The following is a 55,565-nucleotide window of genomic DNA, read 5'->3' on the forward strand; positions in this document are numbered from 1 at the left end:
CTGCTGTGGCGGTTCCGGCTGTCCGCCCTCGCCCTGCAGATCACGCTGTGGGGAGGCTTCGGTCTGCTCTTCGGCGAACTGGCCCAACGGCTGCTCCACCCCAAACCCGCCACGGTCTCCGCGGGCACGGCGGCAGCCGCCCCGCGCTGACCTACGCGCTCAGTGGTCCCCTGCCGCCTCGGCCGACTCCAGCGGTTGCCCGAGCCGCAGGTTCCACCGGCCGCTGCGTCCGCTGATGGTGGTGGCCGTCAGCGGCGGAACATCGAGCCGCCAGAAGGCTTCCGGGGCCGCTCCCAGCACATGCACCACCGCGGCCCGTACGACTTCCGGTTCGACCACGGCGAGCGTACGGCCACTTGCTTCGGGGGAGGACTCCAACCAGCGTGCCACCCGCCCGCAGGCGTCCTGCACGGACTCCCCGCCGTGCGGCGCGGACGCGGGGTCGGCGAGCCAGCGGGCCACCTCTTCCGGCTCGTCGGTGCTGACTTCGGTGAGGGTCCGGCCGCGCCAGCGGCCCACGTCCAGGCCCGCCAACTCCGCTACGTCCACCGCGCCCAGGCCGAGCGCGTCCGCCGTCTCCCGGCAGCGCACACTCGGAGAAGCCACGACGCGCCCGGCCGCGGGCAGGAACCCGGCCGAGGCGCGGGCGCGGGCCTCCCCTCCGGCGTCGATCGAACCCCCGTCGTCGAAGCGCGCCTGACGCAGTGACGAGCCGGTGGCCGGCGAGATGAAGGTGACGCGGTGGGTCATGTGGGGGCTTTTCGCGTTGTCCGGGCTGGTGAGCGTTGTTTGCGGTACGGCTGCGGTAGGGCTGGGATCAGCGGGTCACTGATCTCCGAGCGGTGTAAGGCTGGGGTACCGCATCCTCGCTGAGCATGTCCATGGTGGCGAATGCTACTGCCGCGGCCGGCCTTCAAATGAGCCGGAACTCTGCCGCGACGCCAGACCGATCGGAGCGGCCAGGTCGCACCACGACGACCGCACGGCACCTCCGACCCCAGGCCTCAGGCCCCTGTCTCCGGTTGCCTCACCGACCTGCCCGCCTCTAGGGTGAATGCGCTTTCATCTGTATGCGTGGATCAGAGAAGACGGGGGCCCGACCCATGAACGGCACCGCATCGTGAACGCAAATCCCACGGTGTACGACGTGGCCGAACGTTCCGGAGTGTCCATCGCCACGGTGTCCAGGGTGTACCGCAGCCCCGACTCCGTGCGCGCCGCCACCCGCGAACGGGTACTGACTGCGGCGAGCGAGCTGGGATACGTACCGAGCGGCAACGCCCGTGGCCTCGCCAGCCGTTCGACCGGCGTCCTCGGCCTGTGCTTCCCGGACTACTCCGACCCGGACACGGTCGGTGCCGAGGACGACGACGCCGCGATGCTCTACTCGGACCAGATCATCCGGGGCATGGAACGCGCGGCCCGTCGGCACGGGTACGCGCTGCTGATCGCGGCCTCCCTCGAAGGAGGCCCGGAGAGCCTCGTGGCACAGGTGGCCGGACGGGTGGACGGCTTCGCCGTGATGGCTCGCACGGTGCCGACCGAGGAGCTCGAAGCGATCTCCAGGCGCCGACCGGTCGTGATGCTGGCCGGCCCTCGCGCACAGGACCCTTCGCTCGACCATCTCGACCATGTCGAGGTCGCCAATGAGGACGGCCAGTACGAGCTGACCCGGCACCTGGCGCACGACCATGGGCTGCGTCGCCTCGCCTACGTCGGGCTCGTGGACGAGTCGCCTGACGTCGAGGCGCGCTTTCGCGGATTCAGGCGGGCCTGCCGCGAGGCCGGGATCGAGACCGCCACCGGACCCGCACTGCGCATGCCGACGATGACCCAGGCCGAGGGCGCCCGCGCCGCTCGTCTGCTGTGCGAGGGGAGCGGTGCCCGGCCCGAGGCGTTCGTGTTCGCCAACGATCAGATGGCGGTGGGCGCGCTCCAGGAGCTGGAACGCCGTGGGCTGTGCGTGCCCGACGACGTCGTGGTGACCGGCTTCGACGGCATCCCGCTGAGCCGCCTGGTGCGCCCCGCCCTGACCACCGTGCGGCAGCCGATGGTGCGCATGGGGGAGGAGGCCGTCGACCTGCTGGTACGACGGCTGAGCGGACAGCCTCCGGAGGAACCCGTCTCCCTGATGCTGCCGGTCGGTGTGGTCCGCCGGGCGAGCTGCGGTTGCGACGAGACGCCGGCCTCCTGACGACCGGCTGAACGCCACGGCTCCGGCGTCCGGCCGGTGACGCGACTACGGCCTGCCATGCGACTACGGCCGGTCACCCGTCTATGGCCGGTGACCCGTCTGCGGCCGGTCACGCGACTACGGCCGGTGACCCGCCCCAACCGCCTCAAGCGGAGCGCCGTGCGGCAGGCCCCCGAAAGCCCTCGCCGCCATCCGTCGCAGGGGCATGATTCACAGACGCTTTGCCCATGCAATGATCCGCTTTACGTTGCTCTCGCCAGGAACAGCCGCACGGAACCTCGCCCAGGCTGTCCGCGGGCGGCACCATGCCGCCAGGGAGCGCGGGCCGCCCGCCTGATGTCCCGCCCGATGTCCCGCCCGTTACGGGAGTGTGACCAAAGCCCCTCTTGCCAGGTCCGGAATCGCTGCCACAGAGTGATGTATGCGCTTACAGGCAGCGCATACATCACAGAGCTCAAGGAGGAGCCGCCCATGAATCGAGCCGTCGCAACCGGGTCGATCGCGTTCACCCTGGCGTCCGCGCTCACCCTCACCGCATGTGGCGGTTCGGGTGGCGCGGGTGTGGCAGCCGACGCCGAGCAGACCCTGACCGTATGGGCCATGGGCACGGAGGGGGAGAAGCTCGGCGACGTAGCCGAGGAGTACGAGAAGTCCCACTCCAACCTCACGGTCAAGGTCACCCCGATCGGCTGGGACGTGGCACATCAGAAGCTGGTCGCCGCTGCCGCCGCGGGAAAACTGCCCGACGTGGTGCAGCTGGGCGGAAGCTACCTGGGCGAGTTCGCCGACATGGGTGTCCTGGAGCCGGTCGACACCAAGACCTTCCGCGAGGACGACTACTTCCCCGCCGCCTGGCAGCAGGGTTCCTACGACGGCAAGACCTACGGCGTCCCCTGGTACGTCGACACCCGCGTGCTCTTCTACCGCACCGACCTCGCCAAGAAGGCGGGGATCAAGACAGCCCCGGACACCATGGCCGGCCTCCAGCGCGCCGCCGAGGCGTACCAGAAGAAGGCCGACACCAAGTGGGGCCTGTCGATCCAGCCGGGTGGCCTGGACACCGTGCAGAGCTTCTACCAGTTCCTGTACTCCGCGGGCGGCGCCATCATCGACGACGCAGGCAAGGCCGCCGTGAACTCCGACGCGGCAGTCAAGGCGCTCGAGAACTACGGCAGCTACTTCAAGAAGGGCCTCAGCGAGAAGTCCGTACGTCCCGGCTACGACGTCACCAAGGACTTCAACACCGGGGCCGTGCCCATGTTCTTCGGCGGTCCCTGGATCACCAACCTCCTCGACGAGAACTATCCCGACCTCGAGGGCAAGTGGGCCGTCGCCCCCGTACCTGCCGACGAGGCGTCCGTGTCCATGGCCGGCGGCTCCAGTCTGGCCGTCTCCGCCGACAGCGACCACAAGGCCGCCGCCAAGGAACTCGTCTCCTACCTCACCGGCGCCAAGGGCCAGGCCGACTGGTTCGAGCGGACCAACGACCTGCCCGCCAACACGGCCGCCTGGAAGACCGGTGAACTCGCCACCGACCCCACCATGCAGGTGTGGCGGAAGCAGATGGACACCGCCCGCGCCACCCCCTCCCAGCCCAAGCTGACCGAGATCACCTCCAAGGTGGACACCGCCATCGAGTCGGTCACCCAGGGCAAGTCCTCCGCGAAGGCCGCGCTGGACAAGGCCCAGTCCGAGATCGAAGGCCTCGTGCAGTAGGAGAGCGTCCCCTTCATGTCCCTCACCACAGGATCGGCCGCCCCGCAGCCGGCCATCGACAAAGGCCCCGGCGGCGGGAGATCCGGTCGCGCCCGCCGAGGCCGCCGCTCACTCAGCAAGCACAACCTGACCGGATGGCTGTTCTCCACGCCGTTCCTGGTGCTGTTCGGCGTCTTCATGCTCTTCCCGATCGTCGCCACGCTCCTGATGAGCTTCACCGACTTCGGCGCCCGCAACGTGACCCGCCCACTGGAGGCGGAGTTCATCGGCCTGGACAACTACACCAAGCTGTTCCAGGACGACAAGTTCCTCACCGCCCTGTTCAACACCGCCTATTTCGTGGTCGTCGGCGTACCCGCGACCATCGTCCTCGGACTGCTGGCGGCGATCCTGCTGAACAACGGCATCGACCGGGCCCGCACCCTCTTCCGCGTCGGCTTCTACGCCCCGGTCGTCACCACCATCGTCGCCGTGGCCGTCGTCTGGCGCTTCGTGCTCGACCCCTCCGACGGGTTGATCGCCTCCCTCGCCTCCGAAGTCGGCCTGACCGCACCGGACTTCCTCGGCTCGGAGACCTGGGCGATGCCGTCCCTGATCACCATGGCCGTATGGCGCAACCTCGGCACCGTCATGGTGCTGTGCATCGCCGGCCTCCAGGCGATCCCCGCCGAGGTCCGCGAGGCGGCCCGCCTCGACGGCGCCGGCGTCTGGCAGGAACTGCGCGGCATCACTGTCCCGCTGCTGCGGCCCACCCTGCTGTACGCCACGGTCATCACCACCATCGGCTACCTCAACGTCTTCGAGGAGCCCTTCGTGATGACGCAGGGCGGCCCCTCCGACTCCACGCTGACCGTGTCGCTCAACATGTACCACGAGGGCTTCAACTTCTTCCATATGGGCTACGCCAGCGCCATGGCGTACGTCCTGTTCGTCGTGATCATGGGCATCACGGTGCTCCAGCTCCGACTGCTGAAGGACAACACCCGATGACCGCCGCGACGCCCGCCAAGGCCCGGACCCGCCATCGCACCGGGCGGGCGCGCACTCCGCTGCTGTACACGATCGCCTCGGTCGCACTGCTGCTGATGGCCGCCCCGTTCCTGTGGATGGCGCTGTCCGCGTTCAAGACGAAACAGGACCTCACTGCGAGCCAGCCCGTGTGGATCCCCTCCCGGTGGACGCTGGACAACTTCACGGCCCTGCTCGACCAGCTCGACATGCCGCTGTACTTCCTCAACTCGCTGATCGTGGCCGTCCTGGTGACCGTCAGCAACCTGCTGTTCTGCTCCATGCTCGGTTACGCGCTGGCCAAGCTCGACTTCACCGGGCGCTCCAAGGTCTTCGCTCTGGTGCTCGCCGCCCTGATGGTCCCCGGCAACCTCATGATCCTGCCGCTGTACGTGCTGATGAACGGCCTCGGCCTGATCGACACCTACGCCGGACTGGTGCTGCCCTTCGCGGCCGGCGCGTTCGGGGTGTTCCTGATGCGGCAGTTCATGCTGTCGGTGCCCGACGAACTGCTGGAGGCGGCGCGCCTCGACGGCGCGGGGGAGTGGTACATCTTCTGGCGGATCGTGATCCCGCTGGTCAAACCGGCCCTCGCGACGTTGACGATTTTCACCTTCCTCGGTTCCTGGAACAACTTCATCTGGCCCCTGATCGCCACCAACGACCCGGACAAGTACACCCTGCCGGTGGCGCTGGCGACCTTCGCCAACGACCCCAACCGTACGGTCGGCGGCGGCAACGGCATGCTGATGGCCGGCTCCCTCCTCGTCGTGCTACCGGTCCTCGCCGTCTTCGCCGTCCTGCAACGGCACTTCACCCAGGGCATGGCCACGGCGGGCCTGAAATAGCCCCACCGGACTCCGTTCTCCGGGCCTCCCTGCCTCCCGGCCCCGCATCTCCCGCATTTCCCGCTTCTCCCGGCGTCGCGTACCCGCCGGCCGCCCTGCCGACGACCGCCGGGCCGGGTCGCCATGCCACCCACCACCACCCCCACACCAGAAAGACAGAAACGGACGATGACGCACACCACCACCCGCTTTCCCGACGGCTTCCTGTGGGGCGCCTCCACCGCCGCCCACCAGATCGAGGGCAACAACGTCAACAGCGACTGGTGGCGCAAGGAGCACGATCCCGCGGCCGGCATCGCCGAACCCAGCCTGGACGCCTGCGACAGCTATCACCGCTGGGAGCAGGACATGGACCTGCTCGCCGAACTGGGCTTCACCGACTACCGGTTCAGCATCGAGTGGGCTCGCATCGAGCCGGTCCGCGGCACCTTCTCCCGCGCCGAGATCGCGCACTACCGCCGTATGGTCGAAGGCGCCCTCGCCCGGGGTCTGCGCCCGATGGTCACCCTCCACCACTTCACCGTCCCGCAGTGGTTCGAGGACCTCGGTGGCTGGACCGCCGACGGCGCGGTCGATCTCTTCTCCCGTTACGTCGAAGAGTGCGCGCCCGTCATCGCCGACGGCGTGCGGCATGTGTGCACCATCAACGAACCGAACATGATCGCCGTCATGGCAGGTGCCGCGAAGGCCGGCGACAAGGGGTTTCCAGCCGCGGGCCTGCCCACCCCCGACGAGGACACCACCCGCGCGGTGATCGCCGCGCACCACGCGGCCGTCAAGGTCATCCGCGCTCAGCACCCCACCGTCCAGGTCGGCTGGACCATCGCCAACCAGGTCTACCAGGCGCTGCCCGGCGCCGAGCAGGTCACCGCCGACTACCGTCACCCCCGCGAGGACGTCTTCATCGAGGCCGCCCGTGGCGACGACTGGATCGGCGTGCAGTCCTACACCCGCACCAAGATCGCCGAGACCGGTCCCGTGCCGGCTCCCGACGACGTCGAACGCACCCTCACACAGTGGGAGTACTACCCGGCCGCCGTCGGCCACGCCCTGCGGCACACCGCCGAGGTCATCGGCGACGGCACACCCCTGATCGTCACCGAGAACGGCATCGCCGCCGCGGACGACAGCCGTCGCGTCGACTACTACACGGGCGCCCTCGGCGAAGTCGCCGCCGCCGTCGAGGACGGTCTCAACGTCCAGGGCTATCTTGCGTGGAGCGCCCTGGACAACTACGAATGGGGCTCCTTCAAGCCGACCTTCGGACTGATCGCCGTGGACCCGATCACCTTCGAGCGCACCGCGAAGCCGTCGGCCGTCTGGCTCGGCGGTCTCGGCCGCGAGCGCGTCCTGCCGCGCACCACGGCCTGACACTCCCAAGACCGGGAGCCGGCCGGCCCCTGACACCGGCCGGCTCCCTTCCCACGTCACGCGTCACGATCCGGCGCTCCCACACCGCAACGGTACGGACACACCACATCCGGGCGGCGCCGACCGCAATCCGACACCACCACACCTCTTTGCACCACGACATGACCGCACGGCTACATGAGCGCATCACTGCTGCGTGACGGCACGATCGCACGACCCGCGCCACGGACACGCACCCTTCCACCTGCCTGCTCACTGCACAGGAGTCAGAGCCGCATGAACCGTCGTAGCTTTCTCATCGCCGCCGCATCCACCGCGGCGGCCACCCGCGCCACGTCTCTCGCCGCCACACCCAACGCAGCAGCAGCCAACACAGCAGCCAACGCCGCCCCGGCCGTTCGAACCGACACGGAACGCCGCCTGCTGCGTGACTGGTTCGTCGCGACCCACCGTTCCATGGAGGCCATGACGACCGAACTCGGCCTGGCCGCCGACAAGATCGACGTCAGCGGGAGCGGCACGCCGGTGCCCTCCGCGCAGACCTCACCGACCAACATCGGCTGCGGCCTGTGGTCCACCGTCGCAGCCGCCGGACTCGGCGTCATCTCCGCCACCACCATGCACCGCCGGCTCTCTCGCACGGTCGCCGCCGTGGAACGCCTGGAGCGCGCCCACGGTTTCTGGTTCAACTGGTACGACGCGCACGACGGTTCACTGCTGACGGCCTGGCCGGAGACCGGTGAACCGGTGCGTCCGTTCCTGTCCACCGTCGACAACGCCTGGCTTGTGGCCGGGCTGCGGATCGCCGCGGACGCCGACCCCGCGCTACGCCCCCGCGTCGCCGCGCTCCTCACCGACGCCGACTGGTCGTACTACTACACCCCCTACGACCCGGCCGACCCCGTCGCCGGCCCCGGTCAGTTGCGCGGCGGCTTCTGGCCGGACAAGCCCGGCAAGGGCGAACCCACCGCCCACCACTACAGCGCCCTCAACACCGAACCGCGCATGGCCAGTTACCTCGGCGTCGCCGACGGCTCACTGCCCACCGAGCACTACTGGCACCTGATGCGCACCCTGCTCCCGGGCATGGGCCAGGAACAGGAACCGCAGGGTGAGTATGTCGAGATCGACGGCGTACGCGTCTGGGAGGGCCACTACACCTACCGCGGCCGGAAACTCGTCCCCACCTGGGGCGGCTCCATGTTCGAGGCGCTGATGGTCCCACTGTTCGTCCCCGAATCCGAGTGGTCCCCGCGCTCCTGGGGCACCGCTCACCGGCGTTACGTCCGCAGCCAGATCGATCACGGCCTGATCGAGGAGGACTACGGCTACTGGGGTTTCTCCCCAGCCTCCATACCCGCCGGCGGCTACCGCGAGTACGGCGTCGACGGCATCGGCATGCAGGAGGACGGTTACAACTCCCTGAGCGTCGTCACGCCACACGCGTCCTTCCTCGCGCTGCCCCAGGCTCCGGCCGAGGCCGTCGCCAACCTCCGTGCCCTCGACCGCGCCTTCGGGGCGTACGACGACCGTTACGGCTTCCGTGACTCGGTCGACGTCGCCACCGGGCGCGTCAGCGACTCCGTACTGGCCCTCGACCAAGGCATGATCACCGCGGCGATCGCCCAGCACCTGCGCCCCCGCCTGCTGCAAACACCGTTCCGCAGGGGAGGTTTCCACTACCGGGTACGCCCGCTGCTGACCAGGGAGAGGTTCTCCATCTAGGGCTGCGACCAGGACGGTTCGACGGGGTGCTGGGCGCGGGCGGGACGGCTGTGCCCAGCACCCCGACGTTCAGCCGCCCTCGCGGTCGCCGGACGGTCGTACACCGTGGTGGGCGAGGCCGTGGGCGAGGAGAGCGAAGGCCTTCGCGCCGTACTCGCGGACGTCGGTGGCGAGCCGGTCGGGCGCCTCACCGGCCAGGACACTCCGGCGTACGTGGTCGATGAGCGCGCGGTGGACGCCCATCAGAGCGTTCGCGGCCACGTACGAGGTGATCTCGGCGTCCGGAGCGTCGGTCTCGGCGGTGAGCCGCGCGGCCAGCGCGGCCGTGGTGTCAGCGATCGCCTGCTGCTCGCGTGCCCGCAGCGCGGGGCTGGCGGCGACCATCCGGTTGATCGTCCGCAGCCGCGTGAGCGCGTCGTGGTCGCCGGCCGCGGCCCGGGCGAGTATCCCGGCCGGCCGGAGCAGGAAACGCCGTACGGCGTCCAGGACCGACTCGCTCGCCGCCCGGGAGTCGAGGGCCTCGACGAGCCGCTCCCCGAACCCTTCGAGCCGGGAGTAGAGCAAGTCCTCTTTGCGTGGAAAGTAGTTGAAGACCGTGGCCTCGGAGACCCGGGCCTCGCGGGCGATCTCGGCGACCGGCACGGCGTCGAAACCCCGGTCTGCGAACAGTCGCCAGGCGGTGTCCGCGATCAGCGTCCGCGTCTGCTCCTTCTTCAGCTCGCGAAGACCCATCCTCACCTCTTCTCCCTGGATCCCCATCTCTGTCTCTCTCCGGGAATGAGGGCGACAAGTGTTTAGGGTGACCCTATGCTTGGAGTCACCTTAGCAAGTTCCCTGGATCTTCCTCAAGGAGGTCACATGACAGCGTCGTCCGACATCCTCGAACTGGTGCAGCGCTGGGCCGCAGCGGAGCAGCACAACGACGCGAAGCGGCTCGGCGAACTCCTCACCGACGACTTCACCGGCGTCGGCCCCGTCGGGTTCGTCATCTCGCGCAAGCAGTGGCTCGACCGCTTCGACAAGGGTCTGGAGAACCGTGCGTTCACGGTGGAGGAACCGCAGGTGCGCAGCTACGGCGACGCGGCGGTCGTGGTGGGCGTCCAGGCGCAGGAGACGAGTGTGCGGGGGAGTGACAGCTCGGGCCGTTTTCGGGTCTCCCTCGTGGCCGTGCGGCCCGCGGACCGCTGGCTGCTCGCCAACGTCCACATCGGCCCCCTGCAGTACCCCGCCGCCACTCGGACGTCCACATGAGCGCCGGCGAGGCCGGTGCGGCGACGCCCCCGACCCCGTACCTGCGTCCCCCGTGGGGAGCGCGGGTCATCGGCAACCGGATGGCCAGGCTCTTCGCGCGGTCGGTGCTGAGCACCTTGAGCGTCCGTGGCCGTAAGACCGGCCGTTGGCGCGATGTGCCCGTGGCCGTGCTCGACCACGAAGGGGAGCGCTACCTCGTCGCGCCGCGTGGCAACACCGAATGGTCCCGGAATCTGCGTACCGCGGGGAGCGGACGACTGGAGCACAAGGGCCGGGTGGAGGAGTTCGACGCGGTCGAGGTGCCGGTGGCCGAGCGGGCGCCGCTGATCGGGGTCTACCTGGAGCGGTTCGGCCGGTTCCCGACCGTGGCCGAGACCTTCCGCCAACTCCCCGGCCCCGCCGACCATCCCACCTTCCGCATCGTCCGATCCCACCCGCCCCACTGACGCTGCGCACGGGCGGGAAGGCGTTGATCCCGCGCTGCTGCCGGGCGTGACGGGTCGGCCGTCTTCATCAGCGGCGAGGCCATGACCACGAAGCGCTCACCACCACCTCGACCACCACGGCGGCGACAGCCCGCATCCGGCCATCGTTGCCGAAGGGGGCCGGACTCCGCATGACAGATGTCATGCGGAGAGGTGACAACTCCACGCCGCCGCATGCGGGTTCGGCACTACTGGCGGGTCCCGCCCCGGCGCACTCTGAAGGCTCCGGAAACGCCCGCCCCGTACCGCCGGTACCGTCACCGAAAGAGGGCCCGCCATGTGTACGGACGCGTATACACGCACGCAGCCACGACACGGCAAGGCGCACTTCGCCCGCCACTACCTGGAAATGGTGGCCGCCATGGTCGTGGGGATGCTGATCCTCGGTGCGGTGACGCACGGCATCCTGGCGCTCGCCGGAACGGAGCTGTCCGCGAGCCGTCAGCCCGAACTGGCCTCTCTGGAGATGGCGTTCGACATGTCGGTGGGGATGGCCGTCTGGATGCGCCATCGCGGCCACGGCTGGGCGAGCACGTTCGAGATGTGCGGCGCCATGTTCGTCCCGGCACTCGTGCTGTTCCCGCTGCTCTGGCTGAACGTCATCGCCCCGGACTCGATGATCAGCCTCGAACACCTCGCCATGCTCCCGCTGATGTTCCTGGTCATGCTCCGTCGGCGAAGCGAGTACGGCGGCTGACCTCGCGCCCGTCCTCGTACGCCCTACGCCCTCATCCACCCCTTCACGAACCGGAGGTCTGCCATGACTGCCCCGACACCCGGCGCGACTCCGAACGAGCGACGCAGTCCGGCCCAGGTGCTCACGCGACGGTGGCCCACGGGTATGGCCGTCGTCGTCTTCGCCGCAGCCGCCGTGGCGGGCGGTTCGGACGACACGGACGAGGCCGTCAGCGGATACGCGGAGTTCCTGCCGCTGCTACCCCTGCTGTACCTGATGGTCCACCAGATCGGGAAGCCTCGGGCCATCTGGCCCGTGCTCGGGGCCGGGCTGGTGGCCGTGTTCGCCCTCCAGGTGCAGGACGCGGTCTCACAGCCCGTCGTACTTGTCGCCATGTCACTGGCTCTCCTGGTTTGGGGGGCGATCCGTGGGACGCCGTACGGGCCGGCCACCTTCGGCGTCCAGGCCGCGGGCGCGCTCGTCTTCAGTGCGCTCGCGCTGGCGGGCCTGGCGGTTGACGCGGACCTGGGCCGCTACCTGGTGGCGGCCGGCTGGTTCTTCCACGGCGTCTGGGACTTCGTCCATCTGAAGCTCGACAAGGTCGTCGCCCGGTCGTTCGCCGAGTGGTGCGGTGTAGTGGACGTACTGGTAGCCGTCGACCTGCTCTTCCTGGTTTAGAGCCTGTCCGGCGTCAGCGATCTGCCGGACATCACACCTGATCCCTGCCCGCCTGAGCGTCGAGGTCTCGGCGGGAGAGAGCGGGGGACCGGTCCGGCTGCTCGACCTCGCCCCCACAGGTGTCCGCCTGCCCGACAACTCGGCGGGAGCCGACGGAACGCCTGTGAGGTCAAATCCCTGGACGGTGGCGGCCTTTCGCCGCGTTCGGCTACTTGTCCGCCGAGCCGGCTTCCGACCGCTCCGCCCACACCCGCGCCGCCAACGCATCCGCGTCCGCCTGCGACGTGCCCGCCTTCACCAGGATGATCCCGCGCGACCCGTCCGGGAACGTCACCTTACGCATCGCTGTACCCAACGGGCCCCCCGGCGTCGATTCCTCCGGCATGGCGGCTCCTTTCGATGGCTAAACCCCCAGGCTAGCGGGGTCACCGCAGCAAGTGTGGAGCCTCGCCCCGGTTACGGCGGCTGCCTCGACCGCCACAGGTGGACTCGCCCCAGCCTTCCCGGGCGGCACAGCGGTGTCGTCACGGAGGTCAGCACGTTCGCGGGAGCGGGCCGGGAGCGGGGACGGACCCACGCGGACCTCGGAGTTTGATTGAACCCGGAGCGCTCCGCACACGTACGGTCGACTGAGGGTTGCGACCCGCACTCTGTGGTCCACGTCCCCTCATTCCGCTGATCACGCAGTGACATATTTTGAGGAGTACCGATGACCACTCCGCGCCTCGACGACTGGCTGACGACGCACCGGCCTCACGTCCTGGGCCTGTTCCGTATGGTCCTTGGCCTGCTGTTCGCCACCGAGGGCGCTGCCACGGTCTTCGGAGTGCTGGACCGGAAGGCCAGTGCGACGGGCGACTGGCCTTTCTGGTACGCCGGGGTGATCGAGCTGGTGTGTGGCACTCTCGTTCTCCTGGGGGTCGCCACCCGCAGTGCGGCCTTCCTCGGGTCGGGCATCATGGCGTTCGCGTACTTCACGGAGCACCAGCAGGACGGCCTTTTCCCCTTGCAGAACGGCGGACTTGCCCCGGTGCTCTTCTGCTGGGGGTTCCTGCTCATCGTGTTCTCCGGGCCGGGCGCCTTCTCCCTTGCGGGGCTGGTCGGCCGTGAGCGCAGCGCACGCCCCGCCACCGGCCCGATCACCGAACGGTCCCGTTGATCGAACCGAACGGTCCTGTTGACCGCCGGCTCCTTCACGACGCGGCGCGGAAACTCGCGACAGCACCACGGCGGCGCTGTCGTGTGTCAAGACGCCCCCAACGCCCCTCGCCCAAGCCCCAGTTCGGCTTCCGCGACGGTCCTGGCCAGGTGGACGAGGGGAGCCCCGCGTTGGTCGGCGCTCGTGTTGATGTAGGCACTGGTTCCGTCGATCGCCACCAGGATGCGCAGGGCCGCCGTCCACGCGTCGGCGCAGGAGAAGTCCCCTGATTCCGTACCGGCGATGATGGTCCTCTCGACGCGCCTGCACCAGAGCAGTTCCTGGGCCACGACGTGGTCGCGCAGCCCGGGGCGGTAGCGCGACAGGTGCCGCGCGTTGAGCCAGAGCTTGCTCACGTCGTCGAACTCGGTGCTGGACGTCAGCGTGAAGAACCGCCGGAGGATCGCTCGCGGAGTGTCATCGTCGGGTCCGTTCGGCTGGTCGGGCTGCTCGGGCTGCTCGGGCAACAGCGTGTCCAGGTCGGCCATGGCGGCGGCGGTGAAGGCTTCGGCCACCAGGGTGTCGGCCGCCGGGAAGTAGTGGCCGACGAGTCCGGGCTGGACGCCGAGTTCGTCGGCGACCCGGCGCAGGGTGACGCATTCAAGGCCCTCGGTGAGGGCGACCCGCGTGGCAGCGGCGACGATTTCGTGGCGGCGCTCGGCAGGGGCTTTACGGACCCGCTTGCTCGGGCCTCTTGACGTCATGCCGTGAATGTTATTGAGTGTGCGACCAATAAGCAATTGGTCAAGCGACCAATTATTGTCAGCCATGACTGTGCCGCACCACCACCATGCACCACCACCAAGCACCAAGCACCAAGATCATGTAGCACCTGGAGATCGCATGTACGCCGTCACCGACCCGGCCACCGCAGAGGTCGTCGAGACCTACCCGACCGCCACCGACACCCAGGTCACCGCCGCCGTCGGCGCTGCCCATACCGCGGCCGCGTGGGGGCGCTCCAGTTCCGTGACCGAACGGGCCGCCCTGCTGCGCCGGCTCGGTGACCTGCATGCCGAGCACCAGGACGAGCTGGCCGCGAGCATCGTCCGCGAGATGGGCAAGCCCCTCGCGGAGGCGGAGGGCGAGGTCGGCTTCTGCACCGAGATCTACCACTACTACGCCGACCACGCCGAGGAGTTCCTCGCCGACGAACCGCTCGACGTGACGTCAGGACCGGGCAGTGCCGTCATCAGGCGCAGCCCCGTGGGCGTCCTGCTCGGCATCATGCCGTGGAACTTCCCCGCCTATCAGGTCGCCCGCTTCGCCGCCCCGAACCTCGCGATCGGGAACACCGTCGTCCTGAAACACGCCCCGCAGTGCCCGGCCACCGCCGCTCTGCTGGAGAAGCTGTTCGCCGAGGCAGGTTTCCCGGCCGGGGCCTACGTCAACGTGTACGCCACCAACGAGCAGATCGCCGACGTGATCGCCGACCCGCGCGTCCAGGGTGTCTCGCTCACCGGCTCGGAGCGAGCGGGGTCCGCCGTCGCCGAGATCGCCGGCCGTCACCTGAAGAAGGTCGTCCTCGAACTCGGCGGCTCCGACCCGTTCGTCGTCCTGTCCACCGACGACCTCGACGCGGTCGTCGACTCCGCCGTCGCCGCCCGGCTCGACAACACCGGTCAGGCATGCAACGCCGCCAAGCGTTTCGTAGTTGTCGAGGCCCTGTACGAGCAGTTCGTCGAGAAGTTCAGCGCTCGGCTCCTCGCCGGGGAGACGGGCGCGCCCCTGTCGTCCGTGGCCGCCGCCGAGAACCTCGGCCGCCAGGTCGACGCGGCCGTCGCCGAGGGCGCGACCCTGCACAGCACCGGCCGACGGGACGGGGCCCACTTCCCGGCCGGGGTCCTCACCGGACTCACCACCGAGGACACCGCCGCCCGGCAGGAGCTGTTCGGCCCGGTCGCCATGGTCTTCGCAGCCGCCGACGAGGACGACGCCGTCCGCATCGCCAACGACACCCCGTACGGGCTCGGCTCCTACGTCTTCACCACCGACCCGGCTCAGGCGGAGCGGGTCGCAGACCGCATCGAGGCCGGCATGGTCTTCGTCAACGGCGTCGGAGCCGAGGGCGCCGAACTGCCCTTCGGCGGCATCAAGCGCTCGGGCTTCGGACGCGAACTGGGCCGGCCCGGCATCGAGGAGTTCGTCAACAAGAAGCTGATCCGCACCGTGGTGTAGTCCGCACCGTGCTGCAGAGGACCGTGCTGCAGCGGCGATGGCGGTGGCCAGCGGGCGCTGCCGCGAGACCGGCGATCGCCACGAGGAGAGCGCGGGGCGGGCCCGGTAGGTGACGCCCTGGCCCCTCACGGACACCCCGGCCGGACGGCCCGCTGCTGTGCCGCTTCTGCGTACCACTGTGAACTCCCTTGTCTGCCAGTGCATTACGGGGCGACACGAAGTCAGTTCTCGTGGTCGGTTCTGTGGGGCCCTGGGATCAGGGTGTTCAGGGAGTGCCCAGGTACTTGGTGGCTTCGACCTCGTTCAGGTGGATGAGGATGTCATGCGCCTCGCCGAGAGCGATCTTGTACGTCATGGGATCGGGCCATCCGGCGCCGATGTTCCAGGTGACGCGCGGCTTGTCCAGCCAGGAGCGCGCGGAGTTGGGTGCCGTGCGCATGTCGAGGATGTAGTCGTCCTGACGGGCCTTGTCCAGGGTGTGCTCGTTGGATCCCGGCTTCGCCGCACCCACTCGGTAGGTCCGCATCACGTTGTCCGCGGTACCGAACGCCTTGAAGGCGCCCTGGTAGAAACTGAAGCCGATGCTGACGTAGTCCTTGCCCAACGTGTCCTGCAGGAAGGCGCCCTGAGTCTTGGGGTACCGCTCGTCGAAGGAGTCGTAGGACACGTGTGTGTTGTGCGCCGACAGCAGCATCCGGTCGCCGGTGTGCTTGTTCCACCAGGCCACGTTCTCGGCCATCACCCGGTCGCGGAATCGCATCATCTCCGTGCTCTGGGCCTCGTCGGTGACGTCGAAGGACAGGCCCTCGGCCATCTGATGGATGGACCTGGCGTGCTGCACGGCCCACAGATGGTCCTGCTTGTCGGCACCGGAGGCCGGGCGTTGTTTCCGTAGCAGCTCGAACACCTTCTGGGTCCGTTCCGCCCGCTCCTTGCGCTCGGCCACCGGCAGCTTGAAGTACTCCTCGCTGTAGGTGCCGGCGTCGGTGGTCGGTGCCAGACCGCGGTACAACTCGGTGACGCGCTCCAGCAACTGCGGGTACTCGCGGGCCACATAGTCCGTCACCCGCTTGTACAGCTCCGGCCCGGCGTAACCCATGTCATTGCCCATGAACTGCACCGGGTCGTTCGGGTGCGCACGGTTGTAGTCGCGCATCCACTCCATGAGGTCTAGGTAGTCCTGGTTGTTCCAGATCCGGTACGAGCCCTGGAACTCCTCCCGCGCTATGTCCTTCAGGTCGCCCTTGCCGTTGAGCACGTACTCGTTGATCCGCAGACCACTGCTCCAGGGAAGCTCCAGGGAAAAGGTCCGAAAGCCCTTCTTCTCGACCAGGTACCGGAAGAGCCGGTGCTTCATACGGAAGAAGTCCTGCGATCCGTGGGTGGCCTCGCCCAGGCCCACCACCTCGGCGTCCTTGACCATACGGCCCAGTGCGTCCAGGTCCTTGAGACTTCCTTCGGGCTCGGTGCTGTTCAGTGTGTGGGCACTGCGCTCGATGGCATCGACCACGCTTTCCTTACTCTCCACGCGCTGCCCGGAGGCCGGAGCCGCAGCCGCGGATGCGGTGATCGAAGCCGATGGTGATGCCGAAGTCGAAGCCGATGCCGGTGACTCCTTCATTGCGTCCCCGATGGCCGGAGTGGCAACCGCCACGGCACCGAGGGAGAGGAGGACCGAGGGAATGATTACTGCCTTGCGTCGCGTCATGGCTATAGATTCCCGTGCGCACAGGGGGCTTCGACAACCCACACACTGCCCACTCGGGGTACCGCAGGCACTACCGCGGGAATACCGGACACCACCATGTACGACGGAACCGTGTCGGGCCACGTCGGCCGTCAGCCGTGTCGACCACGTCGGCCGTGTCGACCATGGAGAAGCCGGGCCCGGCGGAAGCCAGGCCCGGCTCAGGTCACGTAACGGGCTCAGGTCACGTAAGGGGTTCCAGTCTGATGTTGCGGAACCGGACCTTGTTCCCGTGGTCCTGCAGACGGATTGCTCCCGCCGCCGGCGTCTCGGCTCGGCCTGAGGCGGTGGGGCCGTCGAGGGCGAGGTCGTTGTGCACCTTCTGGCCGTTCCACACGACGCTCACCCTGGCGTCCTCGGTCTTGCGGCCGGTGTCGTCGAAGCGGGCGGCACGGAAGACGATGTCGTAGGTCTGCCAGGTCTCGGGCGCCTTGGCCGCGTTCACGTCGGGCGCCTTCTTCAGATAGATGGCTCCCGCTTCGTTGGTGTCCAACGAGGTGTCACCGTAGGAGTCGAGGATCTGCAGTTCGTAGCGATCCTGGATGAAGATGCCGCTGTTCCCGCGGTTCTGTCCGGTGACATCGTCAGGCAACAGCGGAACGCGGAACTCGGCATGCAGCTTGAAGTCCTGGTACGCGTCGACAGTGCGGATGTCGCCGCAGCACACCTCCATGGACGCCTCGTCGGCGAGTGGCCATTGCAGCCGTCGCCCGTCCGTGTGCTGCCACTGCGACTGCGAGGCAGCGCTCCCGTTGAAGAGGTCGACCGCCGCTCCGTGCCGACGGACGGTGATCAGGTCGAGGTTGACATGGCCGGTGTCACCGGCTTTGTAGCGATAGGAGACGGTGTTCTTCCCTGCGCGCAGTGCGACGGGTTCGGTCTGCGTGGACCATGAATCCCAGTCACCGGTGGAGGCCAGCTTCACCTGCCGCAGCTTCTTCCCGTTGGCGTACAGGGAGAGCGACTTGGTCCCCTCGAACGGGTTCGGGCCGTTGGCGTAGCGCAGGTTGACGTCGTAGGTACCTGACTTCTTGACCTTCACGTCGAAGGTGGTGGCAGCCTTGCCCTCCGTGCTGTACCGGTCGACGAAGCCGCTGCCGGAGTAGCCGACGTGATCGGTGCCGACGCCTGCCGCGCCCGTGAGACGTGCCTCCTCGGCCTCGTACTGCGTGGCGGCGGGCGGCTGCTTTCCGGGCATGGCATTGAGCGTGTACCAGGCCTCGGTGCTCCACAGCGCTTCACCGGACTCGGAGGTGAAGGGACGCGGGGAGCGAAGGTGAACGACCCGCCCCGGCTTCAGGTTGTCCAGGCGCAGCCGCACGGTGCGCCCGTCCTTCGACAGCTCGGCCGACCGCACGGGGAGCGCCTCTTCGGCGATCTTCGGACCGCCGTAGTCGGTGGTCGGCGTATAGCGCCACTGTTCGGCCTTGTAGTGCTTGGCCAGCTCCTCGGCCGTCTTCGCGGACACCGGCTGGGTGTAGGTCAGGTCGAAACCGCCCGGCACGGCGCGCATCTTCTGGATGTCGAAGGTGTTGCCGTCGTTGGGCGTGAGCTTCTGCAGGCCGAACTTGAGCTTGCCCTCCTGGCCCCAGTTGCCCTCGGCGCCCAGACCACCGGCGTAGATCGAGCCGTCGGGACCGTAGGTGAGGCGGTTGACGCCGGCCTCAAGGCCCTGCGTGTAGCGGAAGACGGCGCCCTGGTACTGACCCTTCACCTTTTCCAGGTACGCGCGCTGCAGGCCGCCGTAGGTCACATCGCCGATCAGCATCTGACCCGCGAAACGGCCCTTCTTCACATACAGCGGCGTGGAGGGTGAGTTCGCGATCTCGTTCTGGGGCAGCCACAGCACCGGCTCGGTCGGCGTGGCGGCGTCGAAGGGGCCGGACGGCTCGGTGTAGTGGTTGAAGAAGCGGTTCTGCTTGACGTGGACGAGCTTCGACGAAGGAAGCCACCCACCTTGGTTGTCGGTGGCGAAGAGCTCACCGTCGGGTCCCCAGCCGATCCCGTTCGGAGTGCGGAGCCCGCCCGCGATCGGGCTGATCTTGCCACTCTTCTTGCTGACCTTGTAAGTAGTCCCACGGCCGGGGGCGGGCTGTGGAACGGTCGTCGCACCGCCGAGGTTGATGGCGACGGAGAGGTTCACGTAGAAGTAGCCGTCGCGGTAGAGGAGGCCGAAGGCGAACTCGTGGAAGTTCCCTCCGTACGGCCAGGTCGCGACGGTGCGGTACTCGTCGGCCACGTCATCGTGGTTCCGGTCGACGAGCCGGGTCAGTTCGTGTTTCTGCGAGACGTACAGCGAACCGTCGACGTACTTGATGCCCATGGGCTCACGCAGTCCACTTGCCACCTTTTTGACGGTGACCTTGTCCCGGCTGGTCTGTCCGGTGACGTTGTCCAGCAGGTACACCTCACCGGCAACGTTGTCGGAACCGCCCCAGGTGCTGATCGCCAACCGCCCGTCGGGCAGCCAGTCCATGCCTGTGACCTGCGGTTCGAAACCCTCAGGGCGCAGATCGGTGAGCGTCAGGTCGGGTCGTACGTCCGTGAGCGGGAGCCCGTCGCCGGGGGTGTCGCCGCTCGCCTCGCACTCCTTGCGTCCTGGTGCCGTGACCCGGACGACACCGGCGTCCGTGCTCAGCGCCTCGCGGGGCACGACAGTGAAGTCGGCCTCGCCCGGCGGCTTCCAGGCCAGCTGCAGCTGCTGCCCGCCGTCACGCTCGAAGTGATCGATACGCAGTGGGTGCGACCCCGCGGTGAGCGGGACGGAGGCGTCCTTGGGCTCGGCGCCGTGGAGCCCGTCGTGGTCGATGACCGTGGTGTCGTCGATCGTCAGCCGGGATCCGTCGTCGCTGGTGATACGCAGCCCGTAGGTGCCGTCGCTCGGCACGACCAGATAGCCCGTCACCTCTGACACGAAGCGGTCGGAGAAGCCGCCGAAGTCGTCGGTAGTGGACCAGTCCACCGTGGACTTGAGTGCATCGTGGTTGGGAGTCTGCCCGGGTTTGAGGGTGCACAGCTTGCTCAGGGGCGTCTGCACGTCGAACACGCGCAGCGTGACACCGGGTTCCTGCGGCGGGACGTCCGCCGAGATGTCCGGGGCGGCTGCGGAACCTGGGGCTGCCCAGAGGCCGCCGGACAGGATGGCGCCGGTCAGTAGGGAGGTGAGAAGTCTTCGGGCACGCAGGAACTGATGCTGGGACAACGGTCCTCCATGAAGCGGGGACCGGACCGCGCCGGATTTCGTTCCGGTCGTCTCTGACGTGGCTGAGTTGCGCCGCCAACCTAAGGGGCTTTCACTTGGCATGTCCATACTTTGTACTGCGAGTGTTCAAAGTCCTTGCACGGATGCTGAACATGTAGCCGCCGTACTGGGACGATTACGGTCCCGTGCCGCCACCGGCGGCCTGGCGGGGCTGTGGCGCCCGGTCGGCGAGTTGTGCGGCATCGGTGCCAGTGCCAGTGCCAGTGCCAGTGCCGGTGCGGGTCGCCCGTCGGACGCGGCCTGCAGGCCTGCCCCGGTGTCAAGCTGCTCTCCGGCGACGTACCGCCACCGATGCCTCTGACATGGAGCCCGTCATGACCACACCGCGCGACCTGTTGGTCAGCACCATGGACGTCGAGTCCAGCCGTCCCGTCGAGCAGGGCGATCTGTCGCTGGCCCTCGCGGGAGCCGAGCTGATCGATCTTTGCGACGGTCAGGCCATCGTCCTGGACGGCGACCGCATCCTGCCCGGCGCACAACAGGACCTGGGTGATCGCCTGTTGGACGAGGCGGTGTCGTCGCTCATCCGCCAGGAGCCGTACGAGTCCGTCGAGGACTGGCTGTGGCGCCGGGGGCGTGGTCTGTCCTCGGCCTACCTCACTGCCCTGGAGGCGGCAGGGCAGGTCATTCGGCCACGCCACCAGTGGATTCCGTTCCGGAGCGATGCGGCGAGTCTGGCCGACTCACCGGCCCGCCGCCACGCGGCCGACCGCTGGACGTCGGGCGAGCCCGTCCTCGCTTTCCTCGCGGCCGCCGTGGGCATCCACGACGAGCCGGCCGAAGAGGTCGCGAGCCTCGTCGACGACGCGGTCGTGACCGTACTGGCCGCCGTCAACGACGCGGTGAGGGAACTGGAAGCCGTACGGCAACGGCGAAGCATCGAAGACGCGGCCTTCGACAACATCTGGCGCGGCCAGTAACGAGGTCAGGGGCGGACAGCGGGCCCGCCTGCCGCAGTAGCGGTGGGCGGGGCGTCAGTCGCCGGCTGTGACCACATCCCCTTGTTCGGCCACCGGGTGCCGGGCATTCACTGATTCGCTAGCCGAGCCGAGCCGAGCCGGGAAATGGGCTGGGACGTGGGCTGGGACCTGTCTCCGTGTAGGTCATTACAACGGCTGTGCGGAGGGCCCTGGGCGAGTGCGTGCCTCCTGAGCGCGGAGTGGGCCGTGGCCGTCGGCGCACGTGACCACGGTGTGGACGGGTTCGCCGCAATCCGCGTGGTAGACGTCGAGTGGTGATCCCTCCGGGTCGGCGGTGTACTGGTCTCCCCAGCTCTTGAGGGCGAGGATCACGGGCCACAGGTCCCAGCCCTTTTTCGTGAGCCGGTACTCGTGCCGGGTGCGTCGACCGGACTCCTGGTAGGGGACGGTGTCCAGAATCCCGGCTCCGACCAGCTTGCGGAGTCGATCCGAAAGCACCGCGTCCGAGAGTCCGATGTGCCGCCGGAAGTCGTCGAAGCGCCGAACTCCGTTCATGGCATCCCGAAGTACCAGTAGAGACCACTTCTCGCCGACCACGTCCAGCGTTCGCCGGACGGTGCAGTTCTCGGTGCCGACATCGACCCACTCCATGTGACGACCTTAGGCCCGCTTCGCCATTGACAGCCAGAGGTAGAGCTGGCTAGCTTCGATGAACATAGTCAGCTGGTCGAGGAGGAGCCCCATGGACAGGTCGCGAACGTTCACCTGGGCGGATCCGGCCGTGTCGGCGGCGGCCGTAGGAAGGGGCACCGGCCTGGACTTCCTACGCGACATCGTTGCCGGGCGCCTTCCCGCCCCGCCCATCTCGGCCACCCTGGGCTTCGACCTGGAGGAGGTCGAGTACGGACGGGCCGTCTTCGCCATGGCGCCGGGCGAGGAGCACTACAACCCGATCGGAAGCGTCCACGGCGGTGTCTACGCCACGCTCCTCGACTCGGCGGCGGGCTGCGCTGTCCAGTCGGTGCTGCCTCAGGGCACGGGCTACACCTCGCTCGACCTCACTCTGAAGTTCCTGCGTCCGATCACGGTGGACACCGGCAAGGTTCGCGCTGTCGGCACCGTGCTGAACAGCGGCCGCCGCACTGCCCTCGCGCAGGCCGAACTCCTCGACTCCACCGACCGACTGCTTGCCCACGCCACCAGCAGCTGCCTGCTCTTCCCTATGCTCTCAGCAGCCTGATTGTTCCTAACGCCCGACCTCGGCACCGTCCCGCGCTGCCTTGAGGCTGGCCTTTCTCCTTTGCCGTCCGCGGCGAGCACCGGCACCTCTCGCTCGCGGGCGGTGAGAGTGGCCCGGTGCGGCCGGAGCCGGGGACGAGGTGGGGCGGCGGCAGCCCGGTGCGCGAGAGCCTCAACCGAGAGCAACGACCACCGGGAAGCGCACCGTGCTGCAAGGTGTGCGGCAGCAGAATCGCTGCGAACGCAACAACGTGTGAGCACTGCAGAACGGTGCTCGAACTGCTGGATTCGTCCGGGCTGGTCGAGGGCGAAGGTGCGGCAGTGCGGCGCGACTTCGAACACCGCGACGGATAGCCGGAAGAACGTACGCACCCGATCCGACCGCGCCTGACAGGTATCGAGCGGCTCGACGCGGTAGTTTGAGTTGTTCTGGGCGGCATATTCCCGGTGAAGCGGGAGGCATTAGGGGTACCCGGGGCGACATGGCACCGAATAAAGATCACTCAATCTCCCTGCGGGCCGTGCGGCAGCTGCACCGGATGCGCACCTTCTACGCGGCAGCCGTCCTCCTGTGGGCAGCATCAGCTGCCTGGGTGGGATGGGAGCATCCCGGGAGCCGGCAGATGTGGGTATCTGCGCTCTTCCTGCTGGTCTTCGCCGGTCTGCTGGCCATGACGTCCCTGTGGCTGCGACGCCTTCAGGATGTGGGCGCGGACAAGCCCGCACATCACGCCGCTCCGCGGAGGACGCCGAGTCGCCGTCAGGTGAACGCCTGAACTCTGCGTGAGGAAGCGGGCCTGGTGCCGGCTGAGCTCACGGTGGCGGAAACGGACTGGTAGAAGTGACTGGTAGGAGTGGGTGGTCCCGAACTCTGCCTGTCCGCTCACATGTTGAGACTGTGTCCGGTCGTCGCGTCCACGTGAGCGGGGATCTCGTCGTGGCGGTCGCCCACGGTCGGCGTCCCGGCCGGTTCGAACATGAGGATCGCGGCTCCGGACGGCGCGTACGGCTTGCCTTGGCCTGCCGACTGATCGAGCGAGGCGGATCACGTTTCGAGGTGGTCGCACGGCGGAGAGCGGTCTGGGTACCGCTGCCAACCTGCGCACGCTGATGCGTCGCGAGACGGGCATCACTCCGTCGGCGTACAAGCCGTCGGCGTACAAGCCGTCGGCGTACAAGCCGTCGGTTCGGCACGGCCCCTCAGCCGTCCCGGCGGGCGTTGAGGCGGGCGGCCTGGCGTGTCAGGTGTTCGCGCTCGGCGAGGGTCGGGGCCTTCCGGGCGGCCTCGGAGTACAGCCGTGCCGCCCTCGCCAGGTCGCCGTCGCGCTCGTGGAGGTACGCCGCCACCGCGGCGTGGCGGGGGAGTGCGCTGTCCAGTGCCGCGAGTGCCGCGAGGCCGGCGCGCGGTCCGTCGGCCTCGCCCACGGCCACCGCGCGGTTGAGCCGGACGACGGGGTTGTCGGTCAGGCGCGTGAGTTCGTCGTACCACTCGACGATCTGCACCCAGTCGGTCTCCTCGGCGGCGGGCGCGTCGGCGTGCAGTGCCGCGACGGCGGCCTGGGCCTGGAACTCGCCCAGGCGGTCGCGGGCGAGGGCCGCCTGCAGGATCCCCACACCCTCGGCGATCGAGGCGGTGTCCCACCGGCCTCGGTCCTGCTCGGCGAGTGGCACCAGCCTGCCGTCGGGCGTGGTCCGGGCGGCGCGCCGGGCGTGATGCAGCAGCATCAGGGCGAGTAGCCCCGCCACCTCGGGATGGTCGACCTGGGCCGCGAGCTGCCGGGTGAGCCGGATGGCCTCGGCGGCGAGGTCGACGTCCCCGGAGTAGCCCTCGTTGAAGACCAGGTAGAGGACACGCAGCACGGTGGCGACGTCGCCGGGCTGGTCGAACCGCACGTCGGAGACGGTGCGCTTGGCCCGGCTGATCCGCTGCGCCATGGTCGCCTCGGGCACCAGATAGGCCTGGGCGATCTGGCGGGTGGTCAGCCCGCCGACCGCGCGCAGCGTGAGCGCGACCGCCGAGGACGGCGTCAGTGACGGGTGGGTGCACAGGAAATAGAGCTGGAGCGTGTCATCCGCCGCGGGCGCGGGTCCGGGCGCCGGCTCCTCGTCGATCCGGTCCTCACGCCTACGGCGGGCGGTGTCCGCCCGGGCCGCGTCGAGGAACCGGCGCCAGGCCACCGTGACCAGCCAGCCCTTCGTATCCCTGGGCGGATCGGACGGCCAGGCGCGGACCGCCTCGACCAGCGCTTCCTGCACGGCGTCCTCGGCCGCCGCGAAGTCGGCTCCGCGGCGGACGAGGATGGCGAGCACGCTGGGCGTGAGGCTACGGAGCAGTGCCTCATTCATCGATGAGGGCACTCCATGGCGCTGGGCTCCGCGCCCAGGAACGGGCGCACCTCAAGCCACTCGTGGATCGGCTTGCCGCCTGCCCCGGGCTCGGCCGACAGCTCCGCGGCCAGCTCGATGGCGCGCTCGTAGCTGTCGACGTCGATCACCATCCAGCCGGCGATGAGGTCCTTGGTCTCGGCGAACGGCCCGTCGGTGACCGGCGGGCGCCCCTCACCGTCGTACCGCACGAACGTGCCCTCGGGGGAGAGCGCCTGACTGTCGACGAACTCTCCGGTCTTCTCGAGCCGGTCCGCGAAGTCGCGCATGTACTGCCCGTGGGCCGAGATCTCTTCCTGTGTCCACTGGTCCATCGGCACGTCGTTGACCGAAGCCGGGGCGCCGCGGTAGTGCTTGAGCAGCAGGTACTTAGCCATGGGGTTTCTCCTCGGTGCTAATGCGAGCCATTATCGTCGCGTTCGATGCGGGGACGGAGCCAGGCACCGGTTCTCGACATCGCTGGCGGATCTTTTTTGGATCGCGGAAGTTCCGGCACAGCGCGTCGAAGCGGGAGGCCGCGGCAGGGTCGGCTGGCGAGGGCCGGCAGGGAAGGGCCCGAACGGAAGCGCCGGAAGGGAAGCGCCGGAGGGGAAGGGGAAAGGGCGGAGGGGGAGGGGCGGAAGGAGCAGACACGTCAGGTCGGAATACCTGGACTTCAGGCCGGACCGCGCGTCAAACTCTCGCCCATGATCTCTTTGGACGACCCCCGCTGGCCCGCCCTCGACCATCGAGGCTGGTCCAAGGGGCAGGGCGCGCCGGATGCCCCCTTCATCCCGGACGAGTTGCGACACCTGGTGGCCGATCCCACGAACGCCGGCCGCTTCAACGACCTTTGGCCGTACCTGTGCTCCGAGGGCACTGCCTGGCCGGCCGCCTACGCCGCCGTGCCGCACCTCGTCGCCATCGCGCGCGCCCTCCCTCCGGCCGGGTCCGAGCGCGACGACTACCTCTACGTCGTCGGCCTCGTGGCCATGTGCTCCGGCGAACTCGGAGAGGTGCCGGCCGACCTGCCCGACGACATCGCGGACACCTACCGTCAGGCCCTCCCCGAGACCTTGACCCTCCTGACGGAAACGCTGGCCACGGGGGAACACGACCAGATCACGACCCGCTACCTGCTCGCCGCCACGGCGGCCCTCAAGGGCCACCCCGAATACGCCGAGATACTCAACGACCTCGACGTCTTCGCGGAGTGCCAGTCCTGCGGTGAACCCATGCTCGAACTCCCCGAATAGGCCGAGCCTGACGATTGCGGGACTCGAACAGGCGGACCCATACTGTGCTGGCCGTACGGGGGGAAGCCGGCGAGTTGAGCGGGAGACGTGCGCCCAGCGCAGTGCGGCGGTACCGCGCACCACGGACTGGTGCTGGCCGCCGCCGGGCTTGCCGTGCTGCTCGCCGCCACCGTCCTGGCCGCACTCGCCGCGCTCACCGAGAAGGCCGTCGAAGGCGGGATACAGCGGCGGCTCGCCCGTGACTTGCATCACTCTCGTCGCTCTCCAAGAGACGCGGCGGCACGCCGTAGTTGACGGCCGGGCGCTGGCCGCGGGCAGACAGCGGCGCAGCGGTGGTCGAGGCCGCCCTGAGTGAGGTGTTCGCGGCGGAACTCGCGGTGCGGCCCGGCGACGAACTGCGGGTGCAACCCAACAGCGGGCGGCAGATCCGGATGCGGGTGGCCGGGCTGTACCGGCGGCGAACAGCAGCGCGTCGCCGTCGCGGTCGCCACGGCCAACGCGCCGCGGGTGCTGCTCGGACCACGTGGGGGTATGGCCCGACGGAGCCGAACGCCCGCCCGATCCCGACTCGTCGGCCTGACGGACCGGCAGCACAACGCCCCGGACTCCTGCGCGGGGCGCCGCGCCGGCACAACGCCCCGCGCAGGCGTGCAGGAAATCCGATGGCGGCCCCTGAAGGCTGCCCCAGCCTGCTCCCGCTGGCGTCGAAAACTCGGGTGCGGGTGACGCTGGCCCACCCCTAAGCTCCCGTGCGAAGGGCCGACGACGCGTCCTGTCGACAGCAGTCAGCCGGTCGGTCAGTGAACCGGTTCGGTCAGTCGGTCAGTCACTGGAATCGGAGATGGGCCGCTATGAGTAGTCAACTGTTCGCGCTCTGCTTCCATGCGAACCAGCCGTTGAGCCTGGCGCGGTTCTGGTCAGAGTTCCTGGGGTGGGAGATGACCGACGATCCACACGACGGCCTCACGCTCCTGCCCAGTGACGACACCGGGTTCCGGCTTCGCTTCCTTCCGACCCAGGAGCGGAAGGTCGACCAGAACCAGATGCACTTCGATCTGACGAGTACATCTCTGGAGGATCAGCAGCAGACGGTGGCCAGGGCGCTGGAACTCGGCGCACAGCACATCGACATAGGCCAACGCCCGGAAGAGGGCCATGTGGTGCTCGCCGACCCCGAGGGCAACGAGTTCTGCGTCATCGAGCCGGGCAACAAGTTCCTTGCCGACTGCGGATTCATCGGAGCGCTGGCCTGCGACGGTTCGCAGGAAGTCGGGTACTTCTGGAGCAGGACGCTGGGCTTTCCGTTGGTCTGGGACCAGGACCAGGAGACCGCGATCCGCTCACCGCACGGAGGCCCGAAGATCACGTGGGGTGGTCCACCGCTGATGCCGAGGACGGGTAAGGGCCGGCTGCGTTTCGATCTCGCTCCGGCTGCCCCCGATGATCGGCAGACCGAGGTCGAGCGACTGCTCTCCCTCGGCGCGACCCGCATCGACACCGACCAGGACGAGACCGACCAGATCTTGCTGGCCGACCCCGACGGCAACGAGTTCGGTGTGCTGAGGCGGGCAGGAGGTCAGACCTGACCGGTGAGGTCACGGTCACCACGACCTGACCGGTGATGGTGACGGTCACGGTGACGCCCCGGTGCGCTCCTCGGCACGCCGGGGGCGGCGCCGTGCCGAGGAGCGCACCGACCGCCCAGAACAGTTCGTCATCGATCTGCTCGAATACGAGACAACAGACGGAGCACCCGTAGGCGAATACCAGGGCGTCACCGACTTCATCTAGACAGGTCAGGGCTGTCGGGACGGGCGGAGTGATCGGAATGGCCCTTCGTGCGGCGGTCCTCCTTCATCTCCGCCTCGTACAGGTGGTCGCGTCCGTCCGCGAGGTCACGCAGAGCGCGTCGCTCCAGGTCCCTGAACGGCTGGTAGTAGGTCTCGTTGTAGGCCTCGACGATCTGGAACGTCCAGTGACCGGGGATCACGTTGCGGCCCAGGATCTCGCTCTCCACGCGGTCGGCGTACGCGGTGTGGCCCGCCTTGCGGAGGAGTTCGACCGCGCGGTCCAGTTCCAGATCGGCTCCTCCGGTCAGTTGGTGGAAGGAGTACAGGTGCCCCCGGGCCCGTTCCGTGGTCTCCAGCGCCTTGGACAGAGAGCCGAGCGCCTCCACCGTCTCGTCGCTGACGCCCCGGGGGCGCTGATGGGAGCGGTCAGGGCCGTCGTTCAGTTCGTTCATGCTCTGGCACGTGCCCGCGACGAGCGGAGATATATGCCGGCCCGGCGGACCGAACGCCCGGATGGCGCACGGGAGCGACCCGCTGGTGTGCTCGGGCCCGGACTGCGGCCACTTCGTCGTACGCATGCCGGTACGCATGCCGGTCATGCCCTGCTGTGCGGAGGCCGCGGCGCTCGCGGTCATCTCGCTCTGGGTTCCGGGCCCGCCAGGATCCTGACCTCGACCCGCTCGTAGTCCTTCAGCCGCTGCCGCGACTCACGGCGGCCCGAGAACAGCGTGCCGAGCCAGCCGAACGCGAAACCCAACGGGATGGACACCAGGCCCGTCGTGGTGAACGGAAACCAGTTGAAGTCGGCTAGGGGGAAGGCCGCCATGGGTGTTCCGGAGACCAGTCGGGTGCCCGGCATCAGCACGAGGACCGCGAGTGAGCCGCCGATGAGTGTGCTCAGCAGACCGGTTCGGGTGTAGCGGCGCCAGAAGAGGCTGTAGATCAGGGCGGGGGCGATGGCCGAGGCGGCCAGGCAGAAGGACAGCGTCGCCAGGGGCTGGAGGCTGCGGTGCTGGACGAGACCGGCGAGCACGATCGTCGGGATGCCGACGGCGAGCGCGGAGACACGGGCGACGGTCATTTCCCGTACCGGCGAATGGGGGCTGGCGCGGCTGGCGTAGACGTCGTGGGCCAGGGAGTTGGCGCAGGCCAGGATCATGCTGGCGACCGAGGCGAGCAGGGTGAGGAAGATCGCCGCTGTGACCGTGGTGAACAGAAAGGTCTCGGCGCGGGAGACGTGGGTGCCGAAGACCGCCCGGGAGCCTAGGAGGTAGGCCGTGTTGCCGCGGGGGTCGGCCGCGGTGATCCCGGCCCGTCCGACGAGCGCGGTCGCACCGGTCGCGACGATGGTGATGACCAGCATGAACAGGGCCACCGACGACACCGCCCAGGACATCGAGCGGCGTACCTGCCGTGCGCTGTCCGCCGTGAACATGCGCATGGTGACGTGGGGCAGACAGGCGCCGCCGAGCACGATGGCGAACTGTGTGCTGATCATGTCCAGGTCGGCGTGCGGGCCTCCGGCGAACTGCAGACCGGAACGCAGGAAGGCCGGGCCGGCCCCGCTGTGTGCCGCGGCCGTGCGGAACAGCTCTCCTGGGTCCCACGCGAAGGCGCGGAGCATCAGGACGGCGACCACGGCCCCCGAGCCGAGCAGCATGACCATTTTCAGGATCTGGATGAGGGCGGTGCCCTTCATCCCGCCGATGGCCGCGTAGGTGATCATCAGGCCGCCGACCCCGATGACGCACCCGATCTTCATGGTGGTGCCGGTGAATCCGAGGATGAAGGCGAGCAACTGCCCGGTGCTGGCGAGCTGGACCAGCATCATCGGCATCAGCGAGGCGATGGTCACGACGCAGGTGGTGATGCGTACGGCACGTCCGGGCATCCGTCGGGCGAGTGCGTCGCCCGGGGTGAAACGGCCGGTGTTCCGCAGGGGTTCGGCCAGCAGGAACATCAGGAGCAGCAGTGACAGGAGGGTGCTGAGGGCGAGGACGACACCGTCGTAGCCGCACAGCGCGATGACGCCTCCGATGGTGAGGACGGTGGCCGCGGAGATGTAGTCGCCCGCGATGGCGAGGCCGTTGCGCATCGGGGACAGCGAGCGGTACCCGGTGTAGAACTCGTCGAGGTCGTCACGGTCCGGGCCCGCGATGACGCAGAGCAGGAGGGTCACGGTGACGACGGTGCAGAAGGCGACCAGGGACCACGTCTGTGCGGTGCCGCTGAAGGCCGTCATCGCCCCGGCTCCCGCTCGGCGAGCAGGGCCGTGCGCTGCCGCATCCGGCGCGCGAGCGGATCGACGTACCGGCTCGCCGTGAACTCGAAGAGTGCGATCGCCAGCCAGGTGACGGGGAGTTGGACCAGGCCGAGCACCATGCCCGTGGACAGGCCGCCGGTGACGGGTTTCGTCATGAAGGACGGGGCCCGGGCGGAGAGGATCAGGAAGAGGGTGAAGTAGCTGAGAACCGTGAAGGTGGCGACGCGGCGCTGTCGGCGGTAGGCGCGGCGCAGGATGCGCAGATCTCTGTGGTGCCCGGGCGCGGAGGGGAGCGCCGTGGGCTCGGGTAACTGATCTCCGGTGGTGGCCCAGGCAGGTCGAGCGCCTGGGCGCCTGGCGCGGTGCGATGGAGCGGCGTACGCATCCGAGGGGTCGTCGGACATCCCGGTTCTCCTAGCGCGGCAGGGGTCCGCCACGTGCGCGGACCGCGGGGAGGTGGGGAGAGGTGTTCGATTTCTCGCACGCTATTCGCGAGTTTCGTCGTGCGAGGACTTTTGGGCGATCTGGCTCGTTCGCGCGTATCCGTGGTCTCGCCCTTGGACGCGGGGCCTGTCAACCGGTGAGGGGTGTGGGTGCAGGGACAGGTGAAGCCTCGCGGGAGTCGTTCGGCGTCCCGGGGGCAAGGGCTTTCGGCCCCGCGGCGCGTGCGGGGCAGGAGCTTTCGGTCTCCACGGTGCGTGCGGAGTCGCAGGACACCGCGCCCGGCGTCTTCCGGTCTCCCGTACAGGGCTCATGAGTACCCTCCGCCAGGCTCCGCGAACCCGTCGCTGTTCCTGGGCTGTTGCCGGCGCCTTGCCGGTGCTGGAGGTTGCCCTGAGGTGACTTGCCTGAGGGGTCTTAAACGGGCACACGGGCTGAGGGGTTGGTGCGGTCGTTCGCGTTCGCCGCCGTCACGGGCGCGGCCAGGGCCGCCCGCCCAGTCGCTCGATGCTGGTGTTGAAGCGCCTCAGATAGGCGGCGAACTCGGCGATGTCGTCGTCGGACCAGTCGGCCATGACCCGGTCCAGGGAACTGACGGTCCGTTCGCGCTCCTCGTCGAGAATCCGGGCCCCCTTGTCCGTGATCCGGAACTTGCGGGCCAGCCCGCCGTCGGGGTCGGGAATGCGCTCCGCGAGTCCGGAGCGCATGGCCGAGGCGGTCTGCCGGTTGAGGGTGGAGGCGTCGAGCCCGAACGCATCGCTCAGCTCGCCGATCGACATGGGCCCCTGGACGCGGATGCGACTGAGCAACGTGTAGGAACTCCGCTCCAGCACGCTCTCCTTGCTGCGCCCGCCGTGCGCTGCGAGTGCGTGCCTGCCGAGCAGCATCTGCTCGTACTCGACCTCGTACGTTGGCCTGGCCATGCGCTACTGCCTCCCGCTTTCCCGACGGGGCGCACGCGGCTCGTTACTGCGGCGGCCCGGGGCTCCATCCTCGCACAGGATGTGCAGCGGACACATGACGTGCATGATGCATAAGATATGTACACTGCACCTCTATTAGTCCGTAAGAGATGCGAGGAGTCCCTTGATGGGAACCCCACCAACGTCCCCTCCGGCCAATCGCGTGGTCGCCACGCTGGCCTTCGCCGGCACCACGGCGGCGATCATGCAGACCCTGGTGACGCCGCTCATCGCGGACCTGCCGAAGATCCTGAACAGTTCGTCCTCGAACACGGCGTGGGTGATCACGGTCACCCTGTTGGTGGCTGCTGTCTGCGTGCCCGTCACCGGGCGCCTGGGCGACCTGCTGGGCAAGCGGCGAATGCTCCTCGCCTGCTCCGTTCCCCTCATCGTGGGCTCGGTGGTGTGCGCGCTCTCGTCGTCCGTCGTCCCGATGATCGTCGGTCGCGGCCTGCAGGGCATGGGCATGGGCATGGTGCCGCTCGGCATCGCGCTTCTGCGTGACGTGATACCGGCCGAGAAGCTCAGCTCGTCGATCGCTCTCGTCAGCGCGTCCATGGGTATCGGAGGCGGGCTGGGCCTGCCGATCGCCGCGGCGGTCGCCCAGTACGCGAGCTGGCGCGTGCTGTTCTGGGGCTCCGCCGTCCTGGCCGTGGCGATCGCCGTCCTGATCTGGTTCCTGATTCCGGACGTGCCCGCCGGAGCCAAGGGGCAGCGCTTCGACGCGCCCGGCGCGATCGGGCTCGGCGTCGGCCTCGTCTGCCTGCTGCTGGCGGTCTCCAAGGGTGCCGAGTGGGGCTGGGGCTCGGCCACGACGCTCGGCCTGTTCGTCGCCGCCGTCGTCGTGCTGCTCGCCTGGGGTGTGTGGGAGACGCGCACCCGCGATCCGCTGGTCGACCTGCGCACCACGGCCCGCCCCCGCGTGCTGCTCACCAACGCCGCCTCGCTCTTCGTCGGCTTCGGCATGTACGCCGGCATGCTGATCGTTCCCCAGCTGCTGCAGTTCCCCGAGGAGACCGGCTACGGCCTGGGGCAGTCGATGCTCGCGGCGGGCCTGTGGATGGCCCCCGGCGGCATCATGATGATGATCGTCTCACCGCTCGGCGGAAAGCTCACCGACGCGCGAGGCCCGAAGTTCACGCTGATCTCCGGCATCCTTGTCATCGCCGCCGGATACGGTCTGTCACTCGCGCTGATGGGCTCCGCCTGGGGTCTGATGCTGGTCCTCATGGTGACCAGCAGCGGTGTGGGCCTCGCCTACGGGGCGATGCCTGCTCTGATCATGAGCTCGGTCCCGCTCTCCGAGACCGCCGCCGCCAACGGCTTCAACACGCTCATGCGCTCACTCGGCACGTCGGTGGGCGCCGCCGTCGTCGGCGTGGTCCTCTCGCAGAACGTCGTCACCATGGGCGGCTTCAGTATCACCTCGGAGGACGGTTTCCGTACTGCTCTGATCATCGGCGCCGGCGTCGCCCTGGTGGCCGCCGTCATCGCGGCACTCATCCCGGCCAATCGCGCCGTTGCGTCCGACCGGGCCACGACCGACCGGCTCGACGCGTCGGAACAGGCTGCGGTCGAAGCCTGACGACCTGGCAGTAAGCGGCGGATCCGGGGTTCCCGGGCGAGTAGGTCGGTCGTCGAGGCCGGTTGTCGAGGTCGGCTGGAGCCGCGTCGCCGACAACGCGGCTCCAGCCTCCGCCCCCGGGCACACCGGCGAGGTGACTCCCGCCGTCTCGCACCATGGGAGGGCGTTGCGCGCGAGGATCGATCGAGGGGAGCCTCGATGGGGCTCGCGCCCCGGCCGCTGCCGTACTCGCGCGCCCGGCCGGGGATGTGCACAGGCTCTTACCAGCGTGCCACCGCGGGCGCGACATGTCCGCACACCGAACCGGCTGTTCTCCCGCCGGGCGCCGACTGCTGGAGCAGAGTTCCGAGCGCTCCGAAGGTCAGTCGCTCAGAGCCCGCTCGATGGTGGGGTGGCAGGAGATGAGGGCGTCGACGCCGACCAACCGCAGGACCCGCAGGACGGATTCCTGGGCGGCGGCGATGCGCAGCCACCCCTGAGCGCCGCTCGCGGCCTGGTGGGCGCCGATGAACGCGTTGATGCCGCTGGAGTCCACGAAGGTCACACCCCGGAGATCCACCACGATCCGTGGCGGCCGCCTGCGGTCCTCGATCAGCAGGGCCTCGCCGAGCATGTCACTGACGGCGTGGTCGATCTCGCCCCGCACCGTCACGACACGGATGCCGTCGGTGTCGGAGTGCTCTATGAAGAGCCGGTCCGAGCGGCCCGCCTTCTGAATGTCGGTCACCGTCTCCTCCACTGATTAGGCTTACCCCGGGTCGGAACACGCACCGATGATTCTGCCCCACCGCCCTGGCCGGATGCACCTGGGTGGTTGTTGCCGAAGGACACCCCCTGTGGCGTGGGGGCGTGCATCACGGGTATCGGCGCGCACGTGAACGGGGAATGAGGGCGAAGCCAGTGGGATCCCATGCCGACGACGACGGCGGTATAGCCGCGGACGGTTATCTGATGCGCGACGGCTACGCCCTGGGCGGAGACCACGGTTGCATCGCCGAAGCCCGCCATCAGGCGGTCGCCTTCCTCAACCGGGCCCGCGCCGACCACCGTCTGCCTGTGTCGGCACGCGCGATGGACCTCACCCAGCTGGTGGTGAGCGAGCTGGTCACCAATGCCCGCAAGTACGCCCCCGGCCCCGTCCTCATGGAACTGCGCATCACCGCCGACAGCGTGGACGTCACCGTATGGGACAGTGACCCGACCGTCCCCACGGCCCGGACCGCCGACCCGGGCAGGATCGGCCAGCACGGCCTGGAGATCGTCAAGGCGGTGACCGAGGACCTCTCCATCCGGCAGGAACCCGTCGGCAAGCGCATCACGGCCCGCATCGCCCTGCCCGACAAGCCCGACAACGAGGCCACCGGACCCGACGACCGGTGAGTACAGCTCGTCAAGTCTGCGCGGCCACGTTCGGTATCGAGGCTCACGACGGATCGGCCACGGTCCACGGCGCCCCGCCCCGCACCTCGACGTCACCCATCGGTGAACACCTGAGGATCGAGGAGCACGCGGCGGTGGGTCTCCGGCCCCTGGTATCAGGAACCGGAGACCCCTGGCTCAGCGGTTCGGGCGGGCGGTCGACGCCCCGGTGCCCCCGTTGGGCGAGCCGGTGATGGTGAACTGCGAACCCGGCTCGATCAGTACGCTCCCCTCTGCCGAATCGGTGATCGTGACGTTCGTCAGGGTGGCGCTGCCCCGCGCCCCGCTCATCGCGAGGATGCCGGACCCGTTGGTGGACCCGTCGATCCGGACATCAGTGATCTTCACACCCGGCATCGCGCCACCCCCCGTCTTGAACTGGATGCCGTCGTACGTCGAGTCCAGGATCTCGGTGTCACGGATGGTCACGCCCGGGATGTCCTGGCCCTGCGCGAACAATGTGATGGCGCCGAACTCCTGGTCCTCGTTCCAGAACGCGCCACCCGTCCGGTGCAGGGCGTTGCCCGCGATGAGGGTCTGCCCGGAGAACGGGAGCGGGTCGTGGTCGGTGGCGAGCATGATGCCGGGGTAGTTCATCGTGTCGGCGATGACGTTGTTCTCGATGGTGTTGCCGTAACCGCCGTACACCGCGATGCCGTTGGCCCGCCACGGCAGCTGGATCGTGTTGTTGCGGAAGTGGTTGTCGTGGCCGACGTCCACCGAGGTGTCCTTGACGTACTTGCTGGACCACACGGCGAGCGCGTCGTCACCGGTGTTGCGGAAGGACGAGTTGTACACGGTGGAGTTACGGGTGCCGTTGGCGAAGTTGATTCCGTCGGCGTAGGTGTTGCGGATGCGTACGCCGGAGAAGTCCAACTCGTCGCCCGGTCCCCACAGTTCGGGGATGTTGGAGTAGTCGCGGCCGGCCCACACGCCGACGTTGGCATGCTCGATCCACACGTTGGTGATCTTCGTGCCCTTGCCGAAGCGGCCGTTGAGACCCACCCCGCCCTCGGCGTTGCCGTCGCCGCCGCGGATCGTGCCCGAGCCGAAGATGGCGATGTCGGAGATCTGGGTGTTGTGGTCGATGTCGAAGCCGAAGTTGCCCTCGTGCGGGTGGTTGATGCCACCGGCCTGGTGGGGCGGGGTGAGCGTGTAGAGCTGGGAGTGCCACATGCCCGCGCCCCGGATGGTGACGTCCCGGATGCCGACCTGGTTGTACTGGCCGCGGTTCAGCGGGTCGTCGGTGAGGATCTTCTGTTCCTGACGCCACTGCCCGGACGGGATCCACACGCAGGAGATCTGGCCGTTCTGGTCGGCCGTGACCGCCCGCTGGATGGCGTCGGTGTCGTCGAGCCCGTCGTTCGGGACGGCCCCGTACTCGGTGATCGACGTGCAGCTCGCCGGCTTGGTGGCGGCGGGCGCGACCTGCTCAAGGTCCACCAGGTCGATGACGTAGAACGCGGCCGTGTCGCCCGCGTCCCGCTGCAGGCGGAACTTGGTGCCGGCCGGGTAGCTCTGCGACAGCAGCGCGTGTGACTCGTCGAAGAGCCGGCGGGCGTCGCTGCCGGGGGTGTTGGTCAGTCCCTCGGGGTCGTCCGTGGTCCCGTACAGCCAGCTGTGCTTCGACGACAGGTTCAGCTTCTGTACGAAGGTGTCGCCGGCGTAGAGGCTGATCGTGGCCTCCGCTCCGCCGCCGCTCGCGGCGTCCGGGACGGAGTTGCGCACCACGATCGAGTTGGTGGACGTGGGCGAGGTGAACTCGACGAACTGGCCGGTGGAGCCCAGCCGGACGGACTCGCGGCCCGAGGACTCGGTGGCGAAGTTGGTGTGCCCGAAGGTCCGCTTGGCGTCGGCGGTGAGCAGGGTTCCCTGGTAGCGGCCGTCCTCCGCCTCCAGTTCGGTGTACGGGACGGCGGCGCCACGGCCGACGACGAGGGACCTGGCGAGCACGTTGTTGTTCTCGTCGGTCTCGCCGACGACGCCGGTGGCGTCGGCGGTCGCGGTGAGGGTGGCTCCGCCGCTGGTCGCCGTCCACGTCCCGCTGATCGCCACGTCGGCCGTGGCTCCGGCCGCCACTTGGCCGGTCGTGCCGTTGAGTGTGGTGGAGCCGGCCTGGAGCCTGGTCACGGAGCCGGCCGCCGCGGCGGTGGTGCCGCGGTTGTGCACGGCGACGGTGAAGGAGACGGACGAGCCGACGGCCGGGTTGGCGGGGCTGGTGGTGATGGCGCGGACTTCGAGGTCGGGACCGGGAGCCCGGCCGACGACCAGCCGGTTCGCGGCGGTGCGGCTGTTGTTGGTGTCGTCGAGTTCGGCGACCGTGCCGCGCGGGTCCACCACGGCGGAGACGGCGTAGTCGCCTGCCGGACGGGTGCCCGCGGCGACGGCCACGGTGGCGGATGCGCCCGGTTCGAGTGCGGGTACGGTTCCGCTGCCGGCGACCGTGCCCTCCACGCTGACGTCGACGGTCGTGGCGCTCGAACGTGCCGTGCCCGCGTTGCGGACCGTGGCGTTGACCGTCACCGCGTCCCGTTCGGACGGGGTGGCGGGCGTCCAGTCCAGGCCTGTGACGGTCAGGTCGGGTGCAGGTGCCGCGGTCCCGACGACCTGGAACTCGGCGACCTGGCCGCCGGGTGCTCCGGTGTTGGAGAAGAAGCGGAGCCGGACGTCGGACCAGCGGCCGGTGACCGGGATGGTCACCGAGTTGTTGTCCCGGGAGGGGCTGAACGCGTAGTCGGCGCGGTCGCGCAGCGAGGTGAAGCCGCTCGCCGAGTTCTCCCGGCCGAGTACCTGGACGCTCTGGGTCCGGGCCGCCCACACCTGGTCCGGGTTGAGCTTGACCACCACGGCGTCGATGTCGGCGTCGGCGCCGAGCCTGACGGTGAGGTCGGAGGGATGACCGGCCGCTTCCCAGTAGGTGGAGGTGGAGTCGTCGGTGGCGTTGGCGGCAACGTAGGTGTGCACCGACGAGGTGGCCTCGACCGGCTTGTTGCGGGCCAGGTTGGTGCCAGCGGGCGGCGGAGTGGTGCCGCCGCCGTCGCCGCGCACCTCCAGCTCGGCAAGCTGCGCGGCGTTCCAGCCGGTGTTCCCGGTGATGTTCACCCGGATGTAGCGCGCCTCGGCGGGGGAGGCGAGGGTGACCGGGACGGTGTTGGCCTGCGCGGGGTTGAACGCCCGGCCTGCCGAGGCCGCGAGTGTGCGGAAACCGGAGCCGTCGGTGCTGCCCTGCAGGGAGAGCGTCTGGTTACGGCTCTCCCAGGCGGCGGGCAGTTTGAGCACCACCTGGTCGACGGTGCGGGTCGCGCCGAGGTCGACCTGGACCCACTGCGGGAAGGAGTCGGCCGGTCCCTCCCAGTAGGAGGCCTGGGCGCCGTCGGTGACGTTCCCGGCGGTGTAGGCGCCGTTCGCGCCGCCCGCGGTGGCCGGGCGCCCGAGCGCGAGGTTGACGTCGGCCGCCGCCGTCGCCCGTCCGGTGTCGGCCGGGGCGGTGGCGGCCCGGGCGCTCGACGTGAAGGCCAGGGGTATCAGCCCGGTCGTCATGAGCGCGGCTGTGACGGCGCAGGTCAGTGACCGGCGGCCGAGGGGTCTCCATCTCATGGTGGTCCTCTGTTCCGTTGTTCCGTGGCGAGCGGGAGCGGGAGCGCGACAGGCAGGCAGGGCACGAGGCAGGCAGGGCACGCCGGGGAGTCACAGGGGAGTTCAGAGAGGGAGAGGAGTGTCCGTTAAGGAATGCACCAGACCTGCGCACAAATTGAGCTGATCAGTCGATTCTTTGCGGAAACTACGCCCACAGGTTTCTAGCCCGTCTCCGCTTTGTCAACGGTCTCGCTACTACCGGTAGGTGGGTGGAGGCGGAGATCGGAGGGAGGCGACAAAGACGGCGCAAGCCGCTTGCGTCGCTTGCGTTAGCCTTGCGCTCATGACGCGACGACTTGCTCAGGTAGCCAAGAAGGTGGGAGTCAGCGAGGCCACGGTCAGCCGGGTCCTCAACGGCAAACCCGGAGTCTCGGACACCACCCGGCAGTCCGTGCTCACCGCGCTGGACGTCCTCGGCTACGAGCGCCCCACCCAGCTGCGCGGCGAACGCGCGCGTCTGGTCGGCCTGGTCCTGCCTGAGCTGCAGAACCCGATCTTCCCCCTGTTCGCCGAGGTCATCGGCGGTGCGCTGGCCCAGCAGGGGCTCACCCCGGTGCTGTGCACCCAGACCAAGGGCGGCGTCTCCGAGGCGGACTACGTCGAGCTGCTGCTTCAACAGCACGTCTCCGGCGTGGTGTTCGCCGGCGGTGGCCTGTTCGCCCAGGCCGACGCGCCGCACGACCACTACCGGCAGCTCGCCGAACGGCGCATCCCGGTCGTGCTGATCAACGCCCCCATCGAGGGGCTCGACTTCCCCTGTGTCTCCTGCGACGACGCCGTTGCGGCCGAGCAGGCGTGGCGCCACCTCACCCTGCTGGGGCACGAGCGCATCGGCGTGGTCCTCGGCCCGGGCGACCACATCCCCTCCCGGCGTAAGCTGGCCGCCGCCCGGGCCGCCGCTGAGGCGGCCGGCGGGTCCCTGCCCGACGAGCGCGTGGAGCGGTCGATGTTCTCCCTGGAGGGTGGCCAGGCGGCGACCACTCGCCTGCTGGGGCGCGGTGTCACCGGCGTCATCTGCGCCAGCGACCCGCTCGCGCTCGGCGCCATCCGTGCTGCCCGCCGACGCGGTCTCGCGGTTCCCGAGCAGGTCTCCGTCATCGGCTACGACGACTCCGCCTTCATGAACTGCACCGAACCCCCGCTGACCACGGTGCGCCAGCCCGTCGAGGCCATGGGGCGCGCCGCCGTGGACCTGCTGTGCGCCCAGATCCAGGGCGGTGAAGTCCAGCCCGGCGAGCTGCTGTTCGAGCCGGAGCTGGTGGTCCGGGGCTCGACGACGCAGGCGCCTCGGGGGTAGTACGGACGGGCGGCGCGCGGTGAGGCCGGTCCCGGCTCGCCGCGCGCCGACTTGCGTTCACACGCCTCCCGCAGATCACGCCTGTACGCCTGTCTGTCAATCATTTACGGAAGCTGCACAAGATATTGCGGTCATCTGTTCGCGGTGGTTGAGTGTGCGGCGCCCCACATCGCACCGGCGATGAGGGGCGCCTTCCACGTTCATGCCCGAAGGGGACCACCCATGAGTAGAGCTCGGATCGGCCGCACCCGACGCGCCGGCGCGGTCACCCTCGCCTCCGCACTCACGCTGACGGCACTCGCCGCCTGCGGTACGAGCAGCAGCAGCGACGACGGCGACAACGGCTCCGGCAACAGCGGGAAGGCCGATCCCGCCGCACCGCTGGATCCGAAGACCAAGGTGTCCATCACCATCGACTGCATGCCGCCCGCGGCGAAGGCGGCCGAGCTCAAGCAGTGGAACGAGGACGTCGAGGAGTTCAACAAGAAGTACCCGAACGTCACCGTCAAGGGCCGCTCCACGCCGGGCCAGTGTCTGGAACCGCCGCGCTTCACCGCGATGCTCAAGGCGAAGTCCCAACCCGACGTGTTCTACACCTACTTCACCGACCTGCCCCAGGTGCTGGACAACGACGGCGCCCAGGACATCAGCGCGTACGTCAACGACAAGAGCGTGCCGCTGCTGAAGGACATCGACCCCGACGTCCTCAGCTCGCTGAAGAAGGACGGCAAGCTGTACGGCCTGCCCACCAGCAACTACCGCATGGGCCTGCTCATCAACCGCAAGCTCTTCACCGAGGCCGGCCTCGACCCGGACGCCCCGCCGAAGACCTGGGCCGAAGTCCGCGCCGCGGCCAAGAAGATCGCGGGCCTCGGCGGCGGTGTCGCCGGATTCGGCGAGTACAGCGCGGCCAACACCGGCGGCTGGCACTTCACCGCGCAGATGTACAGCCTCGGCGGCGATGTCGTCGACGCGAGCGGGAAGAAGGCCGCCTTCAACAGCGACATCGGCAAGCAGGTCGCCGAGAACCTCCACGCCATGCGCTGGGACGACGACTCCATGGGCAAGACCCAGCTGCTGAAGTGGGGCGACCTCCAGAAGCAGATAGCCACCGACAAACTGGGCATGTTCCTCGCCGCGCCCGACGACGTCACGTACATGGTCCAGCAACTCGGCGCCAAGTACGGGAACTTCGGCATGGGGCCGATCCCCGGCGGCGAGAACACGCTCGCCGGCGGCAACAACTACATGATCAAACAGGGTATTTCGGCCGACAAGGTCAAGGCCTCCGTCGCCTGGCTGAACTTCAAGTACACCACCGTCGGCAAGGGCCAGTACGACTGGAAGCGCTCAAAGGCGGACGACCTGCCCGTGGGGCTCCCGCAGCCCAACCTGTGGCTGAACGGCTCCAAGACGAAGGACGACGCCGCCCGCAAGGAATTCGCCACCATGCCCGTGGAGAACTTCAAGGCGTTCACCGACAACCCTGTCCCGGGCAAGGCCGAACCGCCGAAGGCCCAGGAGATCTACAAGGTCCTCGACAACGTCATGTCGGGCATCCTCACCAACAAGGACGCCGACATCGACAAGCTCCTGTCCACCGCCGAGTCCCAGGTCGACCAGGTCCTCGCCACTCAGTGACCACGCGGCGGCCCGACCCGTCCGACGGCACCGCGGCACGTCAAGGAGCGACCATGTCGGCCCCCACCCTCACCAAGGACCGGGCGGTCAAGGACCGCCGCCCTCGCAGGCCCCGCGCCGGTGCCCCGCACCTCCGGGACGGCGGGTTCGGCACGACCCTGCGCCGCAACCTCACCGCCCACGGCTTCCTCATCGGCGCGGTGCTGTGCTTCGCCTTCTTCTCCTGGTATCCGATCGTCCGGGAGTTCCTCCTCGCCTTCCAGAAGACCGAGGACGGCCGCGTCAGCTGGGTGGGCTGGGACAACTTCGTCACCGTCTGGAACGACCCGGCCTTCGGCCAGGCCTGGCGCAACACCCTGTGGTTCACGGTGCTGGCACTGCTTCTCGGCTTCGTCGTACCGTTCCTCGCCGCCCTCGTCATCAACGAGTTCCGGCACGGCCAGGGCTACCTGCGGCTGCTGGTCTACCTGCCGGTGATGCTCCCGCCGACCGCGTCGGTCCTGCTCTTCAAGTACCTGTACGACCCCGGGTACGGCATGTTCAACGAGGTACTCGGCGTCTTCGGCGTCCCCGCCCAGCAGTGGCTGCAGGACCCGGACACCGCGATGCTCTCCGTGGTCGTCGCCTCGACCTGGATGAACATGGGCGGCGCGGCACTGATCTACCTCGCCGCCCTCCAAGGTGTGCCGGGCGAGCTGTACGAGGCCGCGGAACTGGACGGCGCGGGACTGTTCCGCAAGGTGTGGCACGTCACCGTTCCGCAGACCAGGCTCATCCTGCTGCTGATGCTCCTCATGCAGATCATCGCGACCATGCAGGTCTTCATCGAGCCGTTCCTGCTCACCGGCGGCGCCGGACCCGAGGGGTCCACCACCACCGTGGTGTACCTGATCTACCAGTACGCCTTCAACTTCAACAACTACGGCGCCGCGGCGGCGCTCGGCCTGCTCCTGCTCGTCCTGCTGGCCGGCTTCTCGGCCGTCTACACCAAACTCAACCGCGCCGAGTAGGACCAGGGGGAGACACGGACATGTCCACTCGCACGCTCATCTCACCCGCCCAACTGGCCCGCCCACGCGGCAAGGTCCTGTACTGGGTGTGCTTCGCGCTCGTCGTGGTCCTGTTCACGCTGGCCTTCCTCGGCCCGCTGTACTGGATGGCGTCCAGCGGGCTCAAGACCACCCAGGAAGCCGTCCAGACCCCGCCCACCTGGGTGCCGGGCTCCGTCCACCCGGAGAACTACCAGCGCGCCTGGGAAGTGATGGACCTGGCCAGACTCCTGCTCAACACCCTCTACTACGCCTTCGGCGCGCTCGCCTTCCAGTTGGTGCTCGACGTAGCCGCCGCCTACTCGCTGTCCAGACTGCGGCCCGTACTCGGCAAGGCGATCCTCGGCCTGATGCTCGCCACCCTGATGATCCCGGCGACCGTCCTCGTCGTACCGCAGTACCTCACCGCGCTGGACGTACCGATCGTCGAACGCAACCTGCTCAACTCGCCCTGGGCGATCTGGCTTCCCTCGGTCACCAACGCCTTCAACATCTTCCTGCTCAAGCGGTTCTTCGACTCGATCCCCAAGGAACTGCTCGACGCGGCGTCGATGGACGGCGCGGGCTCCCTGCGCGTCCTGTGGTCGATCGTGCTGCCGGTCTCCCGGCCCATCCTCGGTGTCGTGTCCATCTTCGCCGTCGTCGGTGTCTGGAAGGACTTCCTCTGGCCGATGCTGGTCCTGCCCGACCCGTCCCGGCAGACCCTCGCCGTCGGCATCTACTCGCTCGCCACCAGCGTGCCCGAGAACGTGCTGATCGCCTCCCTGACCATCGCGTCCCTGCCCACGCTTCTTCTCTTCGTCCTCTTCCAGCGCAACATCATGAGCGGACTGACGGCGGGCGGCCTCAAGGGCTGACCGAGCACACGCCGTCCGGGCACACGCCGTCAGGCCCCCGCAGCGAGCACCCCACATCACCCGCAGCGAACACCACACCTGCCCGAAAGGACCGCCACGTGGCAGCCCCTCAGCCCGGTACGACCCCCGGCCACGCCGACGACTGGTGGCGCGGTGCCGCCATCTACCAGGTGTATCCGCGCAGCTTCGCCGACGGCGACGGCGACGGCACCGGGGACCTCGCGGGCGTACGGTCGAGATTGCCCTACCTCGCCGACCTGGGCGTCGACGCGATCTGGTTCACCCCCTGGTACCTGTCCCCGCTCGCCGACGGAGGCTACGACGTCGCCGACTACCGCACCATCGACCCCGCCTTCGGCGACCTGGACGAGGCCGAGCGGCTGATCGCCGAGGCCCGCGCGCTCGGCATCCGCACCATCGTGGACATCGTGCCCAACCACGTCTCCGACCAGCACCCCTGGTTCCGCGCCGCACTCGCCGCCGGCCCCGGCAGCCCCGAGCGCAAGCTCTTCCACTTCCGGCCCGGCCGCGGCGAACACGGCGAACTCCCGCCCAACGACTGGCCGTCGCAGTTCTCCGGCCGGACCTGGACCCGGGTCGAGGACGGCGAGTGGTTCCTGCACCTGTTCACACCGCAGCAGCCCGACCTCAACTGGGCCCACACCGCCGTGCGGGAGGAACACGAAGAGGTACTGCGGTTCTGGTTCGAGCGCGGGGTGGCTGGCGTACGCATCGACTCCGCCGCCCTGCCCGCCAAGGACCCGGAGCTGCCCGACTTCGTGGAGGGCCGTGACCCCCACCCGTACATCGACCGGGACGACCTGCACGAGATCTACCGTTCCTGGCGGCGGATCGCCGACGCGTACGACGGCGTCTTCGTGGGAGAGGTGTGGCTGCCGGACTCCGAACGCTTCGCCCGCTATCTGCGTCCGGACGAACTGCATACCGCGTTCAACTTCTCCTTCCTGTCGTGCCCGTGGGACGCGGTCCGGCTGCGGGCCGCCATCGACGACACCCTCGCCGAACACGCCCCGGTCGGGGCGCCGGCCACCTGGGTGCTGTGCAACCACGACGTCACCCGCACGGTCACCCGCTACGGGCGGCGGGACACCGGCTTCGACTTCGCCACCAAAACCTTCGGCACCCCGTCCGACCTGCGGCTCGGCACCCGTCGGGCGCGCGCCGCCGCCCTGCTCACCCTGGCCCTGCCCGGCTCCGTCTACATCTACCAGGGCGAGGAACTCGGCCTGCCCGAAGCGGAGATCCCCCGGGACCGCATCCAGGACCCGATGCACTTCCGCTCCGGCGGCACCGACCCGGGCCGCGACGGCTGCCGTGTCCCGCTGCCCTGGAGGGCCGCTGCCCCGTACGCCGGCTTCGGCTCGCGCACCGAACCCTGGCTGCCGCAGCCCGACGGCTGGCCCGCCTACGCCGCCGACCGCCAGACCGACGACCCGCAGTCCATGCTGAACCTCTACCGCGCCGCACTGGAGCTGCGCCGCGACGAGCCGGCCCTCGGCGACGGCCCCCTGCACTGGGCGCCCTCCTGCGACGGTGTGCTCACCTTCCGCCGCTCCCCGGACCTGATCTGCGTGACGAATCTGGCCGGCACCCCGGCCGCCCTGCCTGACCACAGAGCGATCCTGCTCTCCAGCGACGCACTGGACTCCGACGGCAGACTGCCCACCGACACGGCGGTGTGGCTACGGAGCTGAGCGCCGCTCGTCGCCGAGGGGCGGCGCCTGCCGCCGTGACCCCTGACCGGCCGACTACAGCGCCTCGTTGTCGACGGACTCGCGCAGCCGGCGGCTGGCCATCCGCATGTGTTCGGCCATGGCCCGGTCCGCGGCCTCGGGGTCGCGGGCACGGACCGCCTGGAGGACCGCGTCGTGCTCGCACAGGGTGCCGCTGACGGTGCCCTCGATGTCGCTGACGCGTTCCATCCACACCTGGAGCAGCGCTCGGATGCTGTGCAGGATGTCGCTGAGCACGCTGTTGCGCGCGATGCGGGCCATCTCCAGATGGAAGTCGATGTCGGCGTCGATGAAGGCCTTGGCGTCGCCGCCGGCTGCGCGCATGTGCCGGAGGTGTTCCTCCAGGCGTGCCAGGTCGTCGTCCGAGGCGCGCTCCGCGGCCAGGCGGGCGGACACCGCTTCCAGGTAGGTGCGCACCTCCACCAGGTCCTGGGTGCGCCGCTGCCCCAGCATCAGCCCCCAGTTGATGGCCCGGGGCAGGAACTCCGAGGTGCCCTCGCGCACGTACGAGCCCGAGCCGGGGCGGATCTCGATGATGCCGAGCACGTCCAGGGCGGACAGAGCCCCGCGGACGCTGGAGCGGGCGACGTCGAGGGCCTCGGCGAGCTGCCGTTCGGCGGGCAGCCGGGTACCGGGTTTGATGTCGCCCGCCGAAAGGTGGTCGAGGAGCCGCTTGGCGACCTCACTGACAGAGGACTCACGCACCACGGGGCGGAGAAGCTGCGCGAGGTCGGGCGCGGCCGCGGGGGTCTGCTCATCGGACTGACTGGTCACGGTCACCAGTCAACCAGATATGACGCCCAGGGAGCTGACCAGCCGGTTTTTCCGTGCCGCAGGGCGGTTTTGTCAAGAGTTGCGAGAGGGTCGAATGTGAGACCGTCCTCACATTGGTAAATTGGTGACCAATTTGAGCCGTCGGCATAGCGTGAAAACGTTCCGGTCGGCCGCCTGTGCGGCGAGCAGTCCGGCCTGACCCACCCCGGACGGAGCTGTCCGGGCGAGCCGAGGAGTCGCCATGGTTGCCGACACGCCATCCGCGGCAGTCGAAAGAACTGCCATCAAGAAGGTCTCAGTCCGCCTCGTGCCGTTCGTGGCACTGATGTTCTTCGTGAACTACCTGGATCGCACAGCCGTTTCATTCGCCGAGCCGAACGGCATGGGGGAGGACCTGGCCCTCACCGCGGCCCAGTTCGGCTTCGCCTCCGGCATCTTCTTCCTCGGCTACATCGTGCTGGAAGTCCCCAGCAACATGGCCCTGCACCGGTTCGGAGCCCGCCGCTGGCTGGCCCGCATCATGGTGACCTGGGGCATTGTCTCGCTCCTGTTCACCTGGGTGGACAGCACCGGCCAGCTCTACACGCTGCGTTTCCTCCTCGGCGTGGCGGAAGCGGGCTTCTTCCCCGGCGCGATCCTCTTCCTCAGCCAGTGGGTGCCCTCGCGGCACCGCACCAAGATCCTCGGGCTCTTCTACCTGGCGCAGCCGCTGACCACCGTCCTCGGCGCCCCGCTGGCCGGCTGGCTCATCGGCCGTCACGGCCTGTTCGGCCTTGAGGGCTGGCGCGTGATGTTCCTGTTCGTCTCGCTGCCCGCGATCATCCTCGGTGTCGTCGCGTGGTTCTACCTCGTCGACCGGCCCGCCGACGCCAAGTGGCTCACGCCCGCCGAGCGCACCTGGCTGACCGACGAACTCGCCGCGGAGAACGCCCAGAAGACCGGCCACGACAACAAGCACGCCAAGGGCGACCTCAAGAAGGCCTTCAGCAGCAGCCGCGTCTGGGTGCTCGCCCTGGTCTACTTCGGCTTCGTCTACGGCCTGTACGCCCTCGCCTTCTTCCTGCCGACGATCATCGACGGCTTCCAGGAGCAGTACGGCACCACCTTCAGCGTCATGGACAAGGCCTGGATCACCGCGATCCCCTATCTGCCCGCCGCGATCGTCCTGTTCTTCTGGACGCGCCACGCCACCCGGCACGGCACCCGCGTCTGGCACGTGGCCGGACCGGCCGTGGTCGGCGGTGTCTCCATCCCGCTCGCCCTCTACATGGGATCCCCGACCGCCACGGTCGCCGTGATCACCGTGACCGCGTGTGCCATCTTCGCCGCCCTGCCCGTCTTCTGGTCCCTGCCCTCCCGCTTCCTGACCGGAGCCGCGGCCGCGGCCGGCATCGCCCTGATCAACACCGCGGGCAACGTCGCCGGATTCGCGTCCAGCTACATCACCGGCTGGCTCAAGGACTGGACCGGCGCCTACTACGTACCGCTCTACCTGGTCGGCTTCTTCATGCTCCTGTCCGCCGCGCTGATGATCTGGCTCTCGGCCCGCGGCGGTACCGCTGAACCGGCCGCCTCGGCAGAGCACCAGCCCATGGAGGCCCTCCGATGACCCGGCTCTTCAACGACCCCGCGGCCTTCGCCGACGAGGCACTCGAAGGCTTCGCCGCGGCCCACCGCACCTGGGTGCGACCCGTCACGGGCGGTGTCGTCCGCGCCGCCGGGACCCCGTCGGGGCAGGTCGCCGTCGTCGTCGGCGGTGGCTCGGGCCACTATCCGGCCTTCTCCGGAATGGTCGGCCGGGGCCTGGCACACGGCGCCGCCGTGGGCAACGTCTTCGCCTCGCCCTCCGCGCGGCAGATCCGCTCCGTGGCACGGTCCGCCCACGGCGGCGCGGGCGTCCTGCTGATGTACGGCAACTACGCGGGCGACGTACTCCACTTCGGGCAGGCCGCCGAGCGCCTGGCCGGCGACGGCATAGAGGCCCGTACCTTCGCCGTCACCGACGACATCTCCTCCGCCGGGCCCGAGGAGTCGGCCAAGCGCCGCGGCATCGCGGGCGACCTGCCGGTCTTCAAGGCGGCCGCCGCGGCGGCCGAGGAGGGCCTGCCGCTGGACGAGGTGCTGAGCGTGGCCGAGCACGCCAACGCCCGCACCCGCTCCTTCGGTATCGCCTTCTCCGGCTGCACCCTGCCCGGCGCCGACCACCCCCTGTTCACCGTCCCCGAGGCCCGGATGGCCGTCGGCCTCGGCATCCACGGGGAGCCCGGCATCGGAGAGGAGCCGCTGCCGACCGCCGACGAGGCGGCGCGGCTCATGGTCGGCGCCCTGCTCAAGGAACTCCCCGAGGACGTCGAGGAGCCCGCCGGACAGCGCGCCGCAGTGATCCTCAACGGGCTGGGCTCGGTCAAGTACGAGGAACTGTTCGTCGTCTACCGCAAGGTCGCGGCCCTCCTCGGCGACGCGGGCGTGGACATCGTCGACCCGGAGGTGGGCGAACTCGTCACCAGCTTCGACATGGCCGGTGTCTCGCTCACCCTGACCTGGCTCGACGACCGCCTGGAACAACTGTGGCGGGCCCCGGCCGACACGCCCGCCTACCGAAAGGGCGCCCCGGCCCCGCAGACGACGGAGACCGAGGCGGCCCCGCTCGCCGAGGACGCGGACGACACCCGCGTCCCGGACGCCACCGAGCAGTCCCGCGAAGCCGCCGCCACCGTCCTCGCGGCCTTGAACGCCCTGGCCGACACCGTCGACACACACGCCGGCGAACTCGGCCGCATCGACGCCGTGGCCGGAGACGGCGACCACGGCATCGGCATGCGACGCGGCTCCACCGCCGCTCTGCGGGCGGCGGCCCGCGCGCACGACCTCGGCGCCGGCGCCGGAACCGTCCTCGTCCATGCCGGGGATGCCTGGGCCGACCGGGCCGGCGGCACCTCCGGCGCCCTGTGGGGCACCATCCTGCGCACCCTCGGTACGCGACTCGGCGACCAGGACGCCCCGAATGCGAAGACCGTCGCCCGAGGAGTCTCGGACGCCTCCGACGCCGTACGCCGACTGGGCGGGGCCGAGGTCGGCGACAAGACGATGGTCGATGTCCTCGTGCCCTTCGCCGACTCCCTGGCCGGAGCCGCGGGCGACGGCGCCCCGCTCACCGAGGCCTGGCAGCACGCCGCCACCACAGCCGAGAAGGCCGCCGCCGCCACGGCGGACCTGCTGCCCCGCAAGGGCCGCGCCAGGCCCCACGCCGAGAAGTCCCTGGGCACCCCCGACGCGGGCGCCCACTCACTCGCCCTCATCACCCGCGCCGTGCATGCCGCCCTGCCCGGACACCCGCTCGACCACTCGTCCGACCAGCACTGAGGAAAGCCGCCATGACCGACAAGCTCCGTATCGTCGTCGGATCCGACGACGCCGGCCACCAGTACAAGGAAGCCCTCAAGCAGGACCTGCTGGGCAGTTCGCTGGTCGCCGAGGTCACCGACGTCGGCGTCGACGCCGACGGACACACCGCCTACCCCAAGGTCGCCATCACCGCCGCCGAGATGGTCGCCCGCGGCGAGGCCGACCGCGCCCTGCTGGTGTGCGGCACCGGCCTCGGCGTAGCCATCGCGGCCAACAAGGTCAAGGGCGTCCGCGCCGTCACCGCCCACGACTCCTTCTCCGTCGAGCGGGCGGTCCTCTCCAACAATGCGCAGGTCCTGACCTTCGGCCAGCGCGTCGTAGGCCTCGAACTCGCCCGCCGCCTCGCCTCCGAGTGGCTCACCTACCGCTTCGACGAGACCTCCGCGTCCGCGGCGAAGGTCCAGCTGATGTGCGACTACGAAGACGCCGCAGCCGCCGCCGACGCCGGGGCGGCCGCCTGATGCCGGCCGGTCCCGCACGCCCGCCCCTCCTGCTGGGGGTGAGTCTGAAGATGTACTTCGGCCACCACCAGACCCTCAACTGGGCCCGGAAGATAGCCACCCTGGCCGACGAGCACCCCGCCGTGACCTCGGGCGGGGCCCGCCTCTTCGTCCTGCCGGCCTTCCCGACCCTGATTCCCGCCGCCGGAATCCTCGCGCCGTACGGAGTCGCCCTCGGCGCCCAGGACATCGCGACCGAGGACACCGGCCCCTACACCGGCGAGGTCGGCGGACCGCTCCTCAAGGAGATCGGCTGCCGTTACGCCGAGGTCGGTCACGCCGAACGCCGACGCCTGTACGGGGAGGGCGACACGGTCGTGGCCGCCAAGACGGCCGCTGCCCTGCGCAGCGGCCTCACCCCTGTCCTGTGCGTCGGCGAACGCGACCGGGTGACACCGCGGGAAGCGGCCGAGCGCACGGTCGCCGAAGCCGCCCGCCTGCTTCACGGACTGGACGGCACCGTCGTCCTCGCCTACGAGCCCCAGTGGGCCATCGGCGCGCCGGAACCGGCCTCGGCCGAACACATCGCCACCGTCTGCACGGCCCTGCGGGAGTGGCTCGACACCCGCCCTCAGCACGCGGGTTCGCAGGTCATCTACGGCGGCAGCGCGGGCCCCGGCCTGCTCACCCGACTCGCCGGAACGGCGGACGGCCTCTTCCTCGGCCGCTTCGCCCACGACCCGGACAACGTCCGCGCCGTCCTCGACGAGATCCGCACCCCGGCCGGCACGGCGGTGGCGTGATGGCCTACGGAATCAGCACGTACGCGTACTTCTGGCGCATCTCCGCCCGGGCACCCCGGCCGATGACGCTCCCCGAAATGCTGCGCGACACCGCCGAACTGGGCGGCCAGGTCTTCCAGATCTGCGACTACGCACCCATCGAGTCGTACGACGCCGCGCAGGTGGCGGACGTGAAGGCCGTCGCCGCCGACCTGGGCCTGACCCTGGAACTCGGCACCCGCGGCGTCCGCCCCGGCCATCTGCTCAAGTACCTCGATCTCGCCCGGCGGTTGGACGTCACCCTGGTCCGCTCCATGCTCAACACGCCGGACCACCGGCCGGACACCTCCGAGGCCGTGTCCCTGCTCAAGGAGGCGGTGTCCCGCTACGAGGACGCCGGCGTGACCCTGGGCCTGGAGACGTACGAGCAGGTGGCGACCGACGACCTGGTGGCTGTCGTACGGGGGGTCGGCAGCGAGCACCTCGGTGTCGTCCTGGACCCGGGCAACAGCGTCGCCCGGCTGGAGCGCCCCGTCGACGTCATCGCAGCCACCGCGCCGCACGTGGTCAACATCCACGTCAAGGACTTCGCCTTCACGAGGCGGGACGGCTGGGTCGGTTTTACCTACGCCGGCTGCCCCCTGGGCGAGGGCCTTCTCGACTACGACGCCATGATCGCCGCCGTCGGGGCGGCCCGGCCGGACGCGGACGGCATCAACCAGATCGTGGAGCACTGGCTCCCGTGGCAGGACGAGGGCTTCGAGACGACTGCCCGGCTCGAACACCAGTGGACACAGCACAGCATCAACACCCTTCTGAGGAGCAAGTAATGGCCACCGAGATCAAGAACCAGGTCGACGTCAGGACCGTCGCCGTCATCGGGGCCGCCGGCAAGATGGGCCAGCGCGTCTCCAACAACCTGGTCGAGAGCGACTTCCGGGTGCTCTTCAGCGAGGCCTCGCCCAAGGGCCAGGAACTGATCCGCGACCTCGGCCGCGAACTGACCGAGTCCGCCGACGCCGTCGCCGAGGCCGATGTCGTCATCCTCGCCGTCCCGGACGTCGTCCTCGGTACGGTCTCCGAGCAGCTCGTGCCCCTCATGAAGCCGGGCACGGTCGTGCTCACCCTCGACCCGGCCGCCGCGTACGCCGGTCTGCTGTTCAACCGGGCCGACATCCACTACGCGTGTGCCCACCCCTGCCACCCGTCGGTATTCCTTGAGCGCACCACCAAGGAGGAATGGCAGGACACCTTCGGCGGCATCGCCGCCCCGCAGGAGGTCGTCGCGGCCTACGAGGGCGGCGACAGCGCCAAGCAGGAACTGGCCGACTCGGTCATCCGCGTGATGTACGCGCCCGTGGTCGATGTCCACTGGGTCACCGTCAAGCAGCTCGCCGTCCTGGAGCCGACCCTTGTCGAGACGATCGCCTGCATGGTCGGCGCCCTCCTGACCGAGGCGCTGCACGAGACGGTGCACACCGTCGGCGTCCCGGAGAAGGCGGCCCGCGCGATGCTCCTGGGCCACACCCAGGTAGCACTGGCGAACACCCTCAAGGGATCCAACCCGTTCTCGGACGCCTGCCTGATCGCCATGGACTACGGCCGCGAGTCCATCGTGCGCGACGACTGGAAGAAGGTCTTCGATGACGCCGAGCTCGACAAGGTCATCACGCGCATGCTGAAGATCAAGGAGATCAAGCGCTGACGCGTCCGCCCCGGAGCCGCCGGCGCCGCCCGCCTCGCGGGCAGGCACTGGCGGCCTGATCCAGTACGTCACCGCCGACGACCGAGCCGTCGACGCGTCCCTGACCGGCCGGCTCGCCGCCGTCTACAAGGAGTTGGTGTGCAAGGGCGCGGCCTGGTCGGTGGCCAAGCCGACCCTCAGTCTGCGGGGGAGTGACCTCTCTACTCGTCTACTCGAAGGCGCTGAGGGTCGGGTCGTAGTCGGAGGCGCCGATGTCGTACATGGACGTCATCCAGTGGTGGAAGTTGTCGCCGTGTTCCCGGAGCAGGTCGTACAGACGGCGCATCAGGCGGAGCCGGACGGCCTCCAGTTCGGGGTCCGGATAGCGGTTGGTCAGTTCGTGGGGGTCGGTGTCGAGGTCGTAGAGCTCGTTGACCGAGTCGGGGTTGACGATCAGCTTGTAGCGGCTGTCGCGCAGCATGCGCTGGGGGTAGGGGAAGTGGTGGCCGTGGAACTCGGCGAGCAACTCCTCGGGCCACTCGGGGTGTTCGCCGCGGACCAGCGGCAGCAGGCTGCGGCTGTCGGTGGCGGGCTCCGGATCGCAGCCCGCCAGTTCGAGGATGGTCGCCGTGCAGTCGGTGAGGCTGACGAACTCCCGCCGCTCCTGCGGAGGCTGCCCCGGCACCCGGATGATGCCGGGGATGCGGTAGATGTCCTCGTACATCGCCGGGCCCTTGTCGTGCAGCCGGTGGGCGCCGGTGAACTCGCCGTGGTCGGCGGTGAAGAAGACTGAGGTGTCGTCCTCCAGGCCGAGTTCGTCGAGCCGGGTGAGGATGCGCCCGATCTGTTCGTCGACGAGGGTGACGTAACCCCAGTAGACGGCGATGAGTTTGCGGGTGACCTCCGGTGGCATGGTGTCGAAGGTCCAGTGCGCGCTGTAGTTGCGCTGCACGGGTGGTTTGCCCTCGAAGGTCTCCGCGATCGAGGCGGGCAGTTCGACGAGTTCGGGGTCGTAGAGGTCGTAGTAGGCGTCCGGCAGCAGATAGGGCAGATGCGGCCCGAAGAAGTGGGTGGCCAGGTAGAAGGGGCGGCCGTCGGCGGCGTACTTCTCCAGGAGCTCGATGGCGCGGGTCGCGAGGTAGTACTCGAACGTTGCCTCCACGGGCTGCTGGAGGCGGGCGGCGAGGAGGTTGCCCGGATTGCCGTTGGGTGTGGTGCCGCGCACCGGATCGGTGATGCGGTACGGCGGCAGGTCCCGCTCCTTGAGATAGGCGAGGTAGTCGGGATGGTCGACGGGGTTGTGCCAGCCCGGCAGGTCGGCCCCTTCGAAGCCGTAGGAGGCGGCGTTGCGACGGGTGCCGACGTGCCACTTGCCCACCAGGCCCAGCTGGTAGTCGCGTTCGGCAAGGGCGGAGGGGAAGGTGAAGGCGTCCTCGGCGAGGTCCTCCAGATAGCCGACGTTGCGCTCGTGGTTGGCGAGCAGCCGGTGCCGGAAGGGCGCCTGCCCGGTGAGCAGACTGGCCCGGGCCGGGGTGCAGATGGCGGTGGGCGTGTAGAAGCGGTCGAAGCGGGTGCCGGTGGCGGCGAGCCGGTCGAGGTGCGGGGTGGCGACATGCGGATTGCCGTAACAGCCCAGCGTGTCCACGCGGTGCTGGTCGGTCATGAGGAAGAGGAGGTTCACGCGGCGGCCTTCGTGTAGACGTCGCCCGCGTAGAAGGAGGTCGCGGCGGGTGCCTTCTTCAACTGTCCGGTGCTCACGAAAAAGTCGGTCATGTCGTCCAGCCACCCGGCGACCGTGCCGTCCTTCGTCCTGGCGACGAGTTCGGCGGTCGTCAGCGTCTTGACGTGAGCGGCGTCAGCCGCGACCTTGTCCTCCGGCACCTTCAGGAGCGCGGCGGTGAGCTTGACCGACTCCTCGGGGTGTGCCGCGCGCCAGTCGTTGGCCTCCTGGAGAACCTTGACGACCTTCGCCTCGGAGGGCCCCGCCTTTCCGCCGGTGACGAACGCGGTGGGGAAGGAGCCGCCGGTGTCCTTGGTGCTCGCCAGCTCGACCAGGTCGGGCACCTTCTGCTTGATGGTGTCGATGAGCGGGTAGTTGATGCCGGCCCCGTCGATCTGCCCGGCGGAGAAGGCCGAGACGACGGTCGGCGCGTCCATCGCGACCTTCTTGATGTCGTCCATCGTCATTCCGGCCTCGCGCAGCGCGAGCTGGAGGATCATCTCGCCCGACGTGCCCTCCGGTACGCCCACCTTTTTTCCCTTGAGACCGGCCAGGGACTTGATGCCCGGTTTGGCGATCACACGGTCGGCATAGGTGAGGGTGTCGATCGCGACCACGCGGGCCTTGCCCGAGGCGGGCAGCCACAGTGCGCCGGGACCGATGTAGCCGTAGTCGAGGTCCCCGCTGCCCAGCGCCTGGATCTGGATGGGCCCGTTGACGAACGTCTTGTACGAGGCGGACAGGCCGTGCTTCTTCCACAGGCCCTGGTCGTCGGCTATGGCCAGCAGGCTGGCGCCGTTGTAGTCGGCGATATAGCCGAAACGGATCTTCGACCCGCCGCCGTCGTCCGAGGAGCAGGACGACACGGAGAGCGCCAGCGTGGTGGCCGAGAGTGAGGCGAGGAAGGTACGACGAGACATGCCCATGACATGGAGCCTTTCGAGGGGCGTGACGTTCGAGCGGCGAGAAGTGGGTGGCCGGGAGCGGGGCGGTGACGGCAGGTCAGGCGACCGGGGTGACCGGGGCGGCCGGTTCCTGGTGGTAGACGGAGTGCCAGACCCCGTTACGGATGCGGGCGAACTCGGGGGACAGGCGCAGCTTCTCGGTCCGCGGGTAGGGCAGGTCCACCTCGATGACGCGGTGCACACGGCCCGGCCGGGCGGCCATCACGACGACGCGACGCGCCAGGTAGACGGCCTCGTCGACGTCATGGGTGACGAACAGGACGGTCCGGCGTTCCTGCGTCCAGGTGCGCAGCAGTTGATCCTGCAACTGCACCCGGGTGAGGGCGTCCAGAGCGCCGAAGGGCTCGTCCATCAGCAGGACTTCGGGGTCGACCGCGTAGGCCCGGGCGATCGCGCACCGCTGCTTCATGCCACCGGACAGTGTCTTGGGCAGCGCGTCGGCGAAATCCGTGAGCCCGACGAGCTCGATGGCGTGGTCGGCCTTGCGGCGCCGCTCGGCGGCGGACAGGGAGGTGAGCTTGAGACCGAACTCGACGTTGCCGCGCACGGTGAGCCAGGGGAAGAGCGCGTACTGCTGGAAGATGACGCCGCGCTCGGGCCCGGGACCCGCCACGGCCACCCCGTCGACCAGGACCTGGCCGGTGGTCGGCTCGGCCAGGCCGGCCGCCAGGTTCAGCAGCGTCGACTTGCCGCAGCCCGAGGGGCCCACGACCGTGACGAACTCGCGGTCGGCGATGTCCAGCGACACCTCGTCGAGGGCGTTGAACTCCCCTTGCTTCAAAGGGAACGTCTTGGCGACCTGCCGGAAGGAGATCTTGGCGCCGGGCGCGCCCGGCGCGCCGGGTGAACCGGGTGTGCCGGGTGAACCGGGTGTGCTGACTGCTCCGGATGAGGATGTCATCGTCGCTCCTGCCAGGCGGTGAGGTGGCGTTCGGCCCGCAGCAGCAGGCGGTCCATCACCAGGCCGATCACACCGATGCTGATC

52 protein-coding genes and 4 pseudogenes (2 of these 56 cut by a window edge) are annotated in these 55,565 nt (G+C 69.1%); 35 read left to right on the plus strand and 21 right to left on the minus strand.

Annotated features, from left to right (window positions below; all coding sequences use genetic code 11):
* Positions 1 to 150, plus strand: the 3' portion of a protein-coding gene (locus AB0D14_RS22980; RefSeq protein ID WP_362781794.1) for a CbtA family protein. Its footprint begins 609 nt before the window's first position; the window shows 150 of its 759 coding nt (coding positions 610-759); the start codon falls outside the window, past its left edge; the stop codon is at positions 148 to 150.
* A 9-nt stretch (positions 151 to 159) separates the two neighbouring features.
* Here the strand turns inward: AB0D14_RS22980 and AB0D14_RS22985 are convergent, their stop codons facing one another.
* On the minus strand, positions 160 to 750 hold the full coding sequence (locus AB0D14_RS22985) for a histidine phosphatase family protein (RefSeq protein WP_362781796.1): 591 nt from the start codon (positions 748 to 750) through the stop codon (positions 160 to 162).
* A 370-nt stretch (positions 751 to 1,120) separates the two neighbouring features.
* On the opposite strand from AB0D14_RS22985, the gene AB0D14_RS22990 reads away from it, so the two are divergent.
* From AB0D14_RS22990 to AB0D14_RS23015, 6 genes are all read left to right on the plus strand, one after another.
* Positions 1,121 to 2,194, plus strand: a complete 1,074-nt coding sequence (locus AB0D14_RS22990; RefSeq protein ID WP_362781799.1) for a LacI family DNA-binding transcriptional regulator — start codon at positions 1,121 to 1,123, stop codon at positions 2,192 to 2,194.
* Positions 2,195 to 2,665: 471 nt separating this feature from the next.
* Entirely contained in the window at positions 2,666 to 3,910 is a 1,245-nt protein-coding gene (locus AB0D14_RS22995) for a sugar ABC transporter substrate-binding protein (RefSeq protein WP_362781801.1), read from the plus strand.
* A 15-nt stretch (positions 3,911 to 3,925) separates the two neighbouring features.
* Positions 3,926 to 4,900, plus strand: a complete 975-nt coding sequence (locus AB0D14_RS23000; protein ID WP_362781803.1) for a sugar ABC transporter permease — start codon at positions 3,926 to 3,928, stop codon at positions 4,898 to 4,900.
* Positions 4,897 to 5,766 carry a carbohydrate ABC transporter permease gene (locus AB0D14_RS23005; protein ID WP_362781806.1) on the plus strand — a complete coding sequence of 290 codons (870 nt, stop codon included), beginning with the start codon at positions 4,897 to 4,899 and terminating at the stop codon, positions 5,764 to 5,766. Before AB0D14_RS23000 ends, AB0D14_RS23005 begins: the two co-directional genes overlap by 4 nt.
* Before the next feature lie 168 nt (positions 5,767 to 5,934).
* Positions 5,935 to 7,137, plus strand: coding sequence for a family 1 glycosylhydrolase (locus tag AB0D14_RS23010; RefSeq protein ID WP_362781809.1), 1,203 nt, complete (start codon positions 5,935 to 5,937; stop codon positions 7,135 to 7,137).
* Between the two features lie 276 nt (positions 7,138 to 7,413).
* Positions 7,414 to 8,862 (plus strand): glucoamylase family protein, encoded by a 1,449-nt coding sequence (locus AB0D14_RS23015; RefSeq protein ID WP_362781811.1) that lies wholly within the window; start codon positions 7,414 to 7,416, stop codon positions 8,860 to 8,862.
* Between the two features lie 69 nt (positions 8,863 to 8,931).
* Here AB0D14_RS23015 and AB0D14_RS23020 read toward each other — a convergent pair whose 3' ends face one another.
* Positions 8,932 to 9,594: a TetR family transcriptional regulator gene (locus AB0D14_RS23020; protein ID WP_362781814.1), complete on the minus strand. Its 663-nt coding sequence runs from the start codon at positions 9,592 to 9,594 to the stop codon at positions 8,932 to 8,934.
* A gap of 126 nt (positions 9,595 to 9,720) precedes the next feature.
* On the opposite strand from AB0D14_RS23020, the gene AB0D14_RS23025 reads away from it, so the two are divergent.
* From AB0D14_RS23025 to AB0D14_RS23040, 4 genes are all read left to right on the plus strand, one after another.
* Entirely contained in the window at positions 9,721 to 10,113 is a 393-nt protein-coding gene (locus AB0D14_RS23025) for a nuclear transport factor 2 family protein (protein WP_362781817.1), read from the plus strand.
* Positions 10,110 to 10,559: a nitroreductase/quinone reductase family protein gene (locus AB0D14_RS23030; protein ID WP_362781820.1), complete on the plus strand. Its 450-nt coding sequence runs from the start codon at positions 10,110 to 10,112 to the stop codon at positions 10,557 to 10,559. Before AB0D14_RS23025 ends, AB0D14_RS23030 begins: the two co-directional genes overlap by 4 nt.
* Before the next feature lie 316 nt (positions 10,560 to 10,875).
* Positions 10,876 to 11,295: a hypothetical protein gene (locus AB0D14_RS23035; protein ID WP_362781823.1), complete on the plus strand. Its 420-nt coding sequence runs from the start codon at positions 10,876 to 10,878 to the stop codon at positions 11,293 to 11,295.
* Between the two features lie 63 nt (positions 11,296 to 11,358).
* A complete protein-coding gene (locus AB0D14_RS23040) occupies positions 11,359 to 11,952 on the plus strand; it encodes a hypothetical protein (protein ID WP_362781826.1) in 594 nt (197 codons plus the stop codon).
* Between the two features lie 208 nt (positions 11,953 to 12,160).
* On the opposite strand, the gene AB0D14_RS23045 is transcribed toward AB0D14_RS23040, so the two are convergent.
* Positions 12,161 to 12,295, minus strand: coding sequence for a hypothetical protein (locus AB0D14_RS23045; RefSeq protein ID WP_362781828.1), 135 nt, complete (start codon positions 12,293 to 12,295; stop codon positions 12,161 to 12,163).
* Between the two features lie 366 nt (positions 12,296 to 12,661).
* Between AB0D14_RS23045 and AB0D14_RS23050 the strand changes: the two genes are divergently transcribed.
* Complete coding sequence (locus tag AB0D14_RS23050; protein ID WP_362781830.1) at positions 12,662 to 13,111, plus strand: DoxX family protein; 450 nt, start codon at positions 12,662 to 12,664, stop codon at positions 13,109 to 13,111.
* A gap of 86 nt (positions 13,112 to 13,197) precedes the next feature.
* Here AB0D14_RS23050 and AB0D14_RS23055 read toward each other — a convergent pair whose 3' ends face one another.
* A complete protein-coding gene (locus AB0D14_RS23055) occupies positions 13,198 to 13,854 on the minus strand; it encodes a TetR family transcriptional regulator (protein ID WP_362781833.1) in 657 nt (218 codons plus the stop codon).
* Between the two features lie 139 nt (positions 13,855 to 13,993).
* Here AB0D14_RS23055 and AB0D14_RS23060 point away from each other — a divergent pair, with 139 nt between their 5' ends.
* A complete protein-coding gene (locus AB0D14_RS23060; RefSeq protein WP_362781836.1) occupies positions 13,994 to 15,328 on the plus strand; it encodes an NAD-dependent succinate-semialdehyde dehydrogenase in 1,335 nt (444 codons plus the stop codon).
* 265 nt (positions 15,329 to 15,593) lie between these two features.
* On the opposite strand, the gene AB0D14_RS23065 is transcribed toward AB0D14_RS23060, so the two are convergent.
* Positions 15,594 to 16,838 (minus strand): erythromycin esterase family protein, encoded by a 1,245-nt coding sequence (locus AB0D14_RS23065; protein ID WP_362781838.1) that lies wholly within the window; start codon positions 16,836 to 16,838, stop codon positions 15,594 to 15,596.
* A gap of 421 nt (positions 16,839 to 17,259) precedes the next feature.
* Positions 17,260 to 20,277, minus strand: coding sequence for a family 16 glycoside hydrolase (locus AB0D14_RS23070; RefSeq protein WP_362781841.1), 3,018 nt, complete (start codon positions 20,275 to 20,277; stop codon positions 17,260 to 17,262).
* A 374-nt stretch (positions 20,278 to 20,651) separates the two neighbouring features.
* Between AB0D14_RS23070 and AB0D14_RS23075 the strand changes: the two genes are divergently transcribed.
* Complete coding sequence (locus tag AB0D14_RS23075; RefSeq protein WP_362781844.1) at positions 20,652 to 21,257, plus strand: GPP34 family phosphoprotein; 606 nt, start codon at positions 20,652 to 20,654, stop codon at positions 21,255 to 21,257.
* A gap of 186 nt (positions 21,258 to 21,443) precedes the next feature.
* Here AB0D14_RS23075 and AB0D14_RS23080 read toward each other — a convergent pair whose 3' ends face one another.
* Positions 21,444 to 21,908 carry a helix-turn-helix domain-containing protein gene (locus AB0D14_RS23080; protein ID WP_362781847.1) on the minus strand — a complete coding sequence of 155 codons (465 nt, stop codon included), beginning with the start codon at positions 21,906 to 21,908 and terminating at the stop codon, positions 21,444 to 21,446.
* A gap of 91 nt (positions 21,909 to 21,999) precedes the next feature.
* Between AB0D14_RS23080 and AB0D14_RS23085 the strand changes: the two genes are divergently transcribed.
* Both AB0D14_RS23085 and AB0D14_RS23090 read left to right on the plus strand, forming a co-directional pair.
* On the plus strand, positions 22,000 to 22,497 hold the full coding sequence (locus AB0D14_RS23085; RefSeq protein ID WP_362781850.1) for a PaaI family thioesterase: 498 nt from the start codon (positions 22,000 to 22,002) through the stop codon (positions 22,495 to 22,497).
* A 481-nt stretch (positions 22,498 to 22,978) separates the two neighbouring features.
* Entirely contained in the window at positions 22,979 to 23,272 is a 294-nt protein-coding gene (locus tag AB0D14_RS23090; protein ID WP_362781852.1) for a hypothetical protein, read from the plus strand.
* Between the two features lie 107 nt (positions 23,273 to 23,379).
* On the opposite strand, the pseudogene AB0D14_RS23095 reads toward AB0D14_RS23090, so the two are convergent.
* Positions 23,380 to 23,514, minus strand: a pseudogene (locus tag AB0D14_RS23095) (cupin); the annotation flags it as partial.
* On the opposite strand from AB0D14_RS23095, the pseudogene AB0D14_RS23100 reads away from it, so the two are divergent.
* Positions 23,503 to 23,645, plus strand: a pseudogene (locus AB0D14_RS23100) (AraC family transcriptional regulator); the annotation flags it as partial. The pseudogenes AB0D14_RS23095 and AB0D14_RS23100 overlap by 12 nt on opposite strands.
* Positions 23,646 to 23,696: 51 nt before the next feature.
* On the opposite strand, the gene AB0D14_RS23105 reads toward AB0D14_RS23100, so the two are convergent.
* Both AB0D14_RS23105 and AB0D14_RS23110 read right to left on the minus strand, forming a co-directional pair.
* The gene (locus AB0D14_RS23105; RefSeq protein ID WP_362781854.1) at positions 23,697 to 24,842 is read right to left on the minus strand and encodes a DUF6596 domain-containing protein; all 1,146 of its coding nucleotides are present in this window, start codon (positions 24,840 to 24,842) and stop codon (positions 23,697 to 23,699) included.
* Entirely contained in the window at positions 24,839 to 25,258 is a 420-nt protein-coding gene (locus AB0D14_RS23110; protein WP_362781857.1) for a YciI family protein, read from the minus strand. Before AB0D14_RS23110 ends, AB0D14_RS23105 begins: the two co-directional genes overlap by 4 nt.
* Positions 25,259 to 25,567: 309 nt before the next feature.
* On the opposite strand from AB0D14_RS23110, the gene AB0D14_RS23115 reads away from it, so the two are divergent.
* The 4 genes from AB0D14_RS23115 (at position 25,568) to AB0D14_RS23130 (ending at position 27,907) form a co-directional block, all read left to right on the plus strand.
* A complete protein-coding gene (locus AB0D14_RS23115; protein WP_362781860.1) occupies positions 25,568 to 26,116 on the plus strand; it encodes a hypothetical protein in 549 nt (182 codons plus the stop codon).
* An 87-nt stretch (positions 26,117 to 26,203) separates the two neighbouring features.
* Positions 26,204 to 26,410 (plus strand): hypothetical protein, encoded by a 207-nt coding sequence (locus AB0D14_RS23120; protein WP_362781861.1) that lies wholly within the window; start codon positions 26,204 to 26,206, stop codon positions 26,408 to 26,410.
* 557 nt (positions 26,411 to 26,967) lie between these two features.
* A complete protein-coding gene (locus tag AB0D14_RS23125) occupies positions 26,968 to 27,702 on the plus strand; it encodes a VOC family protein (protein ID WP_362781864.1) in 735 nt (244 codons plus the stop codon).
* 61 nt (positions 27,703 to 27,763) lie between these two features.
* Positions 27,764 to 27,907, plus strand: a complete 144-nt coding sequence (locus tag AB0D14_RS23130; protein ID WP_362781867.1) for a hypothetical protein — start codon at positions 27,764 to 27,766, stop codon at positions 27,905 to 27,907.
* Here AB0D14_RS23130 and AB0D14_RS23135 read toward each other — a convergent pair.
* The 4 genes from AB0D14_RS23135 to AB0D14_RS23150 form a co-directional block, all read right to left on the minus strand.
* The gene (locus tag AB0D14_RS23135) at positions 27,900 to 28,358 is read right to left on the minus strand and encodes a hypothetical protein (RefSeq protein ID WP_362781944.1); all 459 of its coding nucleotides are present in this window, start codon (positions 28,356 to 28,358) and stop codon (positions 27,900 to 27,902) included. The genes AB0D14_RS23130 and AB0D14_RS23135 overlap by 8 nt on opposite strands.
* 179 nt (positions 28,359 to 28,537) lie before the next feature.
* On the minus strand, positions 28,538 to 30,148 hold the full coding sequence (locus AB0D14_RS23140) for a cation acetate symporter (RefSeq protein ID WP_362781870.1): 1,611 nt from the start codon (positions 30,146 to 30,148) through the stop codon (positions 28,538 to 28,540).
* On the minus strand, positions 30,145 to 30,573 hold the full coding sequence (locus tag AB0D14_RS23145; protein WP_362781873.1) for a DUF485 domain-containing protein: 429 nt from the start codon (positions 30,571 to 30,573) through the stop codon (positions 30,145 to 30,147). The genes AB0D14_RS23140 and AB0D14_RS23145 overlap by 4 nt, the downstream gene beginning before the upstream one ends.
* A 507-nt stretch (positions 30,574 to 31,080) precedes the next feature.
* On the minus strand, positions 31,081 to 31,533 hold the full coding sequence (locus AB0D14_RS23150) for a MarR family transcriptional regulator (RefSeq protein ID WP_362781876.1): 453 nt from the start codon (positions 31,531 to 31,533) through the stop codon (positions 31,081 to 31,083).
* 166 nt (positions 31,534 to 31,699) lie between these two features.
* Between AB0D14_RS23150 and AB0D14_RS23155 the strand changes: the two genes are divergently transcribed.
* Entirely contained in the window at positions 31,700 to 33,157 is a 1,458-nt protein-coding gene (locus tag AB0D14_RS23155) for an MFS transporter (protein WP_362781878.1), read from the plus strand.
* A gap of 361 nt (positions 33,158 to 33,518) precedes the next feature.
* Here AB0D14_RS23155 and AB0D14_RS23160 read toward each other — a convergent pair whose 3' ends face one another.
* Entirely contained in the window at positions 33,519 to 33,884 is a 366-nt protein-coding gene (locus tag AB0D14_RS23160; RefSeq protein WP_362781881.1) for an STAS domain-containing protein, read from the minus strand.
* Between the two features lie 224 nt (positions 33,885 to 34,108).
* On the opposite strand from AB0D14_RS23160, the gene AB0D14_RS23165 reads away from it, so the two are divergent.
* Positions 34,109 to 34,537 (plus strand): ATP-binding protein, encoded by a 429-nt coding sequence (locus AB0D14_RS23165; protein WP_362781947.1) that lies wholly within the window; start codon positions 34,109 to 34,111, stop codon positions 34,535 to 34,537.
* Between the two features lie 177 nt (positions 34,538 to 34,714).
* Here AB0D14_RS23165 and AB0D14_RS23170 read toward each other — a convergent pair whose 3' ends face one another.
* Positions 34,715 to 38,173 (minus strand): CARDB domain-containing protein, encoded by a 3,459-nt coding sequence (locus tag AB0D14_RS23170; protein ID WP_362781883.1) that lies wholly within the window; start codon positions 38,171 to 38,173, stop codon positions 34,715 to 34,717.
* Positions 38,174 to 38,495: 322 nt separating this feature from the next.
* Here AB0D14_RS23170 and AB0D14_RS23175 point away from each other — a divergent pair, with 322 nt between their 5' ends.
* The 5 genes from AB0D14_RS23175 to AB0D14_RS23195 all read left to right on the plus strand — a co-directional run bounded on the left by AB0D14_RS23175 (position 38,496) and on the right by AB0D14_RS23195 (position 44,771).
* A complete protein-coding gene (locus AB0D14_RS23175) occupies positions 38,496 to 39,509 on the plus strand; it encodes a LacI family DNA-binding transcriptional regulator (RefSeq protein WP_362781885.1) in 1,014 nt (337 codons plus the stop codon).
* Between the two features lie 222 nt (positions 39,510 to 39,731).
* Complete coding sequence (locus AB0D14_RS23180) at positions 39,732 to 41,150, plus strand: extracellular solute-binding protein (protein ID WP_362781887.1); 1,419 nt, start codon at positions 39,732 to 39,734, stop codon at positions 41,148 to 41,150.
* Between the two features lie 53 nt (positions 41,151 to 41,203).
* A complete protein-coding gene (locus AB0D14_RS23185) occupies positions 41,204 to 42,160 on the plus strand; it encodes a sugar ABC transporter permease (RefSeq protein WP_362781890.1) in 957 nt (318 codons plus the stop codon).
* A 20-nt stretch (positions 42,161 to 42,180) separates the two neighbouring features.
* Positions 42,181 to 43,056: a carbohydrate ABC transporter permease gene (locus tag AB0D14_RS23190; RefSeq protein WP_362781892.1), complete on the plus strand. Its 876-nt coding sequence runs from the start codon at positions 42,181 to 42,183 to the stop codon at positions 43,054 to 43,056.
* A gap of 98 nt (positions 43,057 to 43,154) precedes the next feature.
* Complete coding sequence (locus AB0D14_RS23195) at positions 43,155 to 44,771, plus strand: glycoside hydrolase family 13 protein (protein ID WP_362781895.1); 1,617 nt, start codon at positions 43,155 to 43,157, stop codon at positions 44,769 to 44,771.
* Positions 44,772 to 44,825: 54 nt separating this feature from the next.
* On the opposite strand, the gene AB0D14_RS23200 is transcribed toward AB0D14_RS23195, so the two are convergent.
* Positions 44,826 to 45,590, minus strand: coding sequence for a FadR/GntR family transcriptional regulator (locus tag AB0D14_RS23200; protein WP_362781898.1), 765 nt, complete (start codon positions 45,588 to 45,590; stop codon positions 44,826 to 44,828).
* A 235-nt stretch (positions 45,591 to 45,825) separates the two neighbouring features.
* On the opposite strand from AB0D14_RS23200, the gene AB0D14_RS23205 reads away from it, so the two are divergent.
* The 7 genes and pseudogenes from AB0D14_RS23205 to AB0D14_RS23235 all read left to right on the plus strand — a co-directional run.
* The gene (locus AB0D14_RS23205) at positions 45,826 to 47,193 is read left to right on the plus strand and encodes an MFS transporter (RefSeq protein WP_362781901.1); all 1,368 of its coding nucleotides are present in this window, start codon (positions 45,826 to 45,828) and stop codon (positions 47,191 to 47,193) included.
* Positions 47,190 to 48,947 (plus strand): dihydroxyacetone kinase family protein, encoded by a 1,758-nt coding sequence (locus AB0D14_RS23210; protein WP_362781904.1) that lies wholly within the window; start codon positions 47,190 to 47,192, stop codon positions 48,945 to 48,947. The genes AB0D14_RS23205 and AB0D14_RS23210 overlap by 4 nt, the downstream gene beginning before the upstream one ends.
* Positions 48,948 to 48,958: 11 nt before the next feature.
* Positions 48,959 to 49,450: a ribose-5-phosphate isomerase gene (locus AB0D14_RS23215; protein ID WP_362781907.1), complete on the plus strand. Its 492-nt coding sequence runs from the start codon at positions 48,959 to 48,961 to the stop codon at positions 49,448 to 49,450.
* Positions 49,450 to 50,232: a triose-phosphate isomerase family protein gene (locus tag AB0D14_RS23220; RefSeq protein WP_362781910.1), complete on the plus strand. Its 783-nt coding sequence runs from the start codon at positions 49,450 to 49,452 to the stop codon at positions 50,230 to 50,232. The genes AB0D14_RS23215 and AB0D14_RS23220 overlap by 1 nt, the downstream gene beginning before the upstream one ends.
* Positions 50,232 to 51,041, plus strand: coding sequence for a TIM barrel protein (locus tag AB0D14_RS23225; protein ID WP_362781913.1), 810 nt, complete (start codon positions 50,232 to 50,234; stop codon positions 51,039 to 51,041). The genes AB0D14_RS23220 and AB0D14_RS23225 overlap by 1 nt, the downstream gene beginning before the upstream one ends.
* Complete coding sequence (locus AB0D14_RS23230) at positions 51,041 to 51,916, plus strand: phosphogluconate dehydrogenase C-terminal domain-containing protein (protein WP_362781916.1); 876 nt, start codon at positions 51,041 to 51,043, stop codon at positions 51,914 to 51,916. The genes AB0D14_RS23225 and AB0D14_RS23230 overlap by 1 nt, the downstream gene beginning before the upstream one ends.
* A 52-nt stretch (positions 51,917 to 51,968) precedes the next feature.
* Positions 51,969 to 52,100, plus strand: a pseudogene (locus AB0D14_RS23235) (oxidoreductase); the annotation flags it as partial.
* A 24-nt stretch (positions 52,101 to 52,124) separates the two neighbouring features.
* Here AB0D14_RS23235 and AB0D14_RS23240 read toward each other — a convergent pair.
* The 4 genes and pseudogenes from AB0D14_RS23240 to AB0D14_RS23255 all read right to left on the minus strand — a co-directional run.
* Entirely contained in the window at positions 52,125 to 53,576 is a 1,452-nt protein-coding gene (locus AB0D14_RS23240) for a sulfatase-like hydrolase/transferase (RefSeq protein ID WP_362781919.1), read from the minus strand.
* On the minus strand, positions 53,573 to 54,541 hold the full coding sequence (locus AB0D14_RS23245) for an aliphatic sulfonate ABC transporter substrate-binding protein (protein ID WP_362781922.1): 969 nt from the start codon (positions 54,539 to 54,541) through the stop codon (positions 53,573 to 53,575). Before AB0D14_RS23245 ends, AB0D14_RS23240 begins: the two co-directional genes overlap by 4 nt.
* 76 nt (positions 54,542 to 54,617) lie before the next feature.
* Positions 54,618 to 55,481, minus strand: coding sequence for an ATP-binding cassette domain-containing protein (locus AB0D14_RS23250; RefSeq protein ID WP_362781925.1), 864 nt, complete (start codon positions 55,479 to 55,481; stop codon positions 54,618 to 54,620).
* Positions 55,478 to 55,565 (minus strand): annotated as a pseudogene (locus AB0D14_RS23255) (ABC transporter permease) (it continues 712 nt past the right edge of the window). Before AB0D14_RS23255 ends, AB0D14_RS23250 begins: the two are co-directional and overlap by 4 nt.

Source organism: Streptomyces sp. NPDC048484 (assembly GCF_040651415.1).
Taxonomy (GTDB): Bacteria; Actinomycetota; Actinomycetes; order Streptomycetales; family Streptomycetaceae; genus Streptomyces.

Excerpts from the sequence above, each read along its gene's own strand:
- AB0D14_RS23010 (WP_362781809.1), top strand. The coding sequence starts at position 5,935 with ATGACGCACACCACCACCCGCTTTCCCGACGGCTTCCTGTGGGGCGCC.
- AB0D14_RS23125 (WP_362781864.1), top strand. The coding sequence starts at position 26,968 with ATGAGTAGTCAACTGTTCGCGCTCTGCTTCCATGCGAACCAGCCGTTG.
- AB0D14_RS23090 (WP_362781852.1), top strand. The coding sequence starts at position 22,979 with ATGGCACCGAATAAAGATCACTCAATCTCCCTGCGGGCCGTGCGGCAG.
- AB0D14_RS23135 (WP_362781944.1), bottom strand. The coding sequence starts at position 28,358 with ATGAACGAACTGAACGACGGCCCTGACCGCTCCCATCAGCGCCCCCGG.
- AB0D14_RS23085 (WP_362781850.1), top strand. The coding sequence starts at position 22,000 with ATGGACAGGTCGCGAACGTTCACCTGGGCGGATCCGGCCGTGTCGGCG.
- AB0D14_RS23055 (WP_362781833.1), bottom strand. The coding sequence starts at position 13,854 with ATGACGTCAAGAGGCCCGAGCAAGCGGGTCCGTAAAGCCCCTGCCGAG.
- AB0D14_RS23250 (WP_362781925.1), bottom strand. The coding sequence starts at position 55,481 with ATGACATCCTCATCCGGAGCAGTCAGCACACCCGGTTCACCCGGCACA.
- AB0D14_RS22995 (WP_362781801.1), top strand. The coding sequence starts at position 2,666 with ATGAATCGAGCCGTCGCAACCGGGTCGATCGCGTTCACCCTGGCGTCC.
- AB0D14_RS23170 (WP_362781883.1), bottom strand. The coding sequence starts at position 38,173 with ATGAGATGGAGACCCCTCGGCCGCCGGTCACTGACCTGCGCCGTCACA.
- AB0D14_RS23000 (WP_362781803.1), top strand. The coding sequence starts at position 3,926 with ATGTCCCTCACCACAGGATCGGCCGCCCCGCAGCCGGCCATCGACAAA.
- AB0D14_RS23080 (WP_362781847.1), bottom strand. The coding sequence starts at position 21,908 with ATGGAGTGGGTCGATGTCGGCACCGAGAACTGCACCGTCCGGCGAACG.
- AB0D14_RS23220 (WP_362781910.1), top strand. The coding sequence starts at position 49,450 with ATGCCGGCCGGTCCCGCACGCCCGCCCCTCCTGCTGGGGGTGAGTCTG.
- AB0D14_RS23215 (WP_362781907.1), top strand. The coding sequence starts at position 48,959 with ATGACCGACAAGCTCCGTATCGTCGTCGGATCCGACGACGCCGGCCAC.
- AB0D14_RS23040 (WP_362781826.1), top strand. The coding sequence starts at position 11,359 with ATGACTGCCCCGACACCCGGCGCGACTCCGAACGAGCGACGCAGTCCG.
- AB0D14_RS23025 (WP_362781817.1), top strand. The coding sequence starts at position 9,721 with ATGACAGCGTCGTCCGACATCCTCGAACTGGTGCAGCGCTGGGCCGCA.
- AB0D14_RS23015 (WP_362781811.1), top strand. The coding sequence starts at position 7,414 with ATGAACCGTCGTAGCTTTCTCATCGCCGCCGCATCCACCGCGGCGGCC.
- AB0D14_RS23165 (WP_362781947.1), top strand. The coding sequence starts at position 34,109 with ATGCGCGACGGCTACGCCCTGGGCGGAGACCACGGTTGCATCGCCGAA.
- AB0D14_RS23190 (WP_362781892.1), top strand. The coding sequence starts at position 42,181 with ATGTCCACTCGCACGCTCATCTCACCCGCCCAACTGGCCCGCCCACGC.
- AB0D14_RS23140 (WP_362781870.1), bottom strand. The coding sequence starts at position 30,148 with ATGACGGCCTTCAGCGGCACCGCACAGACGTGGTCCCTGGTCGCCTTC.
- AB0D14_RS23020 (WP_362781814.1), bottom strand. The coding sequence starts at position 9,594 with ATGGGTCTTCGCGAGCTGAAGAAGGAGCAGACGCGGACGCTGATCGCG.
- AB0D14_RS23180 (WP_362781887.1), top strand. The coding sequence starts at position 39,732 with ATGAGTAGAGCTCGGATCGGCCGCACCCGACGCGCCGGCGCGGTCACC.
- AB0D14_RS23205 (WP_362781901.1), top strand. The coding sequence starts at position 45,826 with ATGGTTGCCGACACGCCATCCGCGGCAGTCGAAAGAACTGCCATCAAG.
- AB0D14_RS23045 (WP_362781828.1), bottom strand. The coding sequence starts at position 12,295 with ATGCGTAAGGTGACGTTCCCGGACGGGTCGCGCGGGATCATCCTGGTG.
- AB0D14_RS23155 (WP_362781878.1), top strand. The coding sequence starts at position 31,700 with ATGGGAACCCCACCAACGTCCCCTCCGGCCAATCGCGTGGTCGCCACG.
- AB0D14_RS23175 (WP_362781885.1), top strand. The coding sequence starts at position 38,496 with ATGACGCGACGACTTGCTCAGGTAGCCAAGAAGGTGGGAGTCAGCGAG.
- AB0D14_RS23115 (WP_362781860.1), top strand. The coding sequence starts at position 25,568 with ATGATCTCTTTGGACGACCCCCGCTGGCCCGCCCTCGACCATCGAGGC.
- AB0D14_RS23225 (WP_362781913.1), top strand. The coding sequence starts at position 50,232 with ATGGCCTACGGAATCAGCACGTACGCGTACTTCTGGCGCATCTCCGCC.
- AB0D14_RS23005 (WP_362781806.1), top strand. The coding sequence starts at position 4,897 with ATGACCGCCGCGACGCCCGCCAAGGCCCGGACCCGCCATCGCACCGGG.
- AB0D14_RS23245 (WP_362781922.1), bottom strand. The coding sequence starts at position 54,541 with ATGGGCATGTCTCGTCGTACCTTCCTCGCCTCACTCTCGGCCACCACG.
- AB0D14_RS23150 (WP_362781876.1), bottom strand. The coding sequence starts at position 31,533 with ATGGCCAGGCCAACGTACGAGGTCGAGTACGAGCAGATGCTGCTCGGC.
- AB0D14_RS23050 (WP_362781830.1), top strand. The coding sequence starts at position 12,662 with ATGACCACTCCGCGCCTCGACGACTGGCTGACGACGCACCGGCCTCAC.
- AB0D14_RS23210 (WP_362781904.1), top strand. The coding sequence starts at position 47,190 with ATGACCCGGCTCTTCAACGACCCCGCGGCCTTCGCCGACGAGGCACTC.
- AB0D14_RS23035 (WP_362781823.1), top strand. The coding sequence starts at position 10,876 with ATGTGTACGGACGCGTATACACGCACGCAGCCACGACACGGCAAGGCG.
- AB0D14_RS22985 (WP_362781796.1), bottom strand. The coding sequence starts at position 750 with ATGACCCACCGCGTCACCTTCATCTCGCCGGCCACCGGCTCGTCACTG.
- AB0D14_RS23230 (WP_362781916.1), top strand. The coding sequence starts at position 51,041 with ATGGCCACCGAGATCAAGAACCAGGTCGACGTCAGGACCGTCGCCGTC.
- AB0D14_RS23110 (WP_362781857.1), bottom strand. The coding sequence starts at position 25,258 with ATGGCTAAGTACCTGCTGCTCAAGCACTACCGCGGCGCCCCGGCTTCG.
- AB0D14_RS23145 (WP_362781873.1), bottom strand. The coding sequence starts at position 30,573 with ATGTCCGACGACCCCTCGGATGCGTACGCCGCTCCATCGCACCGCGCC.
- AB0D14_RS23030 (WP_362781820.1), top strand. The coding sequence starts at position 10,110 with ATGAGCGCCGGCGAGGCCGGTGCGGCGACGCCCCCGACCCCGTACCTG.
- AB0D14_RS23105 (WP_362781854.1), bottom strand. The coding sequence starts at position 24,842 with ATGAATGAGGCACTGCTCCGTAGCCTCACGCCCAGCGTGCTCGCCATC.
- AB0D14_RS23075 (WP_362781844.1), top strand. The coding sequence starts at position 20,652 with ATGACCACACCGCGCGACCTGTTGGTCAGCACCATGGACGTCGAGTCC.
- AB0D14_RS23060 (WP_362781836.1), top strand. The coding sequence starts at position 13,994 with ATGTACGCCGTCACCGACCCGGCCACCGCAGAGGTCGTCGAGACCTAC.
- AB0D14_RS23185 (WP_362781890.1), top strand. The coding sequence starts at position 41,204 with ATGTCGGCCCCCACCCTCACCAAGGACCGGGCGGTCAAGGACCGCCGC.